This window comes from Candidatus Leptofilum sp., assembly GCF_965223525.1.
GTDB lineage: Bacteria > Chloroflexota > Anaerolineae > Promineifilales > Promineifilaceae > Leptofilum.
On record NZ_CBDCWX010000005.1, the window covers coordinates 2477128 to 2534798 of the forward strand.

At 51.1% G+C, this 57671-nt stretch carries 48 protein-coding genes and 1 pseudogene (2 of these 49 only partly in view); 17 read left to right on the forward strand and 32 right to left on the reverse strand.

The features are described from left to right. From ACOQPM_RS16330 to thrB, 7 genes are all read right to left on the reverse strand, one after another. A protein-coding gene (locus ACOQPM_RS16330; protein ID WP_420630337.1) for a PucR family transcriptional regulator crosses the window boundary here: on the reverse strand, positions 1-1129 show its 5' portion. It extends 509 nt beyond the left edge of the window; the window shows 1129 of its 1638 coding nt (coding positions 1-1129); its start codon is at positions 1127-1129; its stop codon lies beyond the left edge, outside the window. Further along, complete coding sequence (locus tag ACOQPM_RS16335) at positions 1126-3198, reverse strand: response regulator (RefSeq protein WP_420630338.1); 2073 nt, start codon at positions 3196-3198, stop codon at positions 1126-1128. Before ACOQPM_RS16335 ends, ACOQPM_RS16330 begins: the two co-directional genes overlap by 4 nt. 61 nt (positions 3199-3259) lie before the next feature. After that, positions 3260-3970, reverse strand: a complete 711-nt coding sequence (locus ACOQPM_RS16340; RefSeq protein ID WP_420630339.1) for a response regulator transcription factor — start codon at positions 3968-3970, stop codon at positions 3260-3262. Positions 3971-4138: 168 nt separating this feature from the next. Then, positions 4139-5386: a dihydrolipoamide acetyltransferase family protein gene (locus ACOQPM_RS16345; protein ID WP_420630340.1), complete on the reverse strand. Its 1248-nt coding sequence runs from the start codon at positions 5384-5386 to the stop codon at positions 4139-4141. Further along, entirely contained in the window at positions 5386-6366 is a 981-nt protein-coding gene (locus ACOQPM_RS16350) for an alpha-ketoacid dehydrogenase subunit beta (RefSeq protein ID WP_420630341.1), read from the reverse strand. The genes ACOQPM_RS16345 and ACOQPM_RS16350 overlap by 1 nt, the downstream gene beginning before the upstream one ends. A 2-nt stretch (positions 6367-6368) precedes the next feature. Further along, the gene (pdhA, locus tag ACOQPM_RS16355; RefSeq protein WP_420630342.1) at positions 6369-7346 is read right to left on the reverse strand and encodes a pyruvate dehydrogenase (acetyl-transferring) E1 component subunit alpha; all 978 of its coding nucleotides are present in this window, start codon (positions 7344-7346) and stop codon (positions 6369-6371) included. Between the two features lie 322 nt (positions 7347-7668). Then, entirely contained in the window at positions 7669-8634 is a 966-nt protein-coding gene (gene thrB, locus ACOQPM_RS16360; protein WP_420630343.1) for a homoserine kinase, read from the reverse strand. Positions 8635-8826: 192 nt separating this feature from the next. On the opposite strand from thrB, the gene ACOQPM_RS16365 reads away from it, so the two are divergent. Continuing rightward, on the forward strand, positions 8827-10074 hold the full coding sequence (locus ACOQPM_RS16365) for a class I SAM-dependent rRNA methyltransferase (RefSeq protein ID WP_420630344.1): 1248 nt from the start codon (positions 8827-8829) through the stop codon (positions 10072-10074). A 34-nt stretch (positions 10075-10108) separates the two neighbouring features. Here ACOQPM_RS16365 and ACOQPM_RS16370 read toward each other — a convergent pair whose 3' ends face one another. The 10 genes from ACOQPM_RS16370 to ACOQPM_RS16415 form a co-directional block, all read right to left on the reverse strand. Then, positions 10109-10438, reverse strand: coding sequence for a nuclear transport factor 2 family protein (locus tag ACOQPM_RS16370; protein WP_420630345.1), 330 nt, complete (start codon positions 10436-10438; stop codon positions 10109-10111). Between the two features lie 510 nt (positions 10439-10948). After that, entirely contained in the window at positions 10949-11743 is a 795-nt protein-coding gene (locus tag ACOQPM_RS16375) for an SAM-dependent methyltransferase (protein ID WP_420630346.1), read from the reverse strand. Between the two features lie 196 nt (positions 11744-11939). Then, a complete protein-coding gene (locus ACOQPM_RS16380) occupies positions 11940-12827 on the reverse strand; it encodes a CPBP family intramembrane glutamic endopeptidase (protein WP_420630347.1) in 888 nt (295 codons plus the stop codon). Positions 12828-12831: 4 nt separating this feature from the next. Continuing rightward, positions 12832-13326 carry a DUF2306 domain-containing protein gene (locus tag ACOQPM_RS16385; protein ID WP_420630348.1) on the reverse strand — a complete coding sequence of 165 codons (495 nt, stop codon included), beginning with the start codon at positions 13324-13326 and terminating at the stop codon, positions 12832-12834. Next, positions 13323-14174, reverse strand: a complete 852-nt coding sequence (locus tag ACOQPM_RS16390) for a hypothetical protein (protein ID WP_420630349.1) — start codon at positions 14172-14174, stop codon at positions 13323-13325. The genes ACOQPM_RS16385 and ACOQPM_RS16390 overlap by 4 nt, the downstream gene beginning before the upstream one ends. A 10-nt stretch (positions 14175-14184) precedes the next feature. Next, complete coding sequence (locus ACOQPM_RS16395; RefSeq protein ID WP_420630350.1) at positions 14185-14568, reverse strand: hypothetical protein; 384 nt, start codon at positions 14566-14568, stop codon at positions 14185-14187. An 11-nt stretch (positions 14569-14579) separates the two neighbouring features. After that, entirely contained in the window at positions 14580-14804 is a 225-nt protein-coding gene (locus tag ACOQPM_RS16400) for a hypothetical protein (protein ID WP_420630351.1), read from the reverse strand. A gap of 71 nt (positions 14805-14875) precedes the next feature. Then, positions 14876-15607, reverse strand: coding sequence for a cupin domain-containing protein (locus ACOQPM_RS16405; RefSeq protein WP_420630352.1), 732 nt, complete (start codon positions 15605-15607; stop codon positions 14876-14878). A gap of 29 nt (positions 15608-15636) precedes the next feature. Continuing rightward, positions 15637-15888 (reverse strand): hypothetical protein, encoded by a 252-nt coding sequence (locus ACOQPM_RS16410; RefSeq protein WP_420630353.1) that lies wholly within the window; start codon positions 15886-15888, stop codon positions 15637-15639. Positions 15889-16044: 156 nt separating this feature from the next. Then, on the reverse strand, positions 16045-18621 hold the full coding sequence (locus tag ACOQPM_RS16415; RefSeq protein WP_420630354.1) for a LuxR C-terminal-related transcriptional regulator: 2577 nt from the start codon (positions 18619-18621) through the stop codon (positions 16045-16047). Between the two features lie 271 nt (positions 18622-18892). Here ACOQPM_RS16415 and ACOQPM_RS16420 point away from each other — a divergent pair, with 271 nt between their 5' ends. The 4 genes and pseudogenes from ACOQPM_RS16420 to ACOQPM_RS16435 form a co-directional block, all read left to right on the forward strand. Beyond that, positions 18893-21409: a lamin tail domain-containing protein gene (locus ACOQPM_RS16420; protein ID WP_420630355.1), complete on the forward strand. Its 2517-nt coding sequence runs from the start codon at positions 18893-18895 to the stop codon at positions 21407-21409. A gap of 84 nt (positions 21410-21493) precedes the next feature. Then, the gene (locus ACOQPM_RS16425; RefSeq protein ID WP_420630356.1) at positions 21494-22663 is read left to right on the forward strand and encodes a response regulator; all 1170 of its coding nucleotides are present in this window, start codon (positions 21494-21496) and stop codon (positions 22661-22663) included. A 155-nt stretch (positions 22664-22818) separates the two neighbouring features. After that, the gene (nei, locus tag ACOQPM_RS16430; protein ID WP_420630357.1) at positions 22819-23640 is read left to right on the forward strand and encodes an endonuclease VIII; all 822 of its coding nucleotides are present in this window, start codon (positions 22819-22821) and stop codon (positions 23638-23640) included. A gap of 216 nt (positions 23641-23856) precedes the next feature. Next, positions 23857-24399, forward strand: a pseudogene (locus tag ACOQPM_RS16435) (DsbA family oxidoreductase); the annotation flags it as partial. A 91-nt stretch (positions 24400-24490) separates the two neighbouring features. Here the strand turns inward: ACOQPM_RS16435 and ACOQPM_RS16440 are convergent. Next, entirely contained in the window at positions 24491-25330 is an 840-nt protein-coding gene (locus ACOQPM_RS16440; RefSeq protein WP_420630358.1) for an LLM class flavin-dependent oxidoreductase, read from the reverse strand. Between the two features lie 133 nt (positions 25331-25463). Between ACOQPM_RS16440 and ACOQPM_RS16445 the strand changes: the two genes are divergently transcribed. Further along, the gene (locus ACOQPM_RS16445; protein ID WP_420630359.1) at positions 25464-26081 is read left to right on the forward strand and encodes a LysE family translocator; all 618 of its coding nucleotides are present in this window, start codon (positions 25464-25466) and stop codon (positions 26079-26081) included. 33 nt (positions 26082-26114) lie between these two features. Here ACOQPM_RS16445 and ACOQPM_RS16450 read toward each other — a convergent pair whose 3' ends face one another. Next, on the reverse strand, positions 26115-27563 hold the full coding sequence (locus tag ACOQPM_RS16450; protein ID WP_420630360.1) for a hypothetical protein: 1449 nt from the start codon (positions 27561-27563) through the stop codon (positions 26115-26117). On the opposite strand from ACOQPM_RS16450, the gene ACOQPM_RS16455 reads away from it, so the two are divergent. Genes ACOQPM_RS16455 through ACOQPM_RS16465 form a run of 3 tightly spaced genes read left to right on the forward strand, consistent with a single transcriptional unit; the run spans position 27562 to position 29678 of the window. Then, positions 27562-27879 (forward strand): hypothetical protein, encoded by a 318-nt coding sequence (locus tag ACOQPM_RS16455; protein WP_420630361.1) that lies wholly within the window; start codon positions 27562-27564, stop codon positions 27877-27879. The genes ACOQPM_RS16450 and ACOQPM_RS16455 overlap by 2 nt on opposite strands. A gap of 43 nt (positions 27880-27922) precedes the next feature. Then, positions 27923-28825, forward strand: coding sequence for a metal ABC transporter ATP-binding protein (locus ACOQPM_RS16460; RefSeq protein ID WP_420630362.1), 903 nt, complete (start codon positions 27923-27925; stop codon positions 28823-28825). A gap of 22 nt (positions 28826-28847) precedes the next feature. Beyond that, positions 28848-29678: a metal ABC transporter permease gene (locus tag ACOQPM_RS16465; RefSeq protein ID WP_420630363.1), complete on the forward strand. Its 831-nt coding sequence runs from the start codon at positions 28848-28850 to the stop codon at positions 29676-29678. Positions 29679-29744: 66 nt separating this feature from the next. Here the strand turns inward: ACOQPM_RS16465 and ACOQPM_RS16470 are convergent, their stop codons facing one another. The 3 genes from ACOQPM_RS16470 to ACOQPM_RS16480 form a co-directional block, all read right to left on the reverse strand. Beyond that, complete coding sequence (locus ACOQPM_RS16470) at positions 29745-30851, reverse strand: pyridoxal-phosphate-dependent aminotransferase family protein (RefSeq protein ID WP_420630364.1); 1107 nt, start codon at positions 30849-30851, stop codon at positions 29745-29747. Then, entirely contained in the window at positions 30790-31644 is an 855-nt protein-coding gene (locus ACOQPM_RS16475) for an HAD-IB family phosphatase (RefSeq protein WP_420630365.1), read from the reverse strand. The genes ACOQPM_RS16470 and ACOQPM_RS16475 overlap by 62 nt, the downstream gene beginning before the upstream one ends. A 110-nt stretch (positions 31645-31754) precedes the next feature. Beyond that, a complete protein-coding gene (locus ACOQPM_RS16480) occupies positions 31755-32423 on the reverse strand; it encodes a luciferase family protein (RefSeq protein ID WP_420630366.1) in 669 nt (222 codons plus the stop codon). A gap of 255 nt (positions 32424-32678) precedes the next feature. On the opposite strand from ACOQPM_RS16480, the gene ACOQPM_RS16485 reads away from it, so the two are divergent. The 3 genes from ACOQPM_RS16485 (at position 32679) to ACOQPM_RS16495 (ending at position 35175) form a co-directional block, all read left to right on the forward strand. Continuing rightward, positions 32679-33557: a helix-turn-helix domain-containing protein gene (locus ACOQPM_RS16485; protein WP_420630367.1), complete on the forward strand. Its 879-nt coding sequence runs from the start codon at positions 32679-32681 to the stop codon at positions 33555-33557. A gap of 79 nt (positions 33558-33636) precedes the next feature. Further along, complete coding sequence (locus ACOQPM_RS16490) at positions 33637-34059, forward strand: DoxX family protein (protein ID WP_420630368.1); 423 nt, start codon at positions 33637-33639, stop codon at positions 34057-34059. Positions 34060-34584: 525 nt separating this feature from the next. Beyond that, the gene (locus ACOQPM_RS16495) at positions 34585-35175 is read left to right on the forward strand and encodes a hypothetical protein (RefSeq protein WP_420630369.1); all 591 of its coding nucleotides are present in this window, start codon (positions 34585-34587) and stop codon (positions 35173-35175) included. A gap of 6 nt (positions 35176-35181) precedes the next feature. On the opposite strand, the gene ACOQPM_RS16500 is transcribed toward ACOQPM_RS16495, so the two are convergent. From ACOQPM_RS16500 to ACOQPM_RS16530, 7 genes are all read right to left on the reverse strand, one after another. Then, positions 35182-35991 carry an inositol monophosphatase family protein gene (locus ACOQPM_RS16500; protein ID WP_420630370.1) on the reverse strand — a complete coding sequence of 270 codons (810 nt, stop codon included), beginning with the start codon at positions 35989-35991 and terminating at the stop codon, positions 35182-35184. Between the two features lie 10 nt (positions 35992-36001). After that, complete coding sequence (gene phnE / locus ACOQPM_RS16505) at positions 36002-37528, reverse strand: phosphonate ABC transporter, permease protein PhnE (RefSeq protein WP_420630371.1); 1527 nt, start codon at positions 37526-37528, stop codon at positions 36002-36004. Next, positions 37525-38331: a phosphonate ABC transporter ATP-binding protein gene (gene phnC, locus ACOQPM_RS16510; RefSeq protein WP_420630372.1), complete on the reverse strand. Its 807-nt coding sequence runs from the start codon at positions 38329-38331 to the stop codon at positions 37525-37527. Before phnC ends, phnE begins: the two co-directional genes overlap by 4 nt. Before the next feature lie 109 nt (positions 38332-38440). Next, entirely contained in the window at positions 38441-39337 is an 897-nt protein-coding gene (locus ACOQPM_RS16515; RefSeq protein WP_420630373.1) for a phosphate/phosphite/phosphonate ABC transporter substrate-binding protein, read from the reverse strand. A 230-nt stretch (positions 39338-39567) separates the two neighbouring features. Further along, a complete protein-coding gene (locus ACOQPM_RS16520) occupies positions 39568-41124 on the reverse strand; it encodes an extracellular solute-binding protein (RefSeq protein ID WP_420630374.1) in 1557 nt (518 codons plus the stop codon). A 190-nt stretch (positions 41125-41314) separates the two neighbouring features. Continuing rightward, complete coding sequence (locus ACOQPM_RS16525; RefSeq protein WP_420630375.1) at positions 41315-42202, reverse strand: carbohydrate ABC transporter permease; 888 nt, start codon at positions 42200-42202, stop codon at positions 41315-41317. Then, positions 42195-43916, reverse strand: coding sequence for an ABC transporter permease subunit (locus tag ACOQPM_RS16530; RefSeq protein ID WP_420630376.1), 1722 nt, complete (start codon positions 43914-43916; stop codon positions 42195-42197). Before ACOQPM_RS16530 ends, ACOQPM_RS16525 begins: the two co-directional genes overlap by 8 nt. A 409-nt stretch (positions 43917-44325) precedes the next feature. Here ACOQPM_RS16530 and ACOQPM_RS16535 point away from each other — a divergent pair, with 409 nt between their 5' ends. Beyond that, positions 44326-47874, forward strand: a complete 3549-nt coding sequence (locus tag ACOQPM_RS16535) for an endonuclease/exonuclease/phosphatase family protein (protein WP_420630377.1) — start codon at positions 44326-44328, stop codon at positions 47872-47874. Between the two features lie 76 nt (positions 47875-47950). On the opposite strand, the gene ACOQPM_RS16540 is transcribed toward ACOQPM_RS16535, so the two are convergent. Beyond that, positions 47951-48898: an SPFH domain-containing protein gene (locus ACOQPM_RS16540; RefSeq protein ID WP_420630378.1), complete on the reverse strand. Its 948-nt coding sequence runs from the start codon at positions 48896-48898 to the stop codon at positions 47951-47953. 431 nt (positions 48899-49329) lie between these two features. Here ACOQPM_RS16540 and ACOQPM_RS16545 point away from each other — a divergent pair, with 431 nt between their 5' ends. From ACOQPM_RS16545 to ACOQPM_RS16560, 4 genes are all read left to right on the forward strand, one after another. Then, a complete protein-coding gene (locus ACOQPM_RS16545) occupies positions 49330-50553 on the forward strand; it encodes an SRPBCC domain-containing protein (RefSeq protein ID WP_420630380.1) in 1224 nt (407 codons plus the stop codon). A 185-nt stretch (positions 50554-50738) separates the two neighbouring features. Then, positions 50739-51368: an MBL fold metallo-hydrolase gene (locus ACOQPM_RS16550; protein ID WP_420630381.1), complete on the forward strand. Its 630-nt coding sequence runs from the start codon at positions 50739-50741 to the stop codon at positions 51366-51368. A gap of 203 nt (positions 51369-51571) precedes the next feature. Then, positions 51572-52894 (forward strand): MFS transporter, encoded by a 1323-nt coding sequence (locus tag ACOQPM_RS16555; RefSeq protein WP_420630382.1) that lies wholly within the window; start codon positions 51572-51574, stop codon positions 52892-52894. Between the two features lie 69 nt (positions 52895-52963). Continuing rightward, positions 52964-54046, forward strand: coding sequence for an ArsR/SmtB family transcription factor (locus ACOQPM_RS16560; protein ID WP_420630383.1), 1083 nt, complete (start codon positions 52964-52966; stop codon positions 54044-54046). Positions 54047-54112: 66 nt separating this feature from the next. Here ACOQPM_RS16560 and ACOQPM_RS16565 read toward each other — a convergent pair whose 3' ends face one another. After that, positions 54113-55660, reverse strand: coding sequence for a carbohydrate-binding protein (locus ACOQPM_RS16565; RefSeq protein WP_420630384.1), 1548 nt, complete (start codon positions 55658-55660; stop codon positions 54113-54115). Between the two features lie 176 nt (positions 55661-55836). Next, on the reverse strand, positions 55837-57671 hold the 3' portion of the coding sequence (locus ACOQPM_RS16570) for a pilus assembly protein TadG-related protein (RefSeq protein ID WP_420630385.1). Its footprint extends 115 nt past the window's final position; only the last 1835 of its 1950 coding nucleotides appear in the window; the start codon falls outside the window, past its right edge; its stop codon occupies positions 55837-55839.

Consider the following 57671-nt stretch of genomic DNA (forward strand, 5'->3'; position numbering starts at 1 on the left):
CATGTTTAAGCTGTTGAAAAACACAAACGTGCTTGTCCCCATACACATGCACCAAAGCAGAGCGACTGTGATTATTCAAAACCCAGTTCACTGTTGTTTCCAGGCGACGCAGCGAATACGCAGATGGGGCTGCCCACCTCAAGGCAATAACCGCGTGAGGCTGGCTCGTATTGTGATCCAACCGTCCCTCAAGTCGTTCGATCTCTTTGCGAGGCATGGTGCCTGCCAGCAGCCCCTCAAGAAAATCGCCACGTAACGCTTTTTTAGCTTCGCTAATGGCTTTGGCTTTGGCCATTTCCAAGGCGTAGGCAGCAGCGCCATGTTCCACAGCCAGCTTGTCGAGCAAATCTAGCTGGTCTGCCGGACCAATGACAGACAGATACCCTCTGGCACGATCCCCGGAAATGATGGGGCTAACGAGCCGCCCCACGTTTTCGATAGGTAAAAATTGCTGCCAGTGGCTTTGGCGAGCATGGGCTGCTGCTTTGCGGTTACGCAAAACCGGCGGCAACTCATCCCGCTGTTGCAGCATTTCGCGCAGTGGTTCCAGCGTGATCTCATTATTTTGCGGGATGGCAATCGCCTGAATTTCCATTCGCTTATCTTGAACAACCACAATTTTGCCCGTGAGTTTGGTGATTAGCTCCGTCATGGCGTCTAGCCCCTGGTCTTCCCGGGACATTTCTGACAAGGTGCGGTAAAGTTGCATCCCTCGTTCACTGGTGGCCGATTGCCGATCGACCAGCAGCCCAGCGACAGCCCGATTGACTTCCCGCACAGAACTATTGGTAGGTACAATGAGTAACTGCGTATTAAGCCTGTTTGTCTGCTCACCAATATCATCGGAGATTGGTTTGAACAGCAGCAGCCCGGCCACGTTAATTTCGGCCATCAAAGCCAGCTTTTGCTTAAAGGTGGCGTCTGAAATTTCTGTTTGAAGGGATGGTGGAATGAGTACCAAGTCATTTAGCTGAACTTGCTCTTCAATAGCGCCCCAACTGGTAAGCAGCACCACCCACTCAACCGTGCGCCGAGCCTGTTCAGCTCCGCCCATTACGGCCGTGTTCAGTGGTAACGCCAAGCGAAGTAAGTCGCTGATTGTTATTTGATTTAGCGGTTGTTCATTCATGCGTTCGTTTTGCCATTTCCGTTGACGGGCAGCCGGATGATAAAGGTCGTGCCTTCGTTTACGGCACTGACGACATTTATTTCACCACCGTGTTGCTCAATAATACGGTGGCTTGTTGCCAGACCTAAACCAGTTCCTTTGCCGGGGTCTTTTGTGGTGTAAAAAGGCTCAAAGATGTGAACCAATTCTGCCTCCGACATCCCTTTGCCATTATCTTGAACAATGATTTGAACATGCTCGCCGTCTGCACGGGTGGTAATGGTGATTTGGCGGTGACGAGGCAGTTGGTGGACAGCATCTCTAGCGTTGACAATGAGATTGAGCCAGACGCTTTTTAGGTGTTCCCAACTAGCAACGATGGATGGGAGGTCATCGGCCATGTTTTGAATCACTTCGGCATCGGCCGTATTTAGCTGATACCGGACAAGGTCCAATGTTTGCCGAATGGAATGGTTGACATCTCCTTCGGTGAGATTGTAATGTTCTTGGCGGGCAAAATCGAGTAAGCCGCGAACTACTTTTGTGGCACGATCACCGGCGCGAGCAATAAGATCAACTGCTTCATAATTCTCATCCTCTGCAGGGATGAACATTTTGAGCATTTCGGCATTGGCGTTGATGGCGGTGAGGGGGTTGTTAATTTCGTGGGCAACGCCAGCGGCTAGCTGGCCGATGGCGGCAAGTTTGCCTGCTTGCAGCAGTGAGCTTTCCAGCCGTCGCTCTTCGGTTCTGTCTTGCCAGAGAATGACAGCGCGGGCGGAACTTGCTTGCTTGCTGGGGATTGGATAGGCGTTGACATCCCATTCGCGGGGGAGATGATCGTCACCTTTCCAGTTAATGGTCCAGCGTTCGGCTTGCTTTTGGGCCAGAGTTTGGGCTGCTTGGCAATGATCGCAAGGTTGGCTGCGGTTGAAGAATGTTTGGTAACAAACTTTGTTAACAAGATGTTCTGGTACGGTGTCCAGTTCATCTGCTTTGCTTTTGTTGATGCCTATGAGCTGCCAATCGTCATTGATGGTGTAGATAGGGTGGGGGATGCCATCAATGAGGGCTTGAAGGGTGTTGCGGCTTTCCAGCATTTCTTGCTGGCGTTGCCGAATGCGGGTGAAGAGCCAGGCGTTTTCTATGGCTTCGCTGATGGAGCTGGCTAGCGAGGCAAATAGATCAAGATCAACTTCGGTGAAGGAGCCTTCGGTTTTGTTGAAGGCATTGATGAGGCCGACGGGACGGCCGCGCACCACAAGCGGGGCGGCCATGAGGGTGTTGACGTCAAAGTTAGGTGGGGCATCAATGGCTTGATTGAAACGGCCGTCTTCACCCGGAAAATTCAGCATAACGGCCGTTTGCTCTTGAAACGCCGTGCCAAAAATGCCTTCGCCAACAGGAACGGTAGGAACGGCCGTCACCGGCAGCGGTCCACCGCGCCCGTGCAAATTTTGGTAACGCAAATGGGAGCCACCTTCCACCATCAATGCGCCAGCTAGCTCTATACTCAATAGTTGGTCAACCCCTTCCACCGCCGTGGCTAAAACTTCTGTTACTTCCAGCGTGGCCGCCACCGTTTGTCCAATGCGATTAAGCGCCGCTAGCTGTTGGCTTTGCCGCTGTAGCTGCTTTTCTAGCTGCTGGGTACGCAAAATGGTGTTGACACGGGCTAGTAGCTCTTGTGGACGGTACGGCTTGGTGATGTAATCGTCGGCACCAGCCGTTAGGGCTTCTACTTTTTCACTGCTACCGGCGGCGGCGGTAAGCAGCACCACGCGGGTGTAGCGCAGCGTTTCGTGGTCACGAATCCAGTTTAGCACATCCAACCCCGAGAGGTTAGGCATCCGCATATCTAGCAAAACAAGGTCAATCTCTGTGGCGTCGTCGGCGACGGTTGCTTGCAGAAAATCAATTGCTTCCTGGCCGTCTGGCACTGCCGAAACAATGAAGTCAGCCTTCTTCATTAAGAAATCAGCCAAAGATTCCGCAATTTCCGGTTCGTCATCTACGATGAGGATATGCGATCTTTTTTCGGTGATTGGCGGCGTGGAAACGGCCGTCCGCACCCCATTTTGCTTCGACACTTGTTGCCTCGTAATTGAGTAATTGAGCAATTATCTAATTACCCAATTACTCAACTCTTTATTACTGCTCTGGATTTGTCGTAAATGTATACCCATGCCCCTGAATAGTACGAATATATTTCGGCTCGCTAGGAATGGGTTCAATTTTTTCCCGGAGATTTTTGATGTGCGCGCGCACCAGTTCAGGGCTGCCGGTGTCGCGGGGATAATCCCACACATCTTGCAACAGCTGCTGGCTGTTAAACACCTGGTCTGCATTACTCATTAGATGATAAAGAAGATCAAATTGCACATTGGTTAACAATGCTGTGCCATTTGGTGTGGTCACTTTGAAGCTGCGGCAATCCAAAACCACTTTGCCTGCAACGACTTCATTGGGTTTTTCCTCTTTCACATCTTTTGGAACAGCCCGTCGCAAAATCGCCCGAACCCGCAACTGCAGCTCTTCCATGTTGAATGGCTTACTCAAATAATCGTCAGCGCCAGCCCGGAACCCTTCGATTTTGTCTTCATCCTTTGCTTTTGCCGTCAAAAATAGCACGGGCAGCTCTTGCAGCAATGGGTCCCCTCGTATTTGCCGACATACCTGGTAGCCATCGGCACCGGGCATCATAATGTCTAGAATAAACAGGTCGGGACGATGACGACGCGCTAGCTGTAATCCCTCAGTGCCGCTATTGGATACCATCACATGGTAGCCATACAGTTTCAGGGCACGCTGTAACGTGCGGGAAACCAGTTCATCATCGTCTATTACAAGAATTGTGGCCATGTGTACTCCTCTGGCTCAACTGCCGATGGACAATAAAACATCTTATGTGAATCTGCCGCCGCTAGTATAGCAGATTTTTGACGATTCTTCGGCAGATAAATCTGCTTCAACAGTTACAAAGACCGCCTGCGCGGTCTAACGGTTAGTCACTGAAGGGCGGCTTCGTAACTAAATGAGCAATCGCAGTGGGTCTTCTAAGATACCTTTTAGCGTTTGCATATACTGTGCAGCTTCTGCGCCGTCCGTCACGCGATGGTCGGCGGAGAGGGTGGCTTTCATGCGGGTGCCAACGGTCAATTCGCCGTCTACGACGACTGGCACCTGCGTGGCAGAACCCACGGCAAGGATGGCGGCATTGGGTGGATTGATGATGGCGATGAAATGATCCACGTCAAACGCGCCCAGATTACTGACGGTAAAGGTGGCTCCATCTACGTCCTCAGGTTTGACTTTGCCTTCGCGGGCGCGGCCAATCATCTCTTTGTGATCCTGAGCAATTTTGGAGATGCTGGCTCCGTCAGTCCCTTTTTGCACAATGGTGAGCAGCCCGCCTTCGATGGCAACGGCCGTTCCCACATTAATTTGGTTGTGCAAAATAATCTTGTCGCCACCAAAGCTGGCATTGATATTTGGAAATTCGCGCAAGGCCAATGCTGCTGCCTTCACCACCATATCGTTCACCGACACTTTTTGCTCTGGCGCCAGCGCATTGTTGATTTGCTTCCGCAAACTTAGCGCTGCTGCCATATCAATTTCTGTCGTCACGTAAAATTGTGGAATGGTCGTTTTGCTTTCTGTCATGCGGCGGGCAATGGCCTGGCGCATTCGGGTAAGCGGCACCTCGGTAGCGGTTGGCGGCGTTGGCACAGATTCTACGGCCGTAGGCTGTGCTGCTGGCGGGCTTGCCAGGTATGCTTCTACATCAGATTTGCGGATACGGCCGTTAGGCCCACTGCCACCCACACGAGACAAATCCAGGGCGTGTTCTTGCGCCATGCGGCGGGCGACAGGCGTTGCCTTTACGCCATCGGGAAACTCAGCATGGTCACCCGCGGGGGCAGAGGCTGGCATCGCAGTTGGGGCAGGGGCTGCTTCAGGTTGTGGGGCAGGCGCCTCTTCAGCAGGAGGAGCCGCTGCGCCGTTGCTGCTGTCTGCTATCATGCCAGAAACATCTTCCCCATCTGCGCCAATAATGCCCAAATTGTCACCCACCGGAATGAGATCGCCGGTGTTGGCCAACTGAGCCAGCAAAACACCCTCGGCACGGGCCGTTAGCTCCTGCGTTACCTTATCCGACTCAATTTCAGCCAGCACGTCCCCTTTTTGCACCGGGTCGCCAACCTGTTTGAGCCAGGTACCCATCGTACCTTCTTCCATATCGAAGCCCAGCGTGGGCATTTTGATAAACTCAGCCATTATAGAATCTCCTTCACGGCGGCGATGACGCGGTCAGCATTGGGCATCGCGGCTCGCTCAAGTTCACCGGAGTACGGGGCGGGCACGTCAAACTGCGCCACGCGCTTGATGGGTGCATCAATGTAATCAAACGCTTCATCCTGCAACCGGGCTACAATCTCAGCACCAATGCCGTAAGTTTGGTGACCAAATTCTACCACCACCGCCTTGAACGTTTTCTTGAATGATTCAATCACTGGCCCCATGTCTAGCGGCTGCAAGGTTCGCAAATCTATCACCTCTGCTTCAATGCCCTCTTTGGCTAACGCTTTGGCCGCGTCTAGCGACGTGTGCAATCCTTCACCGTAAGTCACAATAGTGACATCAGAGCCTGCACGCTTCACGTCAGACACGCCGATAGGAACTGTATACGCTTCTTCCGGGACTTCAGCACGCACTTTGGGCGAGGTGTAAAGCGCGACTGGCTCGATGAACATCACTGGCGCGTTATCACGAATAGCAGATATAAGCAATCCTTTAGCATCGCGCGGGGTAGCTGGGCAGACGACTTTGAGCCCAGGAAAATGGGCAAATATGACATCGGGCGTGTGGCTATGGGTAGCGCCTAGCTGCTTGCCGCCACCGCCAGGTGCACGAAAAACCACCGGGCAATCAAATTGACCATCGAACATGTAGCTTACTTTGGCTGCGTGATTGACAATGGCATCGAAGGCGACAAAGGCAAAGTTGATGGTCATAAATTCGGCCACGGGGCGCGTGCCAGTCATGGCTGCGCCGGTGGCGGCACCGGCAATAGCCATTTCAGAGATAGGTGTGTCGCGCACACGCCGCTCGCCAAACTCATCCAGAAAGCCTTTGGTGACGGCGTAAGTGCCACCCCAGGCTCCCACTTCTTCACCCATGATGAATACATTTTCGTCACGGCGCATCTCTTCGCGCAGCGCTTCTGTAATTGCTTCTCGTAAAGTTAATCGGGCCATGATTAGTCTGCCTCCGCATTGCTGGGATAAATGTGGTTGAAGAGGGTGTCGAGGACTGGCGGTAGCGATTCATCCGAAAATTCAACGGCTTTGTCCACTTCATCAATGACGGCTTTGTCAATGGAAATTAGCAGCGATTCTTTGACGCTATGTTCCTCGAGTAGATGGTTTTGCAGCGTGGCGATGGGGTCTTTCTCGTCACGCCATATGTCTAACTCACCTTCGGGGCGATAGCGGGTACGGTCACCGATGCTGTGTCCCTCGTAGCGGTAGGTCATCATTTCCAGGAATTGTGGCCCTTTGCCTTTGCGGCAGGCGGCGATTGCTTTTTGAGTGGCTTCGTAAACGGCTAGGATGTCCATGCCGTCTACCTGCTTGCCCGGAATTTTGTATGCTTTGGCTTTATCTATCATTTTGTGGGCGGCGGAGGCGCGTTCGATGGAGGTGCCCATGCCGTATTTGTTGTTTTCGCAGATGAAAACGATGGGCAAGTCCCAAACGGCCGCCATGTTGAGCGATTCGTGGAAGTAGCCGATATTGGTAGCGCCATCACCAAAGTAGCAGAGGCAAACGTTGTCAGAGCCTTTATACTGTTCGGTGAGGGCCATGCCGACACCCAATGAGATATGGGCACCAACAATACCGTAGCCACCCCAGAAGGTACGTTTCTTGCTGGCCAAGTGCATGGAACCCCCGCGCCCGCCAACAACGCCAGTGGCTTTGCCCATTAGTTCCGCCATAACTTCGGCAGCAGGGATACCCACGGCGAGGGCGTGGCCATGATCGCGGTAGGCGGTGATGACGTGGTCGCCTTCTTTGCGGGCCGCAATGGTGCCGACGGCAATCGCTTCCTGACCAATGTAAAGATGGAGGAAGCCTTTAATTTTGCCTTCCAACTGGTATAGCTCGTCGCTGCGCTCTTCAAAGCGACGAATGAGTACCATTTGGCGGTACCAGTCCAGTAATGTCTCTATGTCCATTCATGTCTCCTTAGCAAATGGTGGCTGGTGGTTGGTTGCGAGTGGCTTGTACCAGCTTCCAGCCACCTTTCATGAAAAGCAAGGCCAAAATGTGGGAGATAGCCTGCTTTTTGTACCGTCAAACTGGGAAATAGATTGTTTACGTATTTTGGTGACAAGCTAGCGAGTGCTTATCTTACATGTGCGATTTGGTTGCTATATCAACCACTATTTAGTTTATCAAATTGTACCCCGGCTGGCGAGTTTGGTTATCTGTGTGCCTGGGTTTTCCAATTGTCGCAATTTTAGGACGCGGACTAGCGCGGATGACGCGGAAATTTGCTTATAATCTGCGCCCATCCGCGTTCATCCGCAACCCATCGGGTTGCGAATCGGGCTTTTGAAAAACCCTGATCTGTGTGCCGGTGGTGTCTACAGGCAAAATCCAGCTTTGGCAGGCGAGGCCATTTTGCTGGAAAACGGCCGTTACCGCTGCCACAATTTCTTCATGATGATCACGAGCAAAAGCGATGAGGCTGGGGCCAGCACCGCTAAGGGCAACACCTGCAGCTCCAGCAGCGTAGGCGGCTTCAAACGCATCTGCCATGCCGGGGATGAGCGGCAGGCGGTAGGGTTGGTGCAGGCGGTCTTGCATGGCCAGAGTGAGGGTGGCGTAATCGGCCGTTTCCAGAGCGCGGATGAGCAGTGGCAGGCGGCTGGCGTTGAAAATAGCATCTTGGCGGCTAATCTGGGTAGGGAGGGCAGCGCGGGCGTCTTTGGTGAGCAGGTGAAAATCTGGCGTGACAATGGCGACTTGTTGTGTGGCGATTGGCAGTAGCTCGATGTGAACCTGGTCATCGTGCATCACACCCAATACCAGACCGCCAAGCAGGGCAGGCGCAACATTGTCTGGGTGGCCTTCTTCGGCAGTGGCTTGGGTGAGCAGTTCTGCTCGGGTAAGTGGATTGCCTAGCAGGGCGTTGGCGCCTAGCAGCCCGGCGAGTACGGCCGTTGAGCTGCTGCCCAATCCACTACCGACGGGAATGTTGTTTTCTTGCTGAATGTGCAGGCCAGACGGCCGTTTGCCAAACCGTTCAAATAGGCAGTTGGCTGTTTGGTAAACCAGGTTGGTTTCGTCGGTGGGCACTTTCTCCGCGTCCAACCCGGTCACTTCGATGGTGAGGCCGGGGGTGGCAACCTGGGTGAACGTGATCCGGTTGTACAAAGCCAACGCCAACCCCAGGCAGTCGAAACCGGGGCCGAGATTGGCAGAAGTGGCGGGGATGGTAACAGTAATTTGTTTGTTCATCAAAATTTCCGGCAAATTATATTGTTTTCGGCAATGCGCCTCATTTTACGCTAGAATGCTGTTAGGAACGAAAAAATCAAGAAGTAAATAGTACAGTAATGGCGTCACTCAAAGGCACAGGTTACGTAGGCTTCCTGCTTCTATGCCCACGACATTCTCTGTGACTATGCAGAGCTTCTACACAAATTAGCAATGGATTTGGAACGAGAACTGGCTCATTTGCCTAGACCGTCTGAGAAGCGACTGGCGCTGCGGGTGAGTCCGGCGGCGGAACGCGCGATTCGGAAGGGGCATCCCTGGTTGTTTGATCAGGCAATTCGGCAGCAAAGTCATAACGGCCGTCCTGGTGATCTCGCCGTTATTTTTGATCGCAAGAAGCGATTTTTGGCGATTGGGCTGTACGATCCGGCGTCTCCCATTCGCGTGCGAATTTTGGCGCGGGGTAAGCCCACCCAAATTGATGCGGATTGGTTTTTGTATCGGGTGGAAACGGCCGTTGACAAGCGCCTCTCTCTGTTACAAACCAACACGACAGGGTATCGCCTGGTACACGGCGAAAACGATGGCCTGCCAGGGTTAGTCATTGACCGATACGGCGAGACGGTGGTGCTAAAATTGTACACGACGGCTTGGGTGCCACATTTGCGGGATGTGATGCCGGCGATCAGCAAAATTGTCCAGCCCAAGCGAATGGTGTTGCGTTTGAGCCGCTTTGTACAACGGCAGGAGGATGATTTATTTGGCCTTTACGATGGACAACTGTGGGGGCAGCCGGTGCGGAATACAGGCGTTCGCTTTTTGGAGAATGGCCTCTATTTTGAGGCAGACGTGGTGCGGGGGCAGAAAACAGGCTTCTTTTTAGACCAGCGAGACAATCGGGTGCGGGTGGAAAAGCTAGCAGCGGACAAGCGGGTGCTGAATGTATTTGCCTATACTGGCGGCTTTTCACTTTACGCAGCCCGTGGCGGGGCCAAAGAGGTGGTGAGCCTGGACATCAGCCAGCCTGCCCTGGCCAACGCCATGCGTAATTTCAGGCTGAATCGGGCAAACGAAGCGGTGGCTGCTGCTAATCATGAACTACTGGTAGGGGATGCTTTTTTGTCAATGAAGCAACTCATTGCCAACAAGCGACGCTTTGAGATGATGATTATTGACCCACCTGCATTTGCCAAACGGCAGGATGAGGTAGAACGGGCATTGATAGCATACGGCCGTCTCGTTCGCCTCGGCCTCAAATTATTACGACCCGGCGGCATCTTGGTGATAGCTTCTTGCTCCAGCAGGGTGAGTGCGGAACAGTTTTTTGAGTTGGTAAATAAGACGGCACTGGGGATGGGACGGCCGTTGCAAGAAATCAAACGCACAGGCCACGCCCTGGATCATCCGATTGCTTTCCCCGAAGGTGTTTACCTCAAATGCCTCTTTGCTATGGCTTCTTAACTATTTTCACTGTTAGTGCCTATGCCAGCTTTTTTTAGAAAGAAGGCTTCTCCCCATAATGGTAGTATGAAAAGATTTCCGTAATCTGACCATCCCGAACATAAATACAGTCACAAGCTGGATTACCGTTGACTAAATATCGAGCCGCAAACTTATCGCCAGACCCCAAGATGTCGAGGATTTCAATCGTCGGGCTGAAAAAAGCCTCGGTGTTTTCTCTGACCAGAGCAAGATAGGCTTGCCTGCTCTTGATAGCGCCAAAGGGGCTGTGATGAACAAACTCTTCAGCAAGCGTGCGTTCAAGTTGAACAATATCTTTATTGTGAAAAGCACCAAACCAAGCATCCACCAGCTTCCTATTCACAAACAACCTCCAATCTCTAACAAACCTAATGATTTTAGCTCGAATGTTCTGGTGGGGGAGAATACCATATCAATGCCACAGACGCAATTGCGATTAAGCCGATGCCTGAGTGCAGAACAGTTGTTTGAGATTGTGAATCAAGGGCGGTGTAGCCGTCCAACCCGAATGTCTTGATAAGCTGCCTGCGAGAAAGCCCAAGGGCTTCCAAACACGAAACATCTTCAACCACCAGCACCTAAAATCGTGAACGAGCCTCGACCTCGCAGGTCAGGTTCATTATTTGTTAGGCGAATTCACATCCTGCCTGTTGAATTGTGCAACAAGGCCGGTTGATGCAGGCCACCTTTGCTTTTGGAAGAACGTTGTGGGAAAAAATCAACCAGAACAGCAAGCCGCGCGCGGGAGTCTTTTTTCTTCCAATAAATTCCTTTGAGTTTTTGAGGAGAGTCAGATTAAATCTCAGATCGTTCAATAACGAGCCGTTGAATGCTCATGTTTCACAGACGGCTCTTACGCCTTTTCAGCCTCCAAAATAAAATGAGTTAAATATGGATAACCCTCTTTTCTAAACCGATATTGCTTAGCGTCCGTGATGGCTGTGTCAACATCTCCCCCCCTTTTTAAATTATCTAATACATCATCTTCCCAGAAAATTACACCATCGTTGACTTCTGCACTGATTATATTTTTGTAAATATGTGTGCTTTCTAAAAGCTCTTTCCACCATGGAGGAGAATGGTATTTTGAAAATTCGTTTGGCCAAAGGTCAGTTTTGTCATTGTATTCATTGGGGAGATTTTGTATTGCCTTATCTGAAAATTCGGAACTAAAACAAGGGCTTCCAATACATAATTTGCCGCCTTTTTTAAGATATTTAGAGATCTTAGTCCAGAAGTTTTTGTCGTTTCCAAAATAATGAACAGAATCCATTAGAAAAAATGCATCAAAGTACTGCTCAGCAAATGGGAGTTTATCGGTTACATCCAGGTTAAGGGGAATAACTGATTGTTCTACTTTGTTTTTTATAATATTTTTATTAATTTCTGTTGCACTGATCCAAAGATCTAACGCGAAAACTTTACAATTTAATTTTTTTGATAAGAAAACTGAAGTTGTTCCTTTTCCACAACCTATATCTAGAATGATAGCTCTGTTGGCTAGGCTTCTACTCATGATGCTAGCTAAGTAAAGTCCACCTGGGCCCATCTTTCCGTCATAGATTTCTGTTTCTGAATAGCCAGCTAGTTCAGGATAATTTGATCTATCAGGGGATCTAAAAGTTTTTCTTGTTTCTTCTTCAGACATTTTATTTTTCCTCGGTTTACGGTCTCATTTACTTTCGCGGTGCGAACATCTCGTCTACGTTTAGAGCGGTGACCAACCAATCACTCACCCAGGGAAATCCCGCACCTTGGTCATTTCGGTGAGCCTAACGCCTGCATAAGCCGCGCGTTTCCCAGCCTTGTCACTTTCCCAATTTTCGCACAAACTGACTTATGATTTACCATCTCGTATGGGCACGTTTCAAGATGATGCCCGCAATCAAGCCGACAACAAGCAAACTCAGCGTCGAAATCAACTCCCAGTCAGTGCCGACAAGGGCGGGGAAGAATGTTTCAAATCCCTCTTCCCAATTTTGGGTGGCGTGAAAGAGCAAGACGGGAATCAACGAGCCGCCGCTGCCGTTGAATAGCAGCGTAAACAACATGCTGAGGCCAATTGACAGCAGGGCAAATGCTACAATTGATAGCGCATCACGCCCCCACAGGACGGGCAAATGCCATGCGCCCCAAAGAACGCCGATGACGAGGCTGGCGCGAAATGGCGACATACGCTCCTGTAAATATGGCAGGGCGAAGCCGCGCAGGCCAAACTCTTCGCCGAATGCACCGCGCAGGAAGAGGGAGACGAAGAAGCCGGAATGTAGGCTGAACAGAACAGTGGTGAGGGTTGTTGAGGTGATTTTGGCCGACTCCACACCACCCGCGACCAAAACCGCCACCCCATACAACCCTAACGGTAACAGACCCAAAGCATACCAACGCCAAGCCATCCGCCACCGAGTCAGTCGTTGCCAAAGAACAAGCAATCCCTCGCGCCCGGTCGTGAGTGCAATCGTCACAATGCCCGCAATCGAGAAGGCGAAATCGGCAAGTCGCGTGAGCAGATAAATAATCCAAGGTGCGACAATGGGTGTGCTGTTGCCAAACTGGAACGCTTCGCCCATTTGCAGCAGCACCAGCCCACTCTCGATGCCCGACTGACGGGCGATCAGGTGCAACACGCCCAGCGCACCCCAAGCCAGCGCATACGCTAGTCCAAAAAAGAACACGAGCGGCCGAGCGAGGCGTTTGTACTGAGTTTTCGGAATAAATTGAGTTGCTGTCATCACGTTAGCTCCTGTTTGCCGCCCGAAAACGGGTGGGTAGGCCTTTGTCGATTTTGGGCAGGTAGAAGAAGATGACGAAAAAACCGACGCCGTTGACGATGACCGAGGTGATGGTGACGACAGGGCCGAAGCTCTGCTCTGTGCCAGGCAGGCGGCTGGTGATTTCGGCAAAGAAGGCAGCTACCAGACCGACGTACGAGCCAGAGATGGCGGCGGCATGCCACGTCAGCCAGCGTCCCTTCGGGCGGCGTGTGAAAACCGGTACCATGCCGATGACAATGATAACTAGGCTGTAGATAGCGAGCCAGTGAAAGGGGCCAAATCGGCCGAAAAGCCGATAGATAAACAGCGCACTGATATTGAGCGCGATCATACAGGTTAGGTAGACATGACCGAGCGTACGATGCCAGCGTGTGCCTTTGCGGATTGCCACCACCGCCGTGCCAGCAATCAAGGCCACAAGACTGAAAATAAAGTGAACCAAGCCGATGGTACTCATGCTTCTTCTCCTGCTACCGCTTCGGGAAAGAGGTAGACAAACCGAAACGGTGCGAAATGTTCGATAAAAGTTGGTTGAAAGTTAAGGTTGGCGACCGACTCGCCAAAGGTCAGGCTGTCTCGCTGTGGGTCGAACAGTTGCAAAACAGGTGGGTCTGAGGCGAGAAATGTCTGCGCGTCGCCATTGAATGGAAACGCCTCGCTGATCGGGTTGACCACTTTGGCAGGGAGCGTTGTTTGCCGTGCGGCGCGGATCGTTTGGCGCAGGCCAAAGAGTTGCAGCAGTTGCCAGCCCATTTGAGGCGATGTGCGTTTTCCTTCGTACATGTGGCCTTCCAAAATGAGATTTTCGGCCGAATCCCGAAACACAAACCGCTTCTGCCCATTATCCCGACTGATTGAACCGTGTGCCTGCGCCGCGTCGAGGCCGAGCAGTTCACGGTTGTAGGCAACGGCCGTTGCGCCATCATTCCAGAGGCGATAGCAAAACATGCGTGCCGCCGGGTTGACAAACAACTCTTTGAGCAATGCGAGTGGATGGTTGCTGACGGGTAGTTGCGGGCTGTGTGAAACGAAGATGCTGATTTGCAGTTCGTTGTGCTGTCCCAAACTCGCATCGGCAAAATCAACGACCCAGATACCCATCAGGGCGCGTCTGTTGGCTGTTTGGATAGGGTGGACGGTCTCATTGTTTAAGATGTGGCGGACAGTGCTGAGTTCGGCCGAACCGCCGATCAGCGTTCCATGCCCGTCGTAGACGTGATACGGAGTGGGCACCTGCCCAACGGAGAGCGAAAGCTCTCCGTTGAGCGGGTGCTGTGCAAAAAGTGGGTGGTTGCGGTTGAACATATCGCCTCGTTTATCGAGTCAGGCGGATGGCAGGCAAAGCCGCGACAAGGTGCATGATTTGCAGAATCACAACTGTCAAAACAGTGACGTTGGGAATGGTGAACGGATTGTATGCAAAGCCGAGCAAAACGAGCACAACTCCAGCAAGCATGACGCGGTTGGTCGTTTTCTGCGTGAGAAAGCGACTCAGCAGGGCATAGCCAATGATGGCGGTGAAACCGCCCGCGAACGTTAGGCCCACAACCGCAGCGAGCGGCACAATGTCTGTGGGCAGATTGCCGAGCGTGGCGAGCAGAGCATTAGCAAGCATTGCGCCAACAGTTGTGGGTGCGCCGATGCGTAGGATTCGGCCGATATTCCAATCTGTTATAGGTGAAGTCGTTGTTGTTGTCATCTTAAATCTCCTCAAAGTTCAGATTCAGTTGTTGCGGGCAGACGCTCGATGGAAACGATTGGTACACCGAGGTCGCGGATGCGAGCCAGCAGGCCGTGCAGGGCAGATTGGTCAACCACCTCACCGATTAGCACAGTATTGCCTTGCGCCGTGTTCGTGAGTTCAAGATTGCCCAACCAGTCCGCCCAATTGCCATTCAACACGCTTTGCAATTCGATTCGATACCGTTCCATCATGTTTTGTCTGCCTCGTTAAAGTTGTGCGAGGTCTCCTGAATTGGCAGAACCTCGCTTATCAATTCGCGTGCTCAAGCGATCTGTGGTGCATTCAAACCGTTTCTAACCTGATTGAGCACAGGCTGTTCGACGTGGGTACGCCAAAACGCTTCCTCAAGGTATTTCGGGTCAACTGCACGGTAGCCCAACAGACGGCCGATGGGAGCTAGCGCTTTTGCCAGAGGCCGCGTAATGCTTGGTGGCGGACTGGTGAATACCGTGTCGTCAGCATATTCACTGCCGATGAGCATGGCGTGCCAGAATTTTGGTTGACCCGCAGGCGTGAGGCGGCCTTCATGGGCTGAACCAAAGAGCGTCGCAATCACACTGCTAGTTCTAGCCGCCGGTCTTGTCTCAGCGACAATCACACCGTTCTGCGCGCCTACGCAACGAAACGTATGCGGCATGCCCTTTGGGACAATCACTTGTTCCCCGGTTCCGGCTTTCTGCTCTTTTCCATCCACCACAAAAATGAAATCCCCTTGCACAATGTCAAAGATTTCATCGTAAGTGGGGTGGATGTGTTCAGGTGGGCCAGCGTTTCCGGGCGGGAAAATACCGACACCACGTTCGAATTCGCCCCCGCTATCTGCTGAGGAAACGAGCACAAAAATGAATTCTCCAGTGATTGGCTGTGAAAATAATGGTGAAATGCGCTGATCAAGCAGTTCAGCTATGTGGCTGTCGGTTTCAAATTCAAATCCGGTGCCATCTACAAAGTTGCCATGCTGATCGATCGTGCGACCTGTTATAATTTTTGTCATGTTTTCTCCTTATCAAACAGGTAATTGTGTCAAGATGCTGCGTTAATCGCCTTTGCTTCTCGGTACCCATCAAACGCAAGTGCGGTATTGATGATGAAAACCGCCGCGAACATGATGGTGTAGAGCTGTGGGAGCGGCTCACGGATAGCGAACTCTACATACGTGAGCATGATTGCGCCCAACGTGAGGGCCAACCCAACTGCCCGACGACGGCCGTTGTAGAGCATTCCCAATCCAGAGAAGAAGAAATTTCCCAATACGGCAATCCAAGGTTTTTTCATGATCAAAACTCCTTTGTTTTGTGTCGCCTTCAGCAGTTCATTTGCCGCTTCCAACGATGTTTAATTTGACAATGACAGATTACACTTTTCAAAGGTGTAGGTTCATCGTCCAAAGGGTGTATAGGGGGTGTATGTTCGGAAAGGTGTAGGTTGAGTTTAGAGGATGCCTAGCCTGTGGGCAAGGGTGGTTGCCTCGGCACGGTTGGCAACACCGAGTTTGTTGTAGAGGTTGGCGGTATGCCGTTTGGCGGTTGAGGGGGCAATGACGAGGCGTGCCGCGATCTCTTTGTTGGTCATGCCCTGTGCGATTAGGCGCAGGACTTCGGTTTCGCGGGCGGTCAACTGCGTTTTGGGCGGCGATGCGGGACTGACATATGTGGGGAAAGCGGCGAGGATGGTCGCGGTGTAGGGTGGTGGATTGTCGAGTTGGGTAAGCAGGTGGCGTAGTGGGTCGCCTGCATCGAGGAAAAGGCGGATTGCGCCCGATTTTTCGGCCGAAACCACTACCTCGCGCAACAGTTCCTCTGCTAACTCCCCATCCCCCAACGCATGATGACACAGGCACAGGGCAATCCGTACGTCCTGACCAACCGGCAGCGCTTCCAGAATCGGTAATGCTTCTTCTGGTCTTTCAACCGCCATCAGCAATCGGGCGATGGTTAGCGTTTGTAGCCTAGAGCCACTCTGCAAATCGGCCGAAAACGTCCGCAATTCGCGCAAATTCTGTTCAAGCGTCAATCCATCCGCACCCTGAGCCAGCGCAATTTCGGCAATTGTCACCGCCAGACTTTGTCGGGCATGGGGCGTATTGGCGATGGCGCGAAGCTGTTCCAATTGCTCAATTAGGGGCGGGATGGCATTCGGCCGATTTTGCGCTAGACGTAATTTCACCAATGCCAACGCACCCTCGCTGCGGTTGGCAATCCCGCTCGCCTTGAGCAGTTCGGCGGCGATTTCGAGCTGGGTTTCAGCCGAATCCAACCGATTCCATTGATAGTACAGTTGCCCGAGCGCAGTGTGAATGGGTGCGACCGTTGGCAGGCCGTTGGCAAATGCAATGCCTTGCAAAAACACCTGCTCCGCTTCATGCAATCGGCCGACTTCGACCAGCGTATTGCCCTGTCCAAGCATCGCATAGAGCTTTGTAAACACGTTGTCCAGTTGCTCGCTGAGCGCACCTGCCTGCTCAAACGCGGGCAATGCACGATCTGCATCCCCCTGCCCGCGATAGGCATACGCGAGATTGAGCGTGGCCGACGTTCGCATTTGCATCATCTGTCTGCTCGCGGCATGGTCATCAAACGCCGCCAGCACATCTTGCGACAGCGCAATCGTTTGTGCCATGTCGCCCCGTCGCAATGCCATCGAGCCGCGAATCACCTGTTTGCTAATTGAGTTGGACGCATTATCAGGCAGGTGTGCCAACGTTGCCTCAACGTCATGCTCGTTTTCACGGAAAAGCTGTGCCCATGCGGTGATCTCGGTCAATTGCGGATTGCGATAACGCCACGCCGTCGGGAGTTGTTTGACCCATGTGAGGATGCGAATGATTTCGCCGTGGGCGAGCCACCGACTGCCGTACAAGGTCATGAGACGGATGGCATCTTCAGATTCGGCCGAAAGGGCATGCTTGATTGCACTCTCGGCAATCCCTTCCTTCTCAAACCACACACTGGCGCGACTGTGTAGTTCACGCTCCTGCTCCGGCATTTCCTGCCGCAACTGTTGGCGCAGCAAATCGGCAAACAGATTGTGATACCGATACCAACGCCGTTCATCATCAAGCGGAATCAAAAAATGGTTGCTCGCTTCCAACATCTCGATCACGCTTGCCGATGACTGCGTTTCATCCTGCAAAACGGCATCACACAGTGTACTGCAAAAGCGATCCAGCACCGATGTTTGCAGTAAAAAGTCGCGGCTGTTTGCGGGCGATTGCGCCAGCACTTCCTCTGCTAAAAAGTCGAACACGTAGCGGTTCGACCCGCTAAAGTCGGCGATAAAGCGGTCGCGGTCGGACCTGCCCTGCAACGATAGTGCTGCCATCTGCAACCCTGCCGCCCAGCCTTCTGTGCGCGTGACGAGTGTTTCAACGGCATTAGGCGTCAACTCAAGTTTTAGCAGCTTGTTAAGAAAGGCTGCCGCGTCGTGCCGAGCAAAACGCAGGTTGTGCTGACGAATCTCAGTCATCAGGCGGTGTGAACGGAGTCGTGCCAGCGAAAAAGGCGGGTCGGCCCGGCAGATCAGGACGAGGTGGAGGTTGGGTGGGGCATTATCGAGTAGAAAGTGGATACCATCGTGGATCGCCGCGTCGGTCATCAGATGGTACTCGTCCAGTGCAAGTGCAATTTTGTGAGCCGAATCGGCTAAATCGTTGAGCAGGGCAGACAGAATGAGGCGCAATTCGGCCGCTTGCGCCTCATTGAGCATCTGAAAGGCACTTTGCCCGAGGGACACATCAATCTGTTGGATGGCGGTGAGCAGGTGGGCGAAGAAGCGGAACGGGATATCGTCTGTCTCGTCGAGCGTTAACCATGCTGTTTTCCATGCGCTGTCAATTTGCTCGAACCATGTGGCCACGATGGTCGTTTTACCAAAGCCTGCGGGTGCGGAAACAAGCGTGAGGCGGCCGTGTAGCCCGTCGTTAAGACGGGTGAGCAGAGGGGGGCGCGTGACGAGATGATGAGGTGAATTCGGCCGAAATAGCTTCGTCCGTAGCACAAAGTCTGCCATTCGGTAATTGTACTATATAAAACTCGCTTCCAAAATCAGTTTTGCTTGTTTCAAGACTGTTTTCCATGAGCCACGTCGTTTCGACCTGATGAAGTAGGTACAGGTCTGCCTAATTACTCGTTAACTTGCACTGATGCTGGATGAACCACCAATATTCGGTTTATCCAGCAGTTTTTGCCTTCAAGGTTGAACCGTAATTTAGTCACAGATTTCGCGAATTTTTTTGGTTTTGTCTTATAATCTGCTAAATTGCCAGTGAGGAGGGATTAGAATGATGCACCAGAAATTTGTTTGGCGATGGCTGTTGTTTTGCGGAACGGCCGTACTTCTCATCACCATTCTCCAACCTGCCCATGCCCAAATTTCCAACCCTGGCTTGCTCATTACCGAGGTGTTTTACAACCCGCCCGGTGAAGAGTCTGAGCGAGAGTGGATTGAGATTGCCAACGTGGGCACGGCCGTTCTTGACCTGAGCGACATCAAAGTGGGGGATGAAGAGCAAAGTGGCGGGGGCGAGGGGATGCGCCGCTTTCCTGAAGGCACATTGCTGGAGCCGGAGCAGGCGGTGGTTGTGGCCCAAACGGCCGTTGGCTTCCGCTTCCTCACCGACAATGATCCTGACTTTGAACTGACAGATTCCGACCCCAACGTGCCCGATATGCGGAACTATTTGCTGTGGGCAACGGGCGACATCGCCCTGGCCAACGATGGTGATGAGATTGTGCTTCTTAACAAGAACAACTTTGTCATTGATAGCGTGAATTATGGCGACCGGACGACTTTTTTTGCGCCAGCGGTAACGGCCGTTTTTGAAGGCCAAAGCATCGAGCGCAACCCCGCCAACTGCGACACAGACACCGCCACCGACTGGCAGCCGCAGCAACAGCCCACCCCCAGCACCGTCCAGTTCGACGACGCCTGCCGCGCCCCGCTGAACCCTGCCGAGTTAGAAGAATTGCCGCCTATCGGCGCGATTCAAGGTGGGGGCGAGGTGGCCGCCGCTATTAACCAGACCGTCACCTTTCGTGGCATTGTGACGGGCGTGTACGAAGATCGCAACACCAGTGGCACCACCTTTTACACCGCCTTTGTGCAGGACATTCCCGGTTTTGAAGATGGCGATCCAATGACTTCTGACGGGATTGCGCTCTTTTTGGGGCGGGAACGGCCGTTCTTCCAAACGGGCGATCAAATTCGGGTCTCTGGGCTGGTGACAGAGTTCTTTGGCCTGACGGAGCTAGACGACAACAATCTGGATATCCAGGTGGAACTTACCGACCAGCCGCTGCCCGAACCCATCCTGATCGATCCGCCCGCCGGAGCCGAGGCATTGGCCGCCTACTTTGAGCCGCTGGAAGGAATGCGCGTGCAAATGGCGAACCCCGCCCGAGTAGTGGGGCCAACCTTTAGTAGCTGCGGCTTTGCCGTTGTTTCGCCTACTGTAGACACGCCGCGCATTTTTCGCCGCGCACTAGCCGATTCCATTGGGCAGGTGGTCCCCATTTTGTACCAGTCCGACCAGTTTTGTGATGGCTTTCCCCATGTCAAAACAGGGGATTTGGTCAGCGGATTGGTGGGCCCGCTCACCTACAACTTCGACCAGTTCAAAATTGTGCAGCAGGCGGGGGATGAATTAGCCGTGACAAGCGGCGAACTGCCCCAACCACCTACTGCGCCCACCCTGGGCGAAAACCAAATCAGCATTGCCAGCTTCAACATGGAAAACTATTTTGATCTTATAGACGACACTGGCGACGATTCGGAGCCAAAGCCGCTGGAACTAGAGCTGTCGCTAAAGCAGCAAAAGCTGGCGGCAGCGCTGACCCAAACCCTTAACTGCCCCGCGTTGGTGGCTGTGCAGGAGGTAGAAAAGGGGACGCTGCTAGATGAGCTGGCCCTGCTAGCCGCGTCCGCCTGCGGTTTCACTTACGCCGTCACCCATCTGGAAAGTGCCGACGTGCGGGGAATTGATCTGGCCCTGATGAGCAACCCCAACCTGGTAATGGTGCAGTCGGCGCGACTGATGCAAACCTGCACCGTGCTGGAAACAGAGGTCAATGATGTCCGATTGGACTGCCCGGCAGGGCAGGATGTTCTCTTTTCTCGCCCGCCGCTGATGGTGAAGGTTTTGGTAGAGGAACGGCCGTTTACCATCATCGTCAACCATTTCAAATCTAAGCGGGGTGGGGAAGCGGAAACCGCACCCTGGCGATTGGCACAAGCCAACCACGTTGCTGGTCTAGTTACAGACATTTTGGCAGATGACCCAGCGGCCAACGTCGTTGTGCTGGGCGACTTTAACGATTACGAACAGTCGCCGCCCTTGCTGGCCCTGACGGAAAATGGCAATCTGGAAAACGTGCTGCTGCGCTTGCCGGATGACGTGCGCTACAGCTTTGTGTTTGGCGGCGTGTCGCAGCTCATTGACGGTATTTTGCTATCGCCTGCCCTGCAAGATGCCGTGGCCGATGTCATGATTTTGCACGTCAATGCAGATTATCCCGATGCGTTGAGTGTGGACGTTTCGCCAGAGGCTTTGCCTTTCAAAACTACCGATCACGATCTGCCATTGCTCATCTTGGAACTGGCTGATTTGCCCGCGCCGGAGCCGGGTTCGGTGGCAACGGCCGTACCCAATCCCGATCCCTCCCCCACGCCCATCAACATGGAACCGATTGACCACCCTGACGATATAGTGCGCCGCAGGATGGGGTGGCTGATAGGCGGCTTGGCCTTGCTAATTGGTGGTGTGGGAACGACCGTGTTCCTCATTCGCAGACGCAACTGATATTCAAAAATTTTCACGGTAGGTTTATGAAACTGCACCTCCGAGCCATTGCTTTTGCCTTCGGCCGTCTATTAAAATCAAGCTATGTCTGTGCCGATGAAACATATCCTCGTTCTGGAACCAGATCGCACTTTTGCCCTGCGCCTTACTCACGCCCTCAGTCGCATTGGTGATTTCAATGTTTCGATGGTTGATTCATTAAAAGATGCCTGCTTGCAATTGGTGCAAAATGATCAGGATTTGGCCTTTGTGCCTGTGGCCGAAGGTGCCAAAATTGTTCGCTCATTGCGGGCAGTTCAGCCAGATTTGCGAATCATTTTAGTAATGCCCTCTGGCGACGAGGAGATTCCGGTAACTTATTCCGGCAACGTGCAGGGGGTGCTCATCAAATCGCTGGTGGATGTGGAGCTGGAAACGTTGGTAGAAAACGTATGGCAGCGGCCAATGGTGCAAACGGGCCAGATTGATTCACCAGTGACTCAGGATGCTATCCGCTCACTGGACATCGCCACACTCATTGCTACCCTGCAAGAAGCACACCTGGGTCGCCTGCTGCAAACAATTGTGTTTGCACGAGGTAGCAAACTGCTGGCGTACTGGGGCGAACTGAACGAAAGTGAAGCCGCAGCAGTGGCGCTCCATGTTGGTGAAAGCTGGCAAGAGAATGCGTTGCCTTCCCGCCTGCAATTTATTCATCTGCCGGCCCGCGCTGGCGATTTGTTGTTGTTCTCACATCAGGTGACGGATGATTTTTTAGTGACGATTGTTGCCTTGCCAGAAGCACCCTTAACTGAAGTGCGACAGCAGGCGCGGCGCATGGCCAAAAAGCTAACGGCCGTTGTCGAGGGGCGGATTCTGGCGCACACTGGGCTGCTGGGCAATGGTCTTGGAATGGGGGTACGGCCGTCTTTCGTCATCGTCTGGCGGCCATTAGAACCATTACCCCGGCAACTCCATATTCCCCTGCGGCGCGCCATGAGCCGCCTGGCAATGGCTAATGCGTGTGTGCTAACCCATGTGCAGGTGCAGGCCGATTTGATACAGCTTGTCGTGACAGTTCCTCCTGGACGTGATGCTGGTTGGGCCGCTTACTTATTCAAAAATGGCTCTGAACAAACTATTCACCAGGAGTTTAAGGCAGAAGGCAGCCTGTGGGAAACGGGCTTTTACGCTACTGAATCGGCAGAGCCGCTCACCGAGGCTGAGCTTAACCTGTTCCTCGATTCTTCCTCTGAAACGGCCGAATCTTCCTAAAAAAGTCATCACTAATTTAACGAATAAACGAATGACACGAATTTTTATGCCGCATTTATTCACGGTATTGGTTCATTCGTGCCATTCGTGATTTCATATCGTAGGTTTTTTGGTAAGATAAACCCTCAACAACTTTCACACATTGGAGCAGTTTTATGCCTGAAGGGCCAGAAATTCAGCTAGCGGCAGATGAGGTGGCCGCAGCCATTGCCGGACGACCCACAACGGCCGTTTCCTTTGCTTTTGACGCGCTAAAAAAGTATGAGCCGATTTTGACAGGGGTGGAAGTAACGGCCGTGCAGGCGCGGGGCAAAGCGATGCTCACCCGGTTTGCCAACGGCTACAACATTTACAGCCACAACCAGCTTTACGGCATTTGGCTGGTGCGCGATGCCCATGATTATCCTGAAACCAAGCGGCAGCTGCGGCTAGCCATCCACAATGAGCAGAAGTCGGCACTGCTTTACAGCGCATCTGACATTGCCGTGTTGCAAGATGGCGAACTCGACAGCCACCCTTTTTTGAGCAAGCTGGGGCCGGATTTGCTAGATGAATCGGTTACGGTTCAACAAGTTGCAGAGCGGTTTACGGCAGATCAGTTTCGGCGGCGGCGGTTGACCTCGCTGCTGCTGGATCAGGGTTTTTTGGCGGGATTGGGCAATTATTTACGCAGTGAGGTGCTGTTTGTGGCGCGTGTCCATCCCAGCTTACGGCCGTTAGATTGTAGTGACGAGCAAATTGGGGCGTTGGCGGAAGCGGCCGTTGCGCTCACCCGCCAATCGTACCAAACTAGGGGCATCACCAACGACTTGGCATTAGCTGAGAAGCTGAAAGCCGAGGGGCAAAGCTATCGTGATTATCGTTTCTGGGTGTTTAATCGAGACGGCCGTCCTTGCTACAACTGCGGCACGGTCGTCATCAAAGACCGCATCGGCGGACGACGACTTTATTACTGCCCCACCTGCCAAGAAAAATAATCTGTAGCCGCGCTTTCTTAACTGCTTGGCGGTTTTTTTTATAGAAAATTCAGTAGAATAAACCGCCAAACCTTGAGGTGTCACAGATTTCTTTTCTCCATTTAAACTGTGACACACTTAACGCGGAAAGAATCGGCGGCTACTTGAGGAGGAATCATGTCTGAAAATCAAGTAACTATTGACGTATGGTCTGATTTTGTTTGACCCTTTTGCTTTCTCGTCTCCTCCAGTTTGGAGAAGCTCAAGGAAACCCATAACGTACAAATTCGCTGGCGGTCTTATGAATTGCGTCCAGCGGGTTCGCCATCCATCTCGCCAGAATATCGTGCCGTTATTGAAGCCAAACGGCCGCAAATGGAGGCAATGGCGCGAGAGCGTTATGGGCTAGAAATCAACACCGGGCCGTTTGGTGTGGATAGCCGCCCGGCATTGGTGGGTGCCAAGTTTGCCGAGGCGCAAGGCGTGGGCGAGACGTTTCATGATGCAGTTTTTCGTGCTTATTGGCAAGACGCTAAGAATATTGAGGATTTGGGTGTACTGGCAGGGTTGGCGACGGCCGTTGGCCTGGATCGTGACCAATTTTTGGATGCCCTAGACGATCCAAAATACCAGCAAGCGATGCTGGCCGATGTGCAGCAAGCCTTCCAGTATGGTCTTAGCGGCGTACCTGCGCTGGTGTACAATAACAAGTATCTCGTCTCTGGTGCACAACCTTACGAACTGCTCGCCGAAGTTGCCGAAAAAGCCGCAACTGCCTGAATGGCGGTAACGTGGGTGGGCAAGTCAATCGGAGGGAAGATCGCTTGCTGGGTGTAAGATCGTGGCCGATTACCCGCTCTACGATTACCGTTTACCGAACACCGTTTACCGCAGGCGGCCCCTGCTTAATGCGCTCCTCGACAATTTTCAGGGCTTCCGCATTGCGGGGCACTTCCCAGCGCGTTTCTAGCCACCAGGTTGCGCCTGCTTGGGCATACTGCCGTACCTTCTCCGCTGCTTCATCCGGTTTGTTCCCCGGCGTTTCCCCTTCCACCACAATATCAAATGGCTCGTTGGGCTTTTTGGCTTGGATGAAGGCGGTCATTTCGGCAACGGCCGTTGGCGTAAGCGGCTGGTGTTTCTTCTCTGCGTCCAGCACATTGGGCAGCAAGCCATCGTAGCGAAGCACGCGAGCCATGCTTTTCGGCCAATTCCATGCCCCCACCACCCAGATGGGAATGCGTGGCCGCTGCACTGGTGGCGGCGGTGGGAAGAAACTGGTTTCTTCCACTTGGTAATGCTTGCCGCTGTAGCTAAATGGCTGGCCGCGCCACAGCCCCGTTAGAATATCCAGACCTTCGTCTACGAGTTCGGCGCGCATTTTGCGGTCGGCCACTTCGCCAAAGGTGGTAAAGCCAGTATCTACTGCGCCCAAGCCCACGCCTAAAATGACCCGCCCACCAGAGAGGTTGTCTAGCGTGGCCGTTTCGCTGGCCAGCTTCCAGGGGCGCATCCGGGAAATTGGGGTGATCATCGTGCCCAGGCGGATGCGCTCAGTCACCATGGCTGCAGCCGTCAGGCTAATCCAGGCATCAATACCCCAGACGGGCTCCCACACAAAAATTGCGTCCCAGTTGGCAGATTCGGCCGTTTTTGCCAGATTGGCAACGGTGCGGGCATCCCCGGTGGGAATAACAAAGCCAAATTTCATAAACTTCTCCTTAAACGCTTTATTTTCGGTAAGTCTACCATTTGATTCCTGACACGGTTTGTCAGGAACTATTTGTGGGAACGACTTTGGGTTTGTGTTAGACTGCCAGCCGAAATTTTGATCGAGGCTAAGTATGATAGGGTATCTTTTGCAGGGATTAGGATATGGCGGCGTGGCAGCTGCACAACCTGGGCCATTTCAGGCGTATTTGCTGTCGCAGACGCTTAAAAATGGGCTACGCAGCACGTTGGTGGCGGCCCTGGCTCCGTTGATAAGTGATGGGCCAATAATAGCGTTGGTGTTGCTTGTATTGACACAAGTGCCGATATGGTTTGTTGCAATCTTGCGGTTTGGCGGTAGCTTGTTTTTGATTTATCTGGCTCGAAAAGCTTATCAATCTGCCAAGATGATGGACAATGAATTACCCCAGCCTACTATTGAAAAGCGACAGAGTATTCGTGAAGCTGCGTTAATGAACATGCTTAGCCCAAATGCCTATATTTACTGGAGTACAGTTACAGGACCCGTTTTTCTTGATGGCTGGCACTTGTCACCAGCTATTGGCATAGGCTTTATGGTTGCTTTCTATGTTGCTCTTATTGGCGGTTTCATGGGATTTGTGGTGCTTTTTGGGATTATGGGGCGTGCGGAACCCCGTCTAAACAAAACTTTAGGTTATGTTTCGGCAATTGCTTTAGTTGGTTTTGCGATATACCAAGTTTGGGATGGTGTCCAAGATCTAATTGCATAAGCAATCATGTTTCTGGTTTGGCTTTGGTTTGAGCTAATTTCCGTTTAGAGTGAGTACGGCCGTTTCGCCACCAGTTTCAGTTTGCACAGAGACGCTCAGGAAACGGCCGTCGTGCGACCATTGCGGATTTGTTAAAAGTAGTCCGCCTGCGAGAGTTAGGGGTTGAGAACTGCCGTTTGCAATCGAGAACAAAGCGAAATTATTATTCGCATCACGATAAATGAACTGTTCACTTGTTGGCGACCAGGAGACTTGCGTTTCTGGATTAATAATCTCCCGCTGAGTTTCGTCTGCTTGCGTGTCAAAAACTTGCAGCGTAGATGTACCATCTTCGTTTGGCGTGAAGTAAGTGAGGAAACGGCCGTTTGGCGAGAAGCTCATTTCGAGCTTGATAGAATTTCCTGGTTGCCAAGCTGCAACAACTGGTTGTTGCAAAATGATCTGCTGGTTTTGCCAATTGTAAAGATGTGCAATTGGATGTTCGGGTGCGGGAGTAAGGTACAGTAGATAACGGCCGTCTGGTGAGAAACGGCCGTAAATGGCCTCAGAAACGACCGGTGTTAGCGAATCATCTTCAACATTCCATAATTGCAACGAAGTGACCGCATTATTATGCAAGAAATTAGTTTCAGCGAGATTGACATCTAAATCCCACGTGATTACAAGCATTTCATTGCTGTCAGGTCGCCAATCCTGAAAACTCGAATAATAATTGAATACTCTTTCTTCATCATCAAACGAAAGGTGATGCAAGTAGGGTGAATTCAAGCCATCATCGGCAGTTGAATGTTGTGGTGTCGTTGCCACAATTGCTGCCGAAATTTGAAAATTAAGTGTAGTACCATTTATTGTGCCAATGTATTGCGAATTTGCTTCTCCACCCCCCAGATGGACAATTCCCCAACCTCTTTTTTCTCTGTTTTCTATGTCAAGGATACTCCAATATTGATGTCCACCACCTGCATAACCAGTGTAAATCAAATTATTTTCATCTAACCAGCCATAGTAAAATGATTGCCATCTTGCTACTGTTTCGTCGGGTAAAATTGGATTGGGGTCGCTCCCATCTGAATTCATTAGCCAAACTTCACTGAACTCCACGATTGGTAATGATGGTTCTGTTTCATCGGATAATGGACCAGCAAAACCAATACGACTTCCGTCTAGTGTCCAAGTTAAGTCCATTTGCCCCCGGCAAAAACTATGATCTCCTTGTGCTAAATCTTGGCTTTGAAATAGTGGCGCAGATGCTTTGAAGATTGAGCCATCAAAGTTGTAACCTCTGATGAATCTGCCGCTACAGGTTTGAAATATCAGTTCGTTTGCAGTTGGAGACCAGTAAACTTTGTTCACCTGGTCAAATATAGCAAGTACCGCTACTGGTTCAATCCAAACAAGTTGTGATGGGGGCGGTTCTGTCGGGGGCAATAGAGTTTCTGTTGGCGTTGGTGTGGCGGTTGGGAGGGAGGTGCTGGTGGACATGGCTACTTCGACATTACTCAATATTGGCGTTTCCGTCACAGCAATCGTTGGAGTGCGGCTGGGTTGGCTGGTGGGAGTAGCTGCTGCGGCCAGTGGCGTTGGTTGGATGGGTTTATTGGTTTGGCAGGCGATGAGAATCAGAACGGCCGTTGCCAATCCCAAAACCAAGAAACAATTTCGTGTAGACAGTCTTGTGCGTCATGAAACCCTCCCTCTTGGCGATGAACATCCACATTTTAGCATCCCTGCTAGCATTCCTGCCGAAAAACAGGAAATAGGCCTCAGCGTATTTTTTTTCTTGGCCGGATGGCTTTAACCTCCGTCCTGTATTGTGATAAAATATCAATATGGCACAAATAATGAGTGCGATTTCTGGTCGCGGTGTGACCCACGACCCACAAACACCTTCTTTGCAGATGCAAAATGTTTCTGTGGCGTATGCCGCTGGATTGCAGGAGGTTTCGGTTGGCGGGCAGGATGGTAAAGCCAGCACTGAGCAAAATCGAAGCGGCCGTTCCCACGCCCTGCAACAAATCAGTTTCATTGCCCAGCAGGGGGAGCGCATTGCCGTTGTTGGGCCAAACGGGGCGGGTAAAAGCACCCTGTTTAAGCTCATTGTTGGCACCGTGAAGCCTAGCCAGGGGCAGGTGCAAATTTTTGGGCATGGCCCTGATGGACATATTTGTATTGGCTATGTGCCGCAGCGCAACGAGATTGATTGGTCGTTTCCCGTGACGGTGGAAGATGTGGTGATGATGGGGCGGGTGGGGCAAATTGGCCTTTTCCGCTGGCCGCGCCGCGCCGATTGGGAACTGGTGCGACATAGTTTAGACCGTGTCGGAGCCACTCATCTGGCCAAAAAGCAGATTGGTGAGCTGTCTGGAGGGCAGCAGCAGCGGGTGTTTATTGCCCGTGCTCTGGCGCAAGAGGCAGAATTGCTGTTGCTGGATGAGCCGCTCAACGGGCTGGATTTGCCCACACAGCAATCCATCTTTGATGTGCTGGATAGCTTGCGACCCGAAGGGGTGACGGTGCTGGTTGCCACCCACGATTTGCAGCTAGCCGCCGACCGATTTGACAAAATTATGCTGCTCAACCGACAAATAATCGCTTTTGCAGAGCCAACGGCCGTACTCACCGCCGACAATTTGCTACAAGCGTATGGCGGTCACGTTCACCATCTCCCCGGTGCAGAGCAGGCTGTTTTGGTGGATGATTGCTGTGGACATGATGTTCTGGCAATCGGTGAACGGAATCAGTAATCGGTACCGATTCCAGGAAACAATGAACTTACTTCTCGACCCTCTCCAATTTTCCTTCATCGTCCGCGCCTTGATTGCCGCCGTTTTGGTGGGGATTGTGTGCTCGGTGTTGGGGACGTACGTGGTGTTGCGCGGCATGGCGTTTTTTGGGGATGCGCTGGCCCACACGATTTTGCCCGGCGTCGTGGTTGCTTTTTTGCTCGGCTGGCCGCTGGTAGTCGGGGCATTGATTATGGGCGTGTTAACGGCCGTTGGCATTGGCGCACTCAGCAGTCGGGGGGTGGTAAAAGAGGATACGGCCATTGGCGTGATTTTTGCCGGGGCGTTTGCCCTAGGCGTGGCAATGCTGTCGGCAACAGGAAATTATACAATTGATCTGGCTCATTTTTTGTTTGGCAATCTGTTGGGGGTGACGAGTAATGATTTGTGGGTAACGGCCATTCTTGGCCTCATCGTGCTGCTCACCGTCTTCGTTTTTTACAAAGAGTTCATGGTCATCTCGTTTGATCCGGTTTTGGCGACGACCCTTCGCCTACCTGCCACCTTTTTACGCTACCTGCTGCTGGTGCTCATTGCAATCACCATCGTCGTTTCTTTACAAGTGGTAGGCATTGCTCTGATGGTGGCAATGCTGATCACGCCTGCGGCGGCAGCTTCATTACTCACGCGTCGCCTTGCTCCGATGATGGTGATCGCAGCGGGGATTGGCGCATTTTCCGGCGTGGCTGGACTGTATGCGTCTTACTATTTAGATATTGCGTCTGGGCCAGCAGTGGTGTTGGTGGCAACGGCCGTGTTTGCTCTGACTTATCTGCTTGCCCCTGATCACGGCCTCGTCTGGCGACAAAGTTAATGATTAGCGACAGAGAATTACTCAGTTTGCGGTTGTCACTCCCGCACAGGCGGGAGTGACGGTAGGTTATTGGGATAAAAAGTCGTCTACGTTGCTAAACAGCTCTTCCATATCGGTGGGGTACATATCGCCCATATGAGCGATGCGGAATGTGACGTTTTTAAGGCGGCTGCCGTAGCCATTAGAAAGAATCATGCCGCGCCCGCGCAGGAAGTTGTTTAGCGCAGGCACGTCAATTTGCAAATTGTTCTTGACGCAGGTGACGGTGGGGGAGCGATACCCTTCAGGAGCCAGGAACTCAAAACCGTGATTTGCAGCCCAGGCGATTGTCATGTCGCGCATGGCCAAGTGGCGGGCAAAGCGGGCTTCCATGCCCTCGGCCATCATGTCGTCTAGCTGCCGATCCAGCGCAAAAAGCAGGGAGATGGCTGGTGTGGCTGGCGTTTGGTTTTTGGTCATATATTTGTCGAGCGTGATGAAATCGAAGTAGTAGCCTCTGTTTTTCACTGTTTTGGCCTTTTCCATGGCTCGTTCAGAGACGGCGCAGAAGGCCAGGCCAGCGGGCAGGGCAAACGCTTTTTGGCTAGAGGTAAGGGCAATGTCCAAATCCCAACCGTCAAAATCGAGCGGTGCGCCGGACAATCCGCTCACCGTATCTACCATAATCATGATGTCGTCGCCGCCGGGGGCGTTGCGAATGGCTTGGGCAATCTCTTTGATAGGATTTTCTACGCCGGCACTGGTTTCATTGTGAACGATGGTGACGGCATCGAAGCCACCTTTGGCCAGCCGTTCGGCGATCATTTCTGGCAAAATGGGCTGACCCCAATCAACTTCTAGCACCTCGTTGGCTTTGCCGTTGGCTTCGGTGACTTCACGCCAGCGGTCGCTAAAGGCACCGTTGACGCAGTTCAGCACCTTTTGATCGGCACAGTTGCGTACCGCGCCCTCCCAAAAGCCAGTGCCAGAGGAGGCACTGATGAGGACGCGCCGACTAGTGAAAAAGACTTTTTGTAACTTTGGCTGAATACGGCCGACTAGCTCAACACATTCGGGCATCCGATGCCCAACCATCCATTCAGTTTGGGCATCCAGAATTTCGGGTCGAACCTCAGTCGGCCCCGGTATGTACAGTTTGATATGCGTCTTGGAATTTCTGTTTAAGTCGCTCATGATTAAAATCAAATGCTCCTGAATTTGTTAGTTCAAATGCTTTGTTAAAAACAGCCTCGTGGGAGGTGCCTTTGACCTGCCGAATGGCGGCTGGGCCAGCGGCGAGTAGCAGCAGGGGTGCGAGGCTGGGTGTGTGTAAAAAGATGGGCGATTCGGCCTTGACACGGTCACGCTGCACAACGCCGCCAAAGCCTACGAACAGGTCTACAGTGTGGCTGGCTAGCAAATCGCTACTGCCATCGCCAATGAGGAGGGAACGGCCGTTTTGCCTACCCAACAACTCCTTCACAATTTGCGCCTTGCCGTCGCTGACAGTGAGTGCGCCTTCTTCGTAATCAATGTACCGTTTGCGTATCGGTTTTTGGAAATCTGTTTCAGCATACCACCAATCGCCCGATAGATGGTCGTAATCCACATTAACAGCGCGAATATTTTGCTTGGGGACGCCCAAAAAGACGCCAAATTCTTGCACTGGCTCAGCCAGACCCCCGCTGATGATGTACACCTGATGCCCCAAAAATTGCAGGGCGGCAATGACGGCCTGGGCATCGGTAACGATGTTTCGCTTGTAAACAGACCGGATTTGCTGGATTTGCTCGTGGGTGGGGCGGACGGCTTGCAGCCGCTTGGCGTACACTTCTTCTAAATCCAGCTTGCCGTCCATGGCGGCGTTGGTCAGTACTTCAACCCGCCATTTTTTACCGACGGTTTCTGCTAAAACGTCAATTCCTTCTACGGTGGAGAGGGTGGAGTCGCAGTCGAAGAAGACGTGTTTGTAGGGAGGCCAGCGCATATGATGGGATTGTACTCTATGCGCCGGGGTTGACAACTGATTTTTGTCTGGAAACGGCCGTTACCATCTTCACAAAATGCCCAAATTCAGTTGGTTGCATAGACTGTTGTTCATTTGAAATCTGATGCTTGAACAGATTGCCCTGTAACATGATTATAGGATTCGACTATTAGCTGGAAAATTATATCTAATTCCTCTACTGATTGGGGTGTAAAAAGCATCACCAACCCTTCCCAGCCTTCTCGTTCATCTGCCCACGGGTGTCGTTCGCCCCACCCTTTTTCAGCAACTTCCAATGCTCGCTCATAGGGCAAAGGGGCATGTAAACTGCCGTCAGGGTGAATATGAGCAAATTCGCGTCCAGAAACAATAACTTCTGGGTGAGCCAAAGCAAGATCATCACTTAACCACATCCCTTGAGCTCCTGGCAAAGAGACAATGGTCGGCCTATCTTCCACGCCTGGTAAAGAGAAGGCTAGCCGATAAAGTTCATTGTTTACGGCCGTTATTGGTTCTACATCAATTTGTACATGCGGTATCGTGCCACTTGTTTGTGTGCGCGGTCCAGAGCGTTCAGGCAAGGGAGAAACAATCAGGTCAGGTGTTGATGTTGAGTTAGGGGTTGGTGTGGCTAACGATTCACTTGAATTTTCTACGATTTCAGGAGTTTCCCTTGCGATGACTTGCGTTACTTCTCCCTGTTCTGGATTATTTGAACAGCCGACTAACAGGATACCAACACTTATGAGAATAATAATCATTTTGATCCATTTATACATTTTAATCCCCTTGGTAATTGGATTGTCATCGCTTGCATCATCTTTAGATAGGTCAAAATAGAGTATAGATAACCAATCATTTTATCAAGTTGAGAACGATAAGATTAAAGTTTTTTGAGGGAACGGCCTAAACATGAACACCAAGTGATACTTAGATTGTTAGGATTGACGGTGAGTAGATAACTATTTACACTAACGGCCGTTCACCTTCACCATCAACAAAGTGGTTGAGCTACCTTAAACGGAACAATCAATATGTACCCAGGCGATATCCCGCTCCATGATTTCCCATATCGGCACGACCTTGATCCACCCATCATGATCAAGCGGTTAAATCCAGATGAACCGTGGATGAAACCAGCGCCAGATCGCCACACATTTTACGCGCTATTTTGGATCACTGAAGGGGAGGGATTTCACCACATTGATTACACTGGATACGCCATCCGCCCCCAAACATTGTACTTGATGCGACCGGGGCAAAGTCACTTTTTTGAAGTGAATGAGCAGCCACGAGGAATCTCAATCTTTTTCCTTGAAGAGTTTCTCTACCTTAACAACCAGTTCAAACCAACGGAGCTTTTCTACTTAATTGATCGCTGCCCAACGCTTTATTTACGACCGGCTCAAGCCAAGATTCTTCAACAAATCATTGAACAGCTTCTCAGTGAATATAAAAATGAAAGATTTGGCTATTTAGATGCCCTACAACACCTGACGCAGCTTCTGCTCATCTATGTGCGCCGTTTTTATAATCAGCCTAACACTGACTTCATTGAGCCAACGGCTACGACTTATCTTTCATCTCAATTCCAGCGGTTGGTTGACCAACATTTTCTAACAACGCATCATTTACAAAGTTATTCTAACATGCTTGGCGTCACGCCGGGCTATCTTAGCGAGCAAATCAAGATGGCAACTGGCGTATCGGGTTCCCATGTCATCAGGCGGCGAATTATCATTGAAGCCAAGCGCTTGTTAGCGCATTCAGAGCTGACTGTTTCTGAGATTTGCACCCACATTGGATTTAAAGACAGTTCTTATTTTGCCCGCTTTTTTCGCCGAGAATCTGGTCAATCTCCCCTCGATTTTCGACGCAGCTACCGCGAAAAGTACCGAAATATCCTTGGTTAATCCCTTCTAAATTACGCACTCCATAGTACGATCAGCCTCATCATAAGATTCAGAAATTTTTGACGAGGAGAAAAGGATTATGGATATTAAAGCGTTGTTAAAGCCTGCACCGGATAAAGCTGATCTAGCGATGACGATTATCCGCGTGATAGTTGGATTGACCTTTTTGGTACATGGTTGGCAAAAGGTGTTTACCTTTGGATTTGAGGGAACGGGTGGTTTTTTTGGCAGTCTAGGCATACCAGCTGCCGGATTTTTTGCGGTAGTTGTCTCGCTGGTTGAATTATTAGGTGGGCTGGCTCTGATTTTAGGTCTGGCGACGCGACTTGTCGGCTTACTGTTGGCAGTGGATATGCTTGTAGCTTTATTTGTTGTGCATTTACCCAACGGTTTCTTTGTCAGCGAAAATGGGTATGAATTGGTCTTGATTTTGGGGGCAGCTTCCTTGGCATTTGCTATCACGGGAGCCAGTAAATTGTCGCTCGACAGTCGTATGGGGTGATTTTTCTTTGATTTTCAAGCTATAAAAAGAGCTGTCAGTCTTGTGACTTCGAGACTGACAGCTCTTTTTGCTTTTGATGAAAAGCTACTGGATGCTCAAAATTATTCAAGCTTAAGAGCAAGACGGCCGTTACTCATCAAACACGCTATCTCATTCACATCCTAAATGATGGGAGGGCCATCCGGGGCAGTGACCGCACCACCACTTTCTTGCACTAGCAGTCTGGAAACGGCCGTTACTTTTACATCAATCTGGCTAAAATTCAGTTGGAGTGGGTTCATCTTACAATTTCGGTACAGGTTTGTCGTTTGTGTTATATTCAACCACTATAGGCGCAGAATGGAAGACTTCACTCTGGCTTACAGATGGCCTGTGATAAAAAATTGATCACTAAAGGCATCTTGTTGAACGTCGCTGTTTAAAAACCATTGAGGAGATTTTAAAATAAGCGAACGCACAAGCGGTAAATCTAGAAGTGGGATTTCCATACAAATAATTGTTGCGTTGATTGGCTTGATTGGTGTTGTGAGTGCTGCAGTGATAGCTATTATCCCTACGATAGGTGATGACGGGCAATCATATGAAGTAGTTGTTACGAATCATTTACAAAGACCCGTGATAATTAATATTAATGGTGAATTTGGAGGGCAAGTTAGCAGTGGTAGTACCAAAACTATTGATATCAGGGCTATGTCGGTAAATAAATTTCCTGTTACAGTTACTTGGGAACTTATCAGGAATGAAACAATTTCTGGAATTCCAATTGGTGCCGAATTAGGGAGTAAATTTTTAGTTGGCCCTGGAGATGTTGTTGTTATTGATAATGAAATTGACTCCCGAAAATATTTTTACCCGCTCATCAAAAATCAACGAGGGTATAGGTGTGAAGTTGTAGTCAACCATGGTCTAAATGACGCTTATAATGTTGGTGTACTACCTGCCAATAGCGCAAATGTTCCTTTGGGTTATCATGAAATCCACGAATTCTCAAATGTCATGCTTTTTTGCGATAATGACAAAACATATCGGTGGGGAGATCACATTGAAAAGGGTGAAGGCACACCTTTGAAAATGGAAGATCACACGGGACTAGTTAGCATAGTTTTGGATCAATAAAGTCATTTATTCCAGTTTGATGGCAAGACGGCCGTTACTCATCACACATGCAATCCCATTGACATCCCAAACGAGAGGGGAACCATCTGGGGCAGCAACAGCGCCGCCACTTTCTTGCACCAGCAACATCGCGGCGGCCACGTCCCAGGGGCGTAGGTGCAGGTTGAAGTAAAAATCAATGCGCCCGGCGGCTACCCAGGCCATAGCCAAAGCGGCCGTTCCAATGGTGCGGACAGTGTATGATTTTTCAGCGAACCGATTGAGGATTTGCAAAGCATCCGTGCGCGTTTGGGAGGCACTGCTCCAATCCAGCGCAAAGACCACTTCTGAGAGGTCGCTAACTTGGCTTACCTGCAATGTTTGTGGCGTCTGGTTACCTAGCTGCAGCGTGGCTCCCTGACCCTGTGCGGCACTAAACAACTCGTCGCGCATGGGGTCGTAGATGGCAGCAGCTATTGGCTGGTAGCCCTCGGCGATGGGTAGGCAAGCGGCGACGGAGACGCAAAATTCAGGTATCTTTCGGCTGTAGTTGGTGGTGCCGTCAATGGGGTCAATAATCCAGATGATCGGGCCAGCTTCAGGCAGGTCACTATCCTCTTCTTCGGTGAGGAAACCATGGTTGGGGAATCGCGCCTGGATTGTCTGGGTGATTTGCTTCTGGGTGGCAATATCAGCATCGGTCACCAAGTCGCGGAACCCTTTGTAGCTAATCTCCCGTGGCTTGGTCCACATCTCACGGGCTAGCTTTCCAGCGGAGACGGCCGTTTCCACCGCCACCCGCCGCAACCGTTCCACTTCTTCCGTTTTTGACTCCAACAACTTTCCCCTATACAAATCGCGCCCGGATTTCTGCACTAACGTAATCCAGAATAGCAACCGTTATAGCAATAAACCAAACCGCGATGCCTGCCGACCGATAATCCAACAACCGAATCCACTGAGCCAGCAAGAACCCAATGCCACCACCGCCAACAAAACCAATAATCGTAGACATGCGAATATTGATGTCCCAACGATAAATTGTAAAAGAGACAAAAGGCGGGATAATCTGGGGCACAACTGCAAAAACTACAACTTGCACCCAGTTTGCACCTGTTGCCTGAATGGCTTCAATCGGCCCAGGATCAATTGATTCAATAGACTCAGAATACAATTTGCCCAACGCTGCAATCGAGTGAACCGTTAGGGCCAAAATACCCGCAAAAGGCCCCAGGCCTACAACGATCACAAATATAATTGCCCAGATCAATGGCTCGATGGAGCGAATAATATTCAGAATGCCCCTAGTAACGTAATAAATGCCAATCGTTACCCGGTTGGCAGACATTAAGTTGCGGGCAGCAATAAAGCTAACGGGTATGGCCAGAATGACGCCAAAAAATGTTGCCATCATGCCAATAAAAATCGTCTCTGTAATTTTTTCCACGGCCAGCTTTAGTTCCTGGCTAGCTTGTGGATCGCCCACGCTGCTAACTTGTTGAGCACTAATGCGCCAAATTAGCACCTCTTCCTCAACGCTGGGCGGCAGCAAACGGTAGGGCATAATGATGTCAACTTCAAACGCGCCGGTTTCATCTGGCATTACCTGCACATACTCGCCTTCCTGACGCTGGCGGAATGTGGCCAAATTGGGATCTTCCCAAATAATTTCTGCCATCGTGTTGGGGATTAAATTGTAGCCTTGCAGGGTAAGTATAGACCCTTGTGTGCCGTCTTGCTCGCTCAACGACCCACAAGTGGGCGAAACAATCAGATACGCTTCACTATCCGATGGCTCTGAGGGCGGGGGGGGCGAATCTGCACAGGGTACTTGTACATCTGCCCAGACAGAAACAATCTCCTCCGGGTATTCAATCGCCTTCTCCCAGGGCCACAAAACACGCATCAACGCTGGACCTGCATCATCTGCCTGGGTGAAAAGCGCCACAGGGTTGATTTCCCCGATTTGCCAACCCAGACTAAAGAAAACCACCAGAACCATAAAAAGTAGCCCGACGGTGACGGTATCCCTTTGTTTGGCAACCGCATAGGCATCAATGATGATCCAAATGTAAAGTACAACCACAAGGATTAATACAAAAACAAGAAATGGTTTGAGGCGTAGCCCTTTGAGAAAAATATCTACGACCCCTTCATCGCGTGGGGCTGCCAGACGAAATCGCCAAATTAACAGTCCCACAAGGGTTGCCATGCTAAACAGTAGTAAGGCACCTCGTCGGTAAGATTTTGCCAGAATTTGGCCCAATCCAGGCAGCAGCGCGGATAATATTGCTGCCAAAAATGGGGGAACCAGGCTTTTATTTTGCACAGAGTCGGGTGGCTGTTTTTGAAGGTTATCAGTTTGGTTACTCATACGGCCGTCCCCCCGGAATTTTGCATGTTGCCCTCCAGACCACCACCGACTCTTTCGGCATCTTCTCCATAAATCTCTTTGAATTCATTATCGGTCATGCTTTGAATTTCACTCCGGCTACCCCGATAAACCACTTCACCGTTGCGTAAACCGATGACGCTCGTGGAATATCGCTGCACCAAATCCAGATAATGCAAGCTGCACAAAATTGTTAATTTATCTTCTTTGTTTAGATTTTCTAGGCGTTGCATGATTGAATGTGCCAGAACCGGGTCTAAACTAGCAACAGGCTCATCTGCCAAAATCATTTCTGGCTCTTGCATCAATGCCCTGGCCACGCCAACGCGCTGTTGTTGTCCTCCACTTAGTTCGTCGGCTCGTTTATGTGCCTGATCTGCAATGCCTAAACGAGATAAAGCCTGCATTGCTTTTTGGTGGTCTTCATCAGAGAAGCGTCCAAGAAGGCTTTTCCATGAGGAGGTGTAGCCTAACCGCCCTGAAAGCACATTTTTAAGAACTGAGGAGCGTTTAACCAGGTTGAAATGTTGGAAGACCATCCCAATCTTACGACGAGATTTCCGAAGGGCTTCCCCTTCAACTTTTGCCAAATCTACGCCATTCCAAATAATCTCCCCCTCGGTTGGGTCAATTAAGCGATTGATGCAGCGCAATAAAGTTGACTTTCCTGAACCACTTAGACCAATGACGACAAGAAATTCACCATCTGGAACTGAAAAGCTCACGTTTTTAAGGGCTACGGTGCCATCATTGTAAACTTTGGTTAGATTTCGCACCTCAAGCATGACAGTCTCCTTCCTGACTGAAATTTTCAAAAAGCATACGTAAAGCAAAGCGGAGAGACATGTTAATGCCTCTCCGCTCTTATTAAACTAAAGATTCACAAACTTTGTGCTATTGCAGATCTTCCGCAGAGACACCAGCAGCATCCAAAATTTGGCGGAATTGATCGTAGAAGGAATCGTCGTGCTTTTCCAAAGCGGTCCATTCATAGGCAGTATCAAGTGCCTCGACGCCTTCATCTGTTGCCGCAATCGCTAGCAAGCCATCATTCAGTTGGTCGCGTAATTCACGGGATATGCTAGGAACGTACTGAACACCATCATTTGGAATGTCGCCAGAGATAAAGATAACCTGCAACACATCCATAACGTCTGGGTTGTCTTCTTCAATGGTTGAGCGGGCATCTACAAAGGATGACCCAGCATCGCAATCACCGTTATACACACCAGAAACGGCCGCATCGTGAGAGCCAGCGTCAACAACCTGATCCAAATCATTATCAGGATCAACCCCTGCTGCCCTCAGCTCCAAGCTAGGAATAATCCAGCCGCTGGTTGATAGAGGGTCAGGGCGACAGAAGGTTTTTCCTGCCAGATCTGCCAAAGAAGCGATGCCACTATCGGCACGCGTGAAAATTTGGCCATTATAGCTTGGGCTACCAAAGCGAACAGACACCAACTCAGCTTCCGCACAGCCACGTTCTGAGGCCAGCATATAAGCAAAGGTTGCCAAGGAAGCCATATGTGCTTTTGGCGGATCGCTGCACATCGCCTCGATAGCACCTGCGTATTCAGTGGCGACAAACGGTTCAACGACGAGGCCAGTTTCTTCAAATAGAAGATTAGCCACTTCATCAAACCCGGTCAGAACAGTTTCACTTTCGCCAGAGGGCACCAAAACCCAAATAAGTGGATTCTCCTCAGTGCCTAATTCTGGTTCGCCACAGCTAGAAAGAACAAACATCGTTAGACCTAAAAGGACTACTGTGATAAGAAGACGCTTCTTCATGATTCTCCTCCTAATTTGGTTTACAACAATTGATATGAAAATCTTGTAACGACGCTTTTTGTCCGTCTGCAAGTTTCGGGGAATGAAATGAGGTGGAGCAGCAGAAGGACAACGATTAAATTATACCTTACTTAAGGAAGGGGACAAGGTGAACGAGCCACCTTGCCCCCTTTTAAAACTGTTGATCAAGCTAGAGGGAAACGGCCGTTTCCCTCTACAGCTTTTAAAAATTAGCCACCAATTTCTTCTAGCAGCTCTTCTTGCAGCTCATTTGCTGTTTCAGTCAGGTCATCCAGCGTTGCCTGAATGTCAGCACCTTGAATCATAGCATTGTAAGCTTCTTGTGCAGCATCACGAACGGACTGGTAGGAGATCATCTGAGGCTCAAATTTGCCATATTGCAGCAAGTCCAAAGCCTGAGCGTAAACTGGATTGGCGTCTACGTAATCATCCAGGAACTCAACCGTACCGGAGTTGGTCGGGAAGTAGTTACTAGCAGCAACCCAATCAGCCTGAGCTTCTGGGGAGGTGAACCATTTAATGAATTCCCATGCAGCCAACTGCTGTTCTGGCGTTGTTTTAACAATCATCACATCGCCACCATAGATGTTCATGACTGGATCGCCAGTCGTGTGCGGAATAGCAGCAACAACATACTCATCTGGTTCGGTGCCAGCTTCTTCAGCAACGGTGTTGAAATCGCCAACGTAAAACGGAATACCAGAGCTGGAGCCTTGAGCGAACAGAGCATTACGGGAAGCAACTTCTGGGTTCGGGAAGCCATCAAAGATGTAGGCACAAACCTGACCATCTTCACCAGGAGTAGCCAGTTCAACCAGCATTTCCATAGCTTGAACAGTTGCATCACTGTTGTAAATATATTCGGTTTCGTCAGCATTCAAGACATCGCCACCAAAGGCAAAGGTCCAAGCAGCCAGCGCAGAAGCATCATCACGCAAAACGTAGCCACCAACGCCACTTTCACTGGCAGCAGCAGCGGCACAAGACATTTCTACAAACTCTTCTGGGGTAGTTGGTGGGGCATCGTAGCCCAAATCACGCAGGTAAGACATATTGACGTGCAACAGTTCGATGGAGCGGTTAGGCGGGAAGCCTAGACGCTGATCGTCAAACGCAACATGAATGCTCTGGTTAAAGAAGCTCTGGTAGAAGGAAGCTTGGTCTTCTTCCGAAAGACCCCAATGCGGATCGTTTAGATAGTCATTCAAGTCTACCAGCGTTTCGTTGAGCTGGTAGAAAGCCTGGTCGTTTTGGTAACCAACAACAAGGGCTGCCGGAACTTCACCAGCAGCAACGCTAGCATTAACGGCGTCACGGATGTCGTTGTAGCTACCCTGGTTCACGGCTTCAATTGTAATGCCACATTCGTTGGTCTCGTTGTATTCATCAACGATTTCCAGCAGCAGTTCTTCACGACTGCCACGATGGTTGTGCCACCAAACAACGGTTTGCCCACGCGGATCAACGCCAGCAAATGAACCATCGCTAACGGGACCACAAGGCTCCATTACTTCGTCCATAGCTTCTTCAGCCTCGTCCATCGCTTCGTCCATCACCTCTTCAGCTTCATCCATAGCCTCTTCAGCTTCGTCCATCACCTCTTCAGCAGTTTCTTCTACAGCGTCTGCTACATCAGAGGCTGCATCTTCCACAGCGTCAACTGCATCTTCCACGGCTTCTTCGGCGGCACCGCCACCACAAGCAACCAGGAACATTGGCACAATTAAGGCCAAAAGCATAAACCATTTAACATACTTTTTAGACATTTGTCTTCTCCTCGAAACGTTTGTTTCAATAAAAGATTGTATTGCAGACTTTGTTTAAAAATTTTCCGCAATTTTTAAAACTAGGCGTTGAAGGTCTTGTTAGTTTAGACCTCAGTGCAACTATTTTTCCTGTCGCATCACCTCCTTTGATGTAAGAATTTTAGCTCTGAACTAAGATTGTCCAAATTAATTATCCTTTTAAACCCGACCGCGTCATTGCTTCAATGAATTGACGCTGGGTAAAGAAGTAAATAACCAAAATTGGCAAGATTGTGATGATGGCACCGGCCATTTGTAAGTTGACAAAACTTCCCGCTTCTTGCAGGAATGCTTGTAGACCATAGGAAATAGGACGCCACTCCAAAGACCGTGTTACCAGAATTGGCCAGGCCAGACTATCCCAACTGCCCAGGAAGCCAAACAGTGCCAAAATGAGGATGGGTGCCTTTGATAGCGGGATGACGATTTGCAGAAGATAGCGTAAGTGGCCTGCACCATCAATTTGAGCAGAGTCCCACAGTTCATTGGGGATTTGTTGGAAAAACTGACGTAATAGAAATATGCCAAAGGCACTGGCCATAAAGGGAATGGTTAGGGCTGGCCAGCTATCAATCCATTGAAAAGGGGTCACTTTGCCCAGCCAAGAGACTGTTAAGAAGTTTGGTACCCAGACAATAGCGGCCGGTAAGGTGAGTGTAGATAAGAAAAGGCCAAAGAGTAAATTCTTGCCAGGAAACTCCATGCGGGCGAATGCGTAGGCTGCCAAGACACCGAAAACGACTTCTCCGGCAACGGTGATGAGCGCAATTTGAAGGCTATTAAAGAACAGTTCAGAAAAGTCTGATTCTTCCCATGCCTCAAGATAGTTGCCCCATTGAGGGGTGCTGGGCAAAAAGGTTTGGCTGGTGGCTTCAGTTAGATTCATAAGCGAAATGCTAACCGTTGCCAAAAATGGGATGACGGAAATGACTGCACCTGTAATGAGCACCACATAAGTGATAAAGCGAACCCAATTAAACCCGATGCGAGTTGGCGTGGTTGGCGGAGTATTCACGGACGTAGCAGTTTGATTAACCATAGAAAACTCTCCCCTGAGAAAAGCGATCAAGTATAGCTGTGGCACTGATAATGACGATTAGCAGAATGATTCCCAGAGCCGCAGCATAACCTATGCGGGTGTCTCTATTGAACGCGTCAAAAATGACGAGGCTGGCTGTATCCATTGTGCCCAATGCTGCGCGTGTGCGTAGCACAAATATGGTGTTAAACGCTTTAAATGTACCGATGACCCCAAAAATGGTGAGAAAATAGGTGATTGGTGAAAGCAATGGCAAAGTGATGTGACGGAACTGTGCCCAACGGCTTGCCCCGTCTATTGAGGCTGCTTCGTAAAACTCTTTGGAAATATTGCCTAAACCAGCCAGAAAGAAGACGACGTTGTAGCCTGTATATTTCCAGATGCCAAAAATAATGGCAACAATAAGTGCCAGGCTGGGGCCAGCCGCCCACTCTGGCACGGTGAAGTTGAGTGCATCACCAATGAGTTGGTTAATGCCGTTCGGTTCGTTGAGCCAACCCAATGGTTCCAAGCCAATTGAGGCTAGCACGGTGTTTATGAGACCGGTTGCATTGCCAGAGAATAGCACTTTGAATACGGCCGCTGCGCCCACTGCGGGGGTAATGTATGGCAGGAAATAGATCATGCGGAGCAGGCCTTTGGCTTTTATATCTTGGTACAGGAGGGTGGCCAGACCAAGCCCCAAGAATAGTTCAGCAGGGAGTGCGCCAATGACGTAAAAGATAGTCGTTCGCAGGCTTATCCACCAATCTTCATCACCCTCGGCAATGACGACGGGCAGCTCACTTATGAGAACCCAGCCGCCAATCATGAGGAGAATGCCAGCGAAGAAGCGGAGACCGGTTTGCAGGTTCGAGTCGCGGTGTGCGGCCGTTCGCCAAACCAGCCAGGAAAGCAACAATAAAATAAATCCTGCACTAATAGTGACCATCTGTGCCCAAATAGCGAGAGATTCACCTTCTTCCAGAGCTTCGGCGTAGGCAAGTTGAATTTCACTAAACGTTACCCAACCAATTGCAACGGCGAGAATGAGCATGAATACGGCCGTTACAAACTTGCCTGTATAAAAACCATCTCGTACTGTTTGCGAGCTACTCCGCTGAATAAATAAGTAAGAGGCACCGCTTAAAACAAACGCTAAAATTGCGTAATAAAACGTGGAAGCTACTCCAGGTGCGTTCCACGCTTCGGACACAAATTGGGGGAATAGTTCATTCCGCTCTTCGGCCGTAAACCCAACCATTCGCTCGCCAACTTCCAGCAGACCGGGCATGAAAGCAAATACCAACCACAGCAACAGCGCCAGCCCGATGGCACTGAGCAAAGCCGGTAAAAGCCAACGCCATGGTGATTCATTCTTGTCTCGTGCGGTTGCCAATAACTCATTAAAAGTGCGAATGGCGACTACTAAAAAGAAAAGTGCCAGCCAAAAGGCTAGCACATAAGCAAGATTATCAATGGCGCGGACGTATTGACCTAAGCCGTCGGGACGACCGACAACATTATTAAGACCTGCCCGTGTGCTCTGATAAGCGGAAAATACCAGCGGAAACAAGCCAAAAAGACCAATGATGATGATGGCAGGTGAAAGAAAGAGGTAAGCAAGGAGTGCTTCTCGTCGCTTTAAGCCACGCCTTCCAGAAAATATTCCTAACCTCGATTGCTTAGGCTCCACTTGGGTTTTGGGTTGAGAGGGTATTGCGGTGTCGCTCATAGCTATATCCTTTGCTATGCGGCGGCAGCCAGCTTGCGCCGCCTTACCGTGCTAATATCCTGCATTTTTATCATTATGCTTGGGTGGTGGAAAAAAACGGTATGAAGATTGGACATCGTCATATTGGGTATTGCGATTAGCTTTTCTGCAAGAAGTCTACATTCTTGTGATTAATTAAGCGTTCCCGACTAAACTTTTCCTAACTCGTCTCGCATTATATCACGCGGCTTTTTGTGGGCAACAGCCATGTTCGTGAATTCGAAGTGAACTGGTTAAGGTCAGACTAACGTGCTGTAAACATTTTGTGAACGCGTGAGCAATTGCTTGAACTTACCTCTATCCTTTCTTGTCCGTGTTATAATTTGCCGCACATGCAATATTGAGACCATTTTCAAGGAAAAACGTCACAATGCTTCATTCAAAACAGATCGTTCTGCTAAGTTTTTTGTTTATTTCAGGCTTGTTTTTAGGGGCCTGTGAATCTGAAGAAACCCCAACCGCCACGCCTGTTCCGGCAACAGCAACGGCCGTTTCCAGCCCCAATCCCCCTGCCACCCCAGCAGTAGATGATCCGGTTAGCCAATCAGAAGGCGTCTTATTTAGTGAACTGCTGCCCGGCGTGCCTGGCAGCAACAGCCAAGAGTTCATTGAGCTGTACAACGCTGGCTCAGAACCGGTGGATTTGATGGGCTGGTCAATTTTTTATCTGCTGGGGGATGGCCAGGAGCAGGCATTGGTCTATCGTTGGACGGAACCCACATTCATCCCCCCGCTAGGCCACATGCTGCTGGTGCGCGAAGGGCAGGATGTGGGTGCTGCCCCCGATGGCTCTTTCACCCAATCTCTTTTTGAGCGACGGGGTGGCCTGTTGCTGCGTAACAAAACGCAGCAACAGGTGGATTTGCTGGGCTGGGGGGATGCTCCGACTGAGTTCACCGCTGGCGAGCCTGTTGCTGCCCCCGATGCCGGAGCCAGCCTGGAGCGTTTGCCCGGCGGTGCAGCAGGCAATGGCCAAAACAGCGGCAGCAACGGTGCCGATTTTGTGGCCTTGAGTACACCTAGTCCGCAAAACAGCGGTAGCCCCATTTCGCCGCAGCCCGATGAATTTTTGACAATTGATGTTTTTGCACCAGAGGCAATTCCGCCGGGTAGCGAGTTTGTTTTGGCGGTTGAGGTAGGGAATGTTAGCGATAAGGCCGTTTCCAACATCACCATCTCGCTCCCCGTGGCCAGCCATTTTGAGTTGTTGGTTGCCCCGGATAGTGCTGAATTGGAGAACGGCCGTCTTACCTGGATCATGCCAGAACTTGCGGCCAACGGCAGCCAAACGGCCGAAATTAGCCTAAAAAGCCCCTTCACCTACACAGACACCATACTCACCGGCTACTTTGCAGATGCCGACGGCTATTTGGCAGCGTTTGGTCAGCCCCGGCTCATTAGCATAGCAGGTGGGGCCATCCCGATTGCCACCGCTCGTGAACTGGTGGGCAGCGTGGTAAGCGTAGAAGGCATTGCCACCATGTACACCGGTGGCTTTTTCGCTGGCAGCACCGGCAACAAATTTTACCTTCAAGATGAGACCGGGGGCATCCAGGTGTATGTGCCCGGCGGGCAAGGTCAGGTCTCTGTAGACATCGGCGACCAGGTGCGCGTGACGGGTCTGATTGAACCATTTCGGGATTCGCTGGAATTGATTCCGGTGGACGTGCCGGGGGATGTAGAGATGCTGGGCACGGCCGAACAGCCGGAACCGCTACCCGTGACGGTGCTGGATGTGAACAATGATGACGCCATTTTAGGTGAGCTTGTGGTCATTGAAGGCACTGCGCTGGCCGTTGAAGAAGGTTCGTTCGATTTCCAAATTCAAATTGATCAGGGGAGTGGAGAAACGACCACAATTCTTATTGAAAAAGATACGGGCGTGACGGCTGAACTGGTAGAAGTGGGTCAGGATTACCGCATTGTGGGCGTTACGGAATTTTATCAGGGTGTGCGGCAGGTAAAGCCCCGCGTGCAAAGCGACATTGAAGAGATTGTGCCGCCTATTGTGCTGCTGGAGATGCAAACGAGCAACACAGCATACTCTGGCGAGGTGCTGACTTACACAATTACCGCCTCCAACTACACGGCCGAACCGTTGACAAACCTGCACATTGGACTGGAAGTGCCGGGAGGTGAAGCGAATGCGTTGCAGGTTCAGCCAGACCAGAATGGCATCTTGGCCAATGGTATAGTGAATTGGGAGGTGGATGAGTTAGCTGCCAATGGGGGCACGGCCGTTTTGCAATATTTCTTCACCGTGCCAGATGAGCAAACCGAGCCGCTGCTGGCCACCCCAGCCCAACTAACGGCAAACGGACAGCCAGAGTCAGTGCTTTCTAATAATTTCACGACGTTTATTGGGGATGCTGTGCCGATTTGGGCGATTCAGGGAGATGGACATCGTTCGCCATACGTTGGTATTGAAGCGACGACAAGTGGGGTGGTAACGGCCGTTTTCCCCGAACTCAACGGCTTCTTCATTCAAGATTTGGAGCCAGATGACAACCCCGCTACCTCAGATGGCCTCTTTGTCTTTACAGGGGTGCTGCCCATCACCGTGCAGGTTGGGGATTTGCTGGAGATAAACGGCCGCGTGCGTGAAATCTCTGGCCAAACTGCACTCCAGGTGGAATCGCTGGCTGGCATTGAGCTTGGCAGCTCAGGCTACACCAACGTATTTGAGCCTGTGCCTTACGACCCGCCGCAGAACCTGCTTGAAGCCCTGGCTTACAACGAGGCATTGGAAGGCGTGTTGGTGGGCTTAGTGGAACCCGCGTTGGTGGTAGGCCCCACCACGCGCTTTGGCGAATTTGCCCTGGTGTATGAAAAATGGGGGGTTACCTCTGTGGCACGCACCGACGAGAGTGGCTTTTTGATGTTTGTAGATGACGGCTCTACCGTTGCCCACGGTGACCAATCTAGCTTGCCCTATGCCGTCGCCAGTGGCGATAGGGTTGCCAATTTGGTGGGGCCACTAGCCTACACCTTTGGCAACTACAAGATTGCCCCGATTGTGTTGCCTGATGTGGAAGTGGCGGAACGGCCGTTGCCCACCATTCGCACCGCCACCGAAAATGAACTCAGCATTGCCACCTTCAACGTGGAGAATCTGTTCGATTTGCTCTCGCCGCACCCGTCTAGCCCGCCGCTGCCCACCGTTTTTGAGTATCGCGCCAAGTTAGAGAAAATTGCCCAAACCATTGTGGCAATGGGCGCACCCACCATCATTGGCTTGCAGGAGGTAGAAAACCTGGGCGTGTTGCAAGATTTGGTTGAAGAAGACGCATTGGCCGAATTTGGCTACGAGCCATTTTTGGTGGAAGGGAACGATTCGCGGGGGATTGATGTGGCTTACTTGGTACGCAGCGACCGCGCGACCGTACAATCTTTTGCCGCCTTCGATGCACCCAACGACCTATTTGCCCGCCCGCCGCTGGTCATCACCGTCACGGCACATCTACAAAGTGGCGACGAGACGGTGATTTTGCTTAACAATCATTTCCTCTCGCTCTCTGCGGGCGAGGAAGCCACAGAGCCAGTGCGTACGGCCCAGGCGGCGTGGAATGCAGAAGTTGTTGCTGAACTGTCTGCTGAAAACCCTGAGGCTCACTTTGTGGTGCTTGGCGATTTGAATTCGTTCCATCAGACGCTGCCGCTAGACACATTAGAGGCGGCTGGCTTGCAGCATGTGTATCGCTTTTTGCCTGAGGCGGAACGGCCGTATACCTACATTTTTGAAGGGCGCACTCAGACGTTGGATCATATCCTCGTTTCCAGCGAACTGTTTGAGCAGTTGACGCTCGTTGAAGTCTTGCACACCAACGCTGACTATCCAATTGGCGACCCAGAAGATAGCTCCCCCCGCCGTGTCTCAGATCATGATCCACTGGTAGCCATCGTCAGCTTTGCTGAATGAACGAGGAGATTAGAGAGTAAAAATCTCCAATCTCTAACTCTAATCTCTATTTTGGTGGGAAACGGCCGTTTTCCACCTAATCTTGCTTGCCAACAAATACTTTAGCCAGGTGGAGGGATTCCACATCCTTACCGTCCAAAATCCGTAGCTTCTCTAGCTGTTCCAGTCGCTTCATATCTGCATCATTAAAATTATCAATTGCCAGGTGTAGCCGCTCCATAGCCTCAGAAACCATCTTTGTGTGGATCATGCGCTGGTGGGCTGTTTCAAGCGCTTTTTCCACATCTCTGGGCATTTCAATCGGCCCCAAAACCACATCTTTTGGCGGAATATTCTTAAACCCCAAATTAGGGTTGCTCAATTGGCGGTAAAGATTTTGGCTAACCTGTACTTCTAATGTTTGCAGGGCGTTAGCCTGGTACAATGATTCGATAGTCTGGGTTTCAATCAAATGTTTTAGCACCCGCTCGGCGCGGCCTGTCACCACCTTGTCTGAAAAATCTGGCAAGACCCGCGCCATCTTGTGTCGCAAAAAGGGCGGAATAAGTGATACATCCACCGTGTAAGACACCTTCCAGGGAATCGAAACGGCGATGCCGTCTGACGTGCGAATGTTTTCTAGCTTGCCGCTAGTGGACTGTGATTTCTTGGGAATTCTGCCCGTTAGCTCTTCGTGCCAACGCAGCCGGGCGTGATATGGATCATCGAACATGAGCCCTACAAGCCCAAACGGAATCCAGCGGGGAAAACGATAATCTCGGCAATCGTGGTCTGGATTTGGCTCCGGGCTAATGACGAAGCGGCAGAAGCTGTTGTTGAACCGGTTAAAAACAACGCCAACTTCCATCTCATCAATCAACTCCAGGCGGGATTGGTAAGCAAGCAAAATACCCAGGGCAAAGAGTATTAAGATGAACAACATGACGGTAAGCCCTAAGACCTGGAAGGCTACATACGCTGCAACCAGCGAGAAGCCAACAAAGAAAATAGTTGCGGCAACAATAAAGGGATTTCTAGGATTCATATATTCCTCCCATTTGACCTACTGATTTGGAAAAACGAAGACGGTTCACTTTGCATTGTAAACGCCGGATTGATGGAATCCAAGCGGTTGTTATGATTGTTGGTAAATTGTCGGTTTTGCTTACGTCCATGAGTCATGTTTGCTATGGAGGTTTAACGAATTTGTTGACAAATTTGCGGTAACGGCTTACTATTTGAGTATTAGATGATCATCTAATACCCTTTAAGCCAATGGATTGTACGCCATTGGCCCAACCCGGCAATCACCAACGAGAAATTTGTTCAATAGTTTTTTACGCAAACCACAGAAAGCATTTTGAAAACCGAAGCGCGATTTCTCTGTGGTTTGCTCAAGTAAAAGCGGGAGAAATGGCTCTTCTTATTTTCAAAAACTTTCCCGCTTTTACACATAAGCCTTGTGGAGGTTATGAAATGAGTGAAACCACTGAATTAACGTTTGAATTGGAGATGGCTGCGTCGCCAACGGCCGTTTACTATGCAGTAACCAATGGTGGCGCTATGCGGCAATGGCTGGCAACCAATTCGCAGGTATCAACGCGGGTGGGTGGGCGCATTTACCTGTGGTGGCAGCAAGGGTACTGGGCCGCTGGCGAATTTTTAGAGCTGGTTCCAGATGAAAAAGTTGTTTACTCTTGGCAAGGGCAGCAGGAAACGGCCGTAACCAAAGTTACATTCACCCTACAACCCACCGACGATGGCACCCAACTCCAACTAACACATTCTGATGTGCCCGCAGGCGATGATGCGGCCGAAATGCGCCAAGCCCTTACCGATGGCTGGAACGCTGGCTTGGCAAATCTGAAATCTGTGCTGGAAACTGGCCTGGATAAACGACTGTACGATCAGGCATTTTTGGGTATTCTCATTGCTGGGATTGTAACGGCAGAGCAAGCAGAGGATTTAGGCATTGATGCGGCGGGCGGCATCCGCATTAACGGTACGATGGACGACACCGGAGCCGCAGCCGCGGGCTTGCAGGCAGAAGACATCATCGTAGACATGGGCGGCAGCGAAACGAAGGATTTCCCCACCCTGCAGGCGGCAATACGGCCGTATCGCCCCGGCGATGGCGTCAAAATCAGTTATTACCGCGACGGTGAACGCGAACAAACGATGATGACCTTAGGCACACGCCCCGTACCAAACGTCCCCGCCACGGCAGACGAACTGGCGGAGGCGGTAGCCGCTGCTTATGCCGATCTGGAGGCCCAACTGGATGAAGCGGTAGCCGGATCAACTGAGGCCGAGGCGGATTATCGCCCCGACGAGGATAGCTGGAATGCCAAAGAGCTTTTAGCACATCTCATCACCACAGAGCGGGGCGTGCAGATGCAGTTGGCCACCCAGGTTACAGATGGCACGCTCGATGGTTTCCCCAATAATCCTGCGGCGTGGTTGCAATCGGTAACGGCCGTTTACCCTACGCTGGCCGATATGGTTGATTTGTGGAAGCGAACAGAAGCTGAAACGGTGGCACTGTTGACTAACTTGCCTGAAGCGTTTGTGGCACGTAAGGCATCGTACCAAGCCAGCGGCAACACCTTTCTGAATGGGTTGCCAAACCACACGCGCGGTCACATTGCTGAGATTGGTGCGCTGCTAAAAACTGCCCGCGAGCAGTTGGCCCCTGCCTAAAGCGAAAGGAGTTGATTATGCCAGAAAAAGAAACGAACCCGAAAACGGCCGAATCCGCCGAAAAACAAGACAAATGGATCATTGAATGGATAATCACCATTCCATAAAAAATTAACAGTTTTACCCTCTCCCCAGCCGTCCCCTCCCCTTTTAGGGGAGGGCTAGGGAGGAGGATGGAGACCAGCATGGCAAAACTACAGTTAGAAACGCGCCAGGTGGGGCCCTGGGAAATGAACACCTACGCCCTCATTTGCCCCAGCACCAGGCAGAGCGTTCTCATTGATCCTGGCGATGATCCAGAAATCTTGCAGAGCATGTTGGGCGAAAGCCAGCCCGTTGCCATTTTGCTGACGCACACTCACCCAGACCACATTGGTGCCTTGCCAGCCATGCGCCAACGGCTGGGCGTGCCGGTCATGGGCAACGACGGCCCTCATGAACCCGGCGGCCAGGACATCCAGGCAGATCGCTGGCTGCGGGATGGTGACGTGGTGCAAGTGGGTGAACAGACCTTACGCGTGGTTTACGCGCCCGGCCACATTGGCGACCAAATTTGCTTTGTGTTGGCAGATGATCATCGGGTGATTGTAGGTGACACCATTTTTGATGGCGGTCCCGGCCGCACCTGGTCGAGCGATGGCTTCCAAACGACGCTGGTGACGCTTCGCAATGTGGTGCTGCCCTGGCCCGATGACACCTTTTGCTACCCTGGACACGGCCCGCACTTTCGCCTCGGCGACCGGCGGGCTGATGTAGAAGCATTCTTGGCCAAAGATCACGGTGACTTTTTTGGCGATGCTACCTGGGAGATGTAATTAGCTTTTATTTAGTTAGGTATAGGTCCCTTCTTCTCAAGGAACGTGGGAATCAGATTTGGCTTAACTTCCTCTTTTGAGCCACTGGTTCTCACGTTCTCTTTTTTGTTGCGATTTCTTCAAGAAATCGCATGTCTGAATAGACACCTATTATTGATCTTATGACGAACTTTTCAGCACAACCTTCAAAACAGCCTTCGGGCATGCGTGGATTTGTAATTGTTTGGCTGGGTCAGGTCGTGTCTATGCTGGGCACAGGCATGACCAACTTTGCCGTATCTTTCTGGATTTTCCAGCAAACGGGGGAGGCTACGGCACTGACCTGGGCCATTTTCTTTTTTATGGCGCCCAGCGTGCTGTTTAGCCCCATTGCTGGGGCCATTGTGGATCGCAGCAACCGCAAAACAATCATGATTGTGAGCGATTTGCTAGCGGGGGTGGCTACTATTTTCTTGCTTTTGCTACTGGCAGGTGAGAATTTGCAAATTTGGCACATTTACGTGGCTAACCTGCTGGCGGGGGCAGCCAATGCGTTCCAGTTTCCGGCCTATTCGGCCGCGGTGACGATGATGCTACCCAAAGAGCATTACGGCCGTGCGGCGGGCATGTTGTCTTTGGCAGGCTCGGCTTCCGGCATTTTGGCGCCTGCTTTTGCTGGGGCATTGCTTGGACCGCTAGGGTTGGTGGGCATCATGGGCATTGACGTGATCACATTTTTGTTTGCCATTGCTGCCCTGGCCATTGTCTACATCCCGCAACCGGAGGCAACGGCTGCAGGTCGCACGGGGCAAGGCAGCTTGCTGCAAGAGTCGGCCTATGGCTTTCGCTATATCTTTGCCCGACCCAGCTTGTTGGGACTGCAAATGGTTTTCTTTTGCATCAATTTTTTGGCGATGTTTGGCTTTGCCGTCATGATACCCATGATTTTGGCACGCACGGGCAATGATGAGATTGCTTTAGCAAGCGTGCAGTCGGTGGGGGCTGTGGGCGGCGTCATTGGCGGCTTGCTGTTAAGTGCTTGGGGTGGGCCGCGCCGCAAGGTGAACGGCGTGCTGTTGGGCATGGTTGGCGTCAGCATTTTTAGCCAAGCCTTGATGGGCGTGGGGCAAACTGTCTTTGTTTGGGCCGCAGCCTCATTCATGGGCCAATTTCTCATTCCCATTTTGAATGGCTCGAACCAGGCAATCTGGCAGGCAAAAGTGGCTCCGGATGTACAGGGGCGGGTGTTTGCCGTGCGCCGGTTGATTGCCCAGATTACCGCGCCGCTGGCAACGGCCGTTGCTGGGCCGCTAGCAGACAACGTATTTGAACCGGCTATGCACCCAGACGGCGCGTTGGCTCCTATTTTCGGTTGGCTTGTGGGCACAGGCACTGGGGCAGGCATGGCTTTGATGTTTGTGGTGACGGGAACCATTGGTGTGGCGGTGGGGCTGGGCGGCTATCTGTTCCCTGTTGTCCGTAATGCAGAGGATTTATTGCCAGATCATGAGCCGATTGTGCAGCAAACACAAGAACAGCCATCATAATGTTGAGGATACGGCCGTTCTGGTTTATAACTATTGCAATTCAAGGACACAGGCAGGAAATTGTTTTAGATGGGAACTGCACCACAGCTAAGTTGGGAAGTCGGCACAGCGTATGATCTGTTCATAAGCCTGGAAGTCATACACAACCCGGCACGGTATGGTCTACGTGGCTCTTGGGCCGCTGGTGTGCGGTCCCGTCTACCTGTGGAAACGCGCGAACTTTTGCAAAATGCCGTTGAAAGACATCATTTCTGGGCCATTCCCTGGTTGGTAAATCAAGATGGCCCCAAAGATAGTGCTTCCATTCTGCAAAAGCTGGCCGATATCCCCGCTGCCCAAAGAATGAAGGAGTTGGCAGCTTGCTACATGCCAGACGGTATTCGTAACATCCTTTTCCGGGTAGCCGATGAGGGAGGTTGGCAGCCAGAGGACGTAGAGAGCCTTCGCACACTTTATGCCCAAATGTATAAGGAAGAGACGGGCAAAAGTAAAAAGCTCCCCGATGAGGAGCTAGAGGATAAGCTGACAGTTTGGGCGGATACGGCCGTTTACAGCCAAAAATTGCTCGATGCGCTCAATCGGTATTACGATGTCTTCTACCAGGAAGAAGAGGCGCGCATCCAAAAACCCCTAGAAGACCGCATAACCGAAGCCAAAGCATTAGCCAAAAAGTCGCCGCTGCCCGACCTGTTGAATGAACTTTCTCAGGGGCTTCGCTTTGAGTTTGATCAGACTGCCCAAATGGAAGAACTGGTTATGATTCCTTCTTTTTGGACCACACCGCTCTCCATGTTTACCTCATTTTCTCGTGATCACAAGCGATGGCTATTCTTGTTTGGTGGCCGTCCCGATGGCGTCTCGCTGGTGCCAGGCGACGTGGTGCCTGAGTTACTTTACCAAATGCTCAAGGCGTTGGCAGACCCAACCCGGCTCCGCATTTTGCGCTATTTGTCTGAGGAGCCACTCACCCCGGCGGAATTGGCGCGTCGTCTGCGGCTGCGCCCCCCCACGGTGATTCACCACCTGGATGCCCTGCGGTTGGCTCGTTTGGTGCATGTGACGCTGAGTGTAAACGGCCGTCGCTACGAAGCCCGCCATGAAGCAATTCAAACAGTCAGCGTCATGTTGAACCAATTTTTGGGGAAAAAGTAAAACGGAAGCTAAGTACGAACAAAAAAAGCGGTGTTGGAGATTATTTCCCCAACACCGCTTTACTGTTTACGGCACTGTGTAAGTAATAACTAATTCTGGTGCTGGCGGTTGACCCGCATCAGAACTATCAAAGCTGAATCTGTCACGGCTTCCATCCCCATCGTCTGGGAATTCAAAATGAATCTTGAACTGCGTAAAACCGTTTCGGTTAATCTGGCTAAAATTACCAGAGCCTAGTGTACCAACCGACCATTGATTATTGCCACTGGTTTCACTGAGCGTAATCACATTCGTAGCTGCGGCGGGTGCTTCAAAATCACTTGCTTCTAAGGCATAGCTACCGCTAAAGCCATTCAGCGGCCCAATATCCGCGTAAAGCGTACCCAGGCCAGTATCACCAAATGGATTGCCATTGAGATTATTCCGCTGTTGCAAACGCAGTTCCACGCTCACAATAGTCGCGTTGGCTGGAATTGCAGAAGTGTCAAAGCTAACAATTCCAATGAATTGCTCATTGTTTCCGTCATTGTTGTCCCCGACCAAAATATTGCTGCCGCTATTATCTACCTGACCCGAATCGCCCGTATTGGAGCTGTCTAGTTCGCGGATATCACCATCGTGGCCAGCATTGCTGTAAAGCGTAATTGTAACTGGTACCGGTGTGTCGGTAGGCACAGGCGTATTTGTAGGCACAGGCGTAGCCGTAGGCGTTATTGGCGTTGGGGTAGCCGTAGGCACAAATGGAGCAAAATCAAAATAGTTAAAATTGCCAGAATTATCCAAAATATTGAGCCGCACAATATTAATGCCCGCATAAAGCGTGATCTGGGTTGTGAAGTTTTGCCAGGTTTGCCAGTCTCCCGTCGCGGGTAGATTTAGCGTTGGCGTACTGTCTTGAAAGCCAAAATCAACGGACGTTGTCCTGATTGAAATCTGAGAGCTGCCGCTAGGAAGTGCGTGACGAATCGTAAAATCGAACGAATCGTTTACAGGGGATTCAATCTCATACTCAATCCATTCACCATCGCGCGTCCAGCCCACATTGTACCCGCCGCCAGCATCAGACGTATTTTCCAGGTCTGGCCCTTCACCACCAACATCGGCTCGGTAGGCACCACTGCCTGGACCACCGTCACTGCTGTCGCTAAAGGCTGCGCCGTCACCGCCGCAGCGGAAATCTTCAGCCTGAATGCGTACCGTACTGCTAGTGGAAACCGTAAACGGGCCGTAAGGACCGCATGGCGTCGGTGAAGGCGTGTTGCTTGGTACGGGCGTGTCTGAAGGGATAGGGGTATTGCTGGGTACAGGCGTATCTGAAGGGACAGGCGTGTTTGAAGGAATTGGCGTATTGGACGGCACAGGGGTATCTGAGGCCAGTGGGTCAACTGTAGGCGTGTTTGTTGCTGAGGGTGGCGGCGTGTAGTTCAACAACGAAGGCGGGGCTACAGGTGCCTGGGCCACAAAGCGTGAAAAGACATCCCCAATGGCAGGCTGCATCAGGCTCACGACTAATACAACAGCAATACCTACCAAAATAAGAATAATGGCATATTCGGTGAAGCCTTGACCAGCTTCTTTGGCTCTGTTTTGGTTGCAGTGTTTATAGTTATTCATAGGATGCCTCTTGAGCAACAATTCCAATACAAATCGTAACAAATTAAAACGGCAAAGTCTCTAAGACATTTGGTAAGCGTTTGATGCCTGAGGTGACAGTCACCTAATAACGGTCTCATTGTAGCAAACCTCGCTGCTCAAGGTGACTGTCACCTGAACAGCTACGACATTTGTTTTTATTTCACAAGATAAGGTAACCCTTCAAGCGTAATTTCCCAACCGTATGTATCTGAGAAGCCGCCGCGATACCGAACCGTGAGACGGCCGCCTGTAAACGGTGTGCAATCCTCCATCGTGGGGCTGTTGTAGTCGCAGTTAGAAAGATCACCAGGAACGGTAATATTGTAGGCGGGATCAACCCACTGGCTGTCGCAACTGCCAGGATCACAACGTGCATTTTCAGCGACACCGTCCGGATCATCCTGTCCATCAACGGCAAAGGCCATTGCCCAATCAGTTGCATCTGGATCATATCCAAGAGGATCGCTGTCATCTGGCGTAAAGGCAATGGAGTCAAAGAAGAAAACAACGGGCGGGCTTGCACCAGAGTCAGAATCCCACATGCGAATTTGAATTGTTTGGCCAATCATATCTGGACCCACATAAATAAGAGGAATATCTATAGGTGACGCTCCGCAGTTCGGATCGCCACTAGGGCAACCAAAGTTGGAATTCATAGGCAAATTGCCTAAGCCGTAAACTGTGACACCTTCTGAAGAATGAGAGCCTGGAAAGTTAAGGGCGGCCAGGTTGCGGGCGTTCACTTCGCTAGGCACATCTGGTACGCTGGAATCTCCATCTGTATAAGTTGGAGGGCCAGCCCAAATCTCAAACCCATTTTCTGAAGAGCCGCTAATGGTTCGCACATCCAGGAAAATAAAGCGTGTGCCATCGCTAGGGTCTGTCACAATACCAGGTACGTCTGCAGTTAGGTCAATTTCAAAACTGTCAGCGGTTTGAGTAATGGCAGGTACAGCAACCCCTGGCGAATCAACAGGGGAAAAAGGATTGGTGGCACCAGGTGAAACCCAGCGCATATCTGTTAAATGATCGCCACTATCACGCACACCATCCCCTGTTTGGCCAATGTAAGAAACAAGAGGCACTCGAGAAATGGTGCCGCTGGCGTTTTGGGCAAAGTAGTAAAGGCTATATAGTGTCTCTGTGTTCATGCTGGGTGTATAAGAATCCGGTGCGCCGCAGTTGCCGCCCGGACTGGTAGGTGGCCGCCGATTTTCGTCAATGCGGACAAACCAGTATGGGTTGATCTGGTCTAGCTCAATATCTGCACTTACCAAATCCAGTTCATCTGTTTCCAATAGGCAGGGCTGGAAACGGTCTGCACTGCCACCCGTGCAGCTTTTTGAATCTGTAGCACCTTGACCTTCGGTGATGGCGAGATTGGATCTAAGAATGGTAAGTGTGTTTTGGTCGGTGTTGATGGAGTCGGGATCAAAAAGCTCAACGCGCACAATGTCATGGCTGTAGTCAGGCGGGATGTAAATGCGATAGGTGTAAGTGTAGGGGCCGGGTTCAAAGGGGCTGCTGAACGGGGAATAGGGATCACCCATGTGTACGCAGGAATCTGGCCCAAAGACGCCCTGGTTGGAGGTGCTAAGAACGCCATCCTCTACGCGGCGGCTTACGTAAATATCGGCTAACGCGAAGATAGCGGCCGTAGCCGAGCGGGTGAGGTCAATTGGTTCACGGAAGCCAATAACTTTGAGAAAATAGGTTTCAACAGGCCAGGTGGCCGTCACTGCATATTGGGTAGCACCCAATGGCGTGGTCGAAACCTGTAAATTGCCGGTAATGTTCAATGAGTTGGTAACGGAGACGGGCATGTTGTTGGCGTTCAGGAATTGTGCCGACTTGGTGCGCGCATTATTTTCTAACGTGGTGTTGCCGGGCGTCCAGCCAGACAGTTCCGTGACGCCTGCTAGGGCTGCAGAGTCAATGGCGGCCTGAAGTTGGGAGCCTCGGGCAAAGATGAAGCCAACGTCAATGGCAA

Coding starts and splice junctions, on each gene's coding strand:
- ACOQPM_RS16420 (WP_420630355.1), top strand. CDS start 18,893: ATGATGCACCAGAAATTTGTTTGGCGATGGCTGTTGTTTTGCGGAACG.
- ACOQPM_RS16475 (WP_420630365.1), bottom strand. CDS start 31,644: ATGCGCTGGCCTCCCTACAAACACGTCTTCTTCGACTGCGACTCCACC.
- ACOQPM_RS16525 (WP_420630375.1), bottom strand. CDS start 42,202: ATGGTTAATCAAACTGCTACGTCCGTGAATACTCCGCCAACCACGCCA.
- ACOQPM_RS16560 (WP_420630383.1), top strand. CDS start 52,964: ATGGGAACTGCACCACAGCTAAGTTGGGAAGTCGGCACAGCGTATGAT.
- ACOQPM_RS16545 (WP_420630380.1), top strand. CDS start 49,330: ATGAGTGAAACCACTGAATTAACGTTTGAATTGGAGATGGCTGCGTCG.
- ACOQPM_RS16410 (WP_420630353.1), bottom strand. CDS start 15,888: ATGAAAAAACCTTGGATTGCCGTATTGGGAAATTTCTTCTTCTCTGGA.
- ACOQPM_RS16380 (WP_420630347.1), bottom strand. CDS start 12,827: ATGACAGCAACTCAATTTATTCCGAAAACTCAGTACAAACGCCTCGCT.
- ACOQPM_RS16565 (WP_420630384.1), bottom strand. CDS start 55,660: ATGAATAACTATAAACACTGCAACCAAAACAGAGCCAAAGAAGCTGGT.
- ACOQPM_RS16415 (WP_420630354.1), bottom strand. CDS start 18,621: ATGGCAGACTTTGTGCTACGGACGAAGCTATTTCGGCCGAATTCACCT.
- ACOQPM_RS16365 (WP_420630344.1), top strand. CDS start 8,827: ATGGATTTGGAACGAGAACTGGCTCATTTGCCTAGACCGTCTGAGAAG.
- ACOQPM_RS16460 (WP_420630362.1), top strand. CDS start 27,923: ATGAGTGCGATTTCTGGTCGCGGTGTGACCCACGACCCACAAACACCT.
- ACOQPM_RS16395 (WP_420630350.1), bottom strand. CDS start 14,568: ATGACAACAACAACGACTTCACCTATAACAGATTGGAATATCGGCCGA.
- ACOQPM_RS16440 (WP_420630358.1), bottom strand. CDS start 25,330: ATGAAATTTGGCTTTGTTATTCCCACCGGGGATGCCCGCACCGTTGCC.
- ACOQPM_RS16405 (WP_420630352.1), bottom strand. CDS start 15,607: ATGACAAAAATTATAACAGGTCGCACGATCGATCAGCATGGCAACTTT.
- ACOQPM_RS16345 (WP_420630340.1), bottom strand. CDS start 5,386: ATGGCTGAGTTTATCAAAATGCCCACGCTGGGCTTCGATATGGAAGAA.
- ACOQPM_RS16555 (WP_420630382.1), top strand. CDS start 51,572: ATGCGTGGATTTGTAATTGTTTGGCTGGGTCAGGTCGTGTCTATGCTG.
- pdhA (WP_420630342.1), bottom strand. CDS start 7,346: ATGGACATAGAGACATTACTGGACTGGTACCGCCAAATGGTACTCATT.
- ACOQPM_RS16480 (WP_420630366.1), bottom strand. CDS start 32,423: ATGTATAAATGGATCAAAATGATTATTATTCTCATAAGTGTTGGTATC.
- ACOQPM_RS16340 (WP_420630339.1), bottom strand. CDS start 3,970: ATGGCCACAATTCTTGTAATAGACGATGATGAACTGGTTTCCCGCACG.
- ACOQPM_RS16490 (WP_420630368.1), top strand. CDS start 33,637: ATGGATATTAAAGCGTTGTTAAAGCCTGCACCGGATAAAGCTGATCTA.
- ACOQPM_RS16540 (WP_420630378.1), bottom strand. CDS start 48,898: ATGAATCCTAGAAATCCCTTTATTGTTGCCGCAACTATTTTCTTTGTT.
- ACOQPM_RS16400 (WP_420630351.1), bottom strand. CDS start 14,804: ATGATGGAACGGTATCGAATCGAATTGCAAAGCGTGTTGAATGGCAAT.
- ACOQPM_RS16455 (WP_420630361.1), top strand. CDS start 27,562: ATGGCTACTTCGACATTACTCAATATTGGCGTTTCCGTCACAGCAATC.
- phnC (WP_420630372.1), bottom strand. CDS start 38,331: ATGCTTGAGGTGCGAAATCTAACCAAAGTTTACAATGATGGCACCGTA.
- ACOQPM_RS16445 (WP_420630359.1), top strand. CDS start 25,464: ATGATAGGGTATCTTTTGCAGGGATTAGGATATGGCGGCGTGGCAGCT.
- thrB (WP_420630343.1), bottom strand. CDS start 8,634: ATGAACAAACAAATTACTGTTACCATCCCCGCCACTTCTGCCAATCTC.
- ACOQPM_RS16450 (WP_420630360.1), bottom strand. CDS start 27,563: ATGTCCACCAGCACCTCCCTCCCAACCGCCACACCAACGCCAACAGAA.
- ACOQPM_RS16350 (WP_420630341.1), bottom strand. CDS start 6,366: ATGGCCCGATTAACTTTACGAGAAGCAATTACAGAAGCGCTGCGCGAA.
- ACOQPM_RS16390 (WP_420630349.1), bottom strand. CDS start 14,174: ATGTTCAACCGCAACCACCCACTTTTTGCACAGCACCCGCTCAACGGA.
- ACOQPM_RS16425 (WP_420630356.1), top strand. CDS start 21,494: ATGTCTGTGCCGATGAAACATATCCTCGTTCTGGAACCAGATCGCACT.
- ACOQPM_RS16470 (WP_420630364.1), bottom strand. CDS start 30,851: ATGAGCGACTTAAACAGAAATTCCAAGACGCATATCAAACTGTACATA.
- phnE (WP_420630371.1), bottom strand. CDS start 37,528: ATGAGTAACCAAACTGATAACCTTCAAAAACAGCCACCCGACTCTGTG.
- nei (WP_420630357.1), top strand. CDS start 22,819: ATGCCTGAAGGGCCAGAAATTCAGCTAGCGGCAGATGAGGTGGCCGCA.
- ACOQPM_RS16375 (WP_420630346.1), bottom strand. CDS start 11,743: ATGTCTGAAGAAGAAACAAGAAAAACTTTTAGATCCCCTGATAGATCA.
- ACOQPM_RS16515 (WP_420630373.1), bottom strand. CDS start 39,337: ATGAAGAAGCGTCTTCTTATCACAGTAGTCCTTTTAGGTCTAACGATG.
- ACOQPM_RS16535 (WP_420630377.1), top strand. CDS start 44,326: ATGCTTCATTCAAAACAGATCGTTCTGCTAAGTTTTTTGTTTATTTCA.
- ACOQPM_RS16530 (WP_420630376.1), bottom strand. CDS start 43,916: ATGAGCGACACCGCAATACCCTCTCAACCCAAAACCCAAGTGGAGCCT.
- ACOQPM_RS16520 (WP_420630374.1), bottom strand. CDS start 41,124: ATGTCTAAAAAGTATGTTAAATGGTTTATGCTTTTGGCCTTAATTGTG.
- ACOQPM_RS16550 (WP_420630381.1), top strand. CDS start 50,739: ATGGCAAAACTACAGTTAGAAACGCGCCAGGTGGGGCCCTGGGAAATG.
- ACOQPM_RS16465 (WP_420630363.1), top strand. CDS start 28,848: ATGAACTTACTTCTCGACCCTCTCCAATTTTCCTTCATCGTCCGCGCC.
- ACOQPM_RS16385 (WP_420630348.1), bottom strand. CDS start 13,326: ATGAGTACCATCGGCTTGGTTCACTTTATTTTCAGTCTTGTGGCCTTG.
- ACOQPM_RS16485 (WP_420630367.1), top strand. CDS start 32,679: ATGTACCCAGGCGATATCCCGCTCCATGATTTCCCATATCGGCACGAC.